Source organism: Paraburkholderia sp. EG286B (assembly GCF_040965655.1).
GTDB lineage: Bacteria > Pseudomonadota > Gammaproteobacteria > Burkholderiales > Burkholderiaceae > Paraburkholderia.
This window is the reverse complement of record NZ_JBFRCF010000037.1, coordinates 1-42,559: the sequence shown is the minus strand read 5'-3', so window position 1 is coordinate 42,559 and position 42,559 is coordinate 1. Positions and strand designations below refer to the sequence as shown.

Sequence of the window (42,559 nt, the reverse complement as noted above, 5' to 3'; positions counted from 1 at the left end):
ACAGCCTCTTCAGCTACATCGACCTACGGCTTATGCGGTGGGCTCGGAGAAAGTACAAGCGGCTGCGGCAGCACAAGCGACGTAGTGCGGAATGGCTACGCAAGGTGAAGTCCGCCCACCCCTGGTTATTTGTCCACTGGCGTGTCGTCGGGGTATCGGTTGGATAGCGGGAGCCGAATGAGTCGAGAGGCTCACGTTCGGTTGTGTGTCGAGGTAAGGCTGGCGTGTTCAGCAGGAGATAGACCTGCCGGAGTAGAAGTCAGAAGCTCCGTAGCTGGGATAGCAGGGTGGCGGGGAACCAAGACTCTGAAGCCTATCGACAACCGTCTCCTTGGGGGACGTGCGAGTCATCGGGCCGTAATGAAGATGAACGTGGATGTGGCCTCGAAAGTGAATAGATCCGAGGGCCGAGCCCGCAACCGAGAGGGTGAAGGCAGCATGGGTAGCCGAATTCTGACCGACACGGCTGCGCCACTTCGGCGGGGTGGAAGCGACGGCACGATGACAAGGGCATGCTAAGCAACTGGAGAAGCCCTCCTCGCCCCGGCGCGAAATCGTCGGAGCAAGGTAGGTCCTATAACCGGCGAACCCGGGAAATGGACTGAAGGCGAGAGGGTGGCGGATGGGTCCGTATTAGCGGTGAAACCGGGTAACGCTGGTGGAGCGAAGGGGCCCTGCTGTTTGTAACGTCCTCGACAACATGGGAGGCAAGGACGAGATGACAAAGGCGTCCAGCAGTTTGCAGGACCTGAGGCGGGGAATATACGTCAAGGCGAAGGCTGAACCGTCCTGGCGTTTCTGGGGTTTGTACGTCCATGTCTGCAAGATGGAAACGCTGCTCGAAGCGTATGCGTTAGCCAGAAGGAACAATGGAGCGCCGGGTATCGACGGCGTGACGTTCGAGGCCATCGAGGCGCAAGGTGTGGTGAGCTTTCTTGCGCAGATACAGGGCGAACTGATTGGGCGTACCTACCGGCCACTGCGGGCACGGCGACAGGAGATACCGAAGGATGGGGGCAAGGTCCGCATCCTTTCGATTCCTGCTATCCGCGACCGTGTGGTCCAGGGTGCGCTCAAGCTCATACTGGAGCCGATCTTCGAGGCAGACTTCCAGCCGGGGTCGTATGGCTATCGCCCAAAGCGTACTGCGCATGAAGCGGTGCAGCGAGTGGCGACGGCAATTGTTCAGTGGAAGACCCGAGTCATAGATCTTGATTTGCGCGCCTACTTTGACACCGTGCGGCATCATCTGCTGCTCGAAAAGGTGGCGCGTCGGGTCAATGACCGGGACGTCATGCATTTGCTGAAGCTGATGCTGACGGCATCGGGTAAACAAGGCGTTCCGCAAGGCGGGGTGATTTCGCCACTGCTCAGTAACGTCTACCTCACTGAGGTGGACCGGATGCTGGAGCGGGCGAAAGAATCCACGCGCAACGGGAAGTATACCTACGTCGAGTATGCCCGCTTCGCCGATGATCTCGTCGTGCTGATCGATGCACACCCACGCCATGACTGGCTGCTGGGGGCGGTAAGCAGGCGACTCCGGGAGGAGTTTGACAGGCTACAGGTCGAGGTGAACGAGGAGAAGAGCCGCACCGTGGATCTGAGATGCAAGGAGAGTTTCGGCTTTCTGGGGTTTGACTTCCGTCAACTCCGCAGCTTCGGGACACGGGCGTGGCGAGCGCACTACACGCCGAAGCTGAAGAAGCGTACGGCGTTACTGCGCAAGCTCAAGGAGGTGTTCCGGCGATACCAGTCACAGCCGGTCAATCGGGTAGTCCAACTGATTAATCCGGTGCTGCGGGGCTGGGTGCATTACTTCGCTATCGGGGACTCCAACGAGTGCTTCAACTTCATCAGGGACTGGGTGGAAAAGAAGATTCGGCGCCACATGGGGCGATCCCGGAACCGACGGGGCTTCGGTTGGAAGCGGTGGAGTAGGCGTTGGCTGTATGAGGAACTGGGGCTGTTCAATGGCTACCGGGTCCGCCGTACCGTCGCACCGAAAGCGCGCCCGGCATGATAGGTCCCATAAACCTTGACGTGAAGCAAACAGGAGAGCGTAGTGCGGGAAAACCGCAAGCTGCGTTCGACGTGGCGGGAGCTGGAAACGTGACTATGGCAGCCGGACTGAGGACCACCGCGAAAGCGGTGGAGAGACCACCGGAGCCTACCGTGCGCGCGCCAGTTCTCGACCCTACCTGCGAGAGACTCGGGGTGCAACTCCCCGGGTCTACTCACCTCGTTATAGCCGTGTCCAGGATCGGTTTTTGCTCACGCAAGTAGTTGTGTCTACCGGCTCGGGATGTACCGAAAGCCTGATCGCGTTGCCCCGCGCGCCTGACCTCATCTCCATGGCGGTAGATAGACGTGTGGCGAGCGACGCGTAGCGCCGGTTGCCCCGCATCGTCGCGTCGCCAGTTCCGGGCCACGCGCGAGCGCATGCGAGGCATGCGTGTGTCGCAGCCAGTGCATGAGGGCCGCCCGGGATTCTTGAATATCAGAAGCTTCAGATATTCGCTTTTACCCACACCGCTGAATTAGGCGAAGCCCGGGCACGGCGATCGCGCCCCGCATTGCTGCGGCGGGGTTGTGCAAGATCGACAGGGTCGCAAAGGTTCGCATAATGTCCTGAACTTTTCCTACCGGCCATGATGGCCGGCAAGGAGAAGACGATGACGCATCCGGAACAGTTGCGCGGGACGGAACATCCCGAAGCACGCTTGCCATCAATTACGACCGCAGTTCAGTTTCTGAGCGAGTTTGATTCATACCTCGGCGCCGTCAGGGGGCTGGCACAAGGCACCCGAAGGAAGTATGGCCGGTTCGTTCAATGCTTCCTGGATGGGTGGTGTGGCGACAGTCCGCCGAATTGGCGAGACCTTTCAACCGAACATTTCCGCACATACCTGCGTCAAGAATTCTCAAGCAGGAAGCGGCGACCATCGAGTTCACCGATCGTCGCGCTGCGCGCAATGTTGCGCTTTCTCGCCGTCAGGGAATTGACGCAGCCCGGCCTGGAGGAAACGCTTCCACGAATTCGGCGTTGGCGTCATGCGACGCTTCCGCCGCGTTTGTCGTGCACCGATGTCGATCGGCTGATCAAATGCGTGGGCGATGCTGCAACGTTTCAACCATTGCGGAATACGGCGATAGTGCTGTTGCTCGCAAGAACCGGGATGCGTGCTGCCGAAGTCGCTCGCCTCAGTCTGGATGACGTCGACTGGGCCTGCGGCGTCATTCATATCCGTGAAACCAAGACCCGTCGTGACCGTGACCTGCCACTATCCCGAGACGTGGGCCACGCCTTGCTGGCATACCTCAAACGGGAGCGTCCTCCATCATCCTACAGGACGATATTCCTGCAAGCGACTCCACCGTCGCAGCCATTCGCCGACTCGAGCGCGATTTCCAAGATCGTCCGGCGAGCCCTGGTTCGATCGGATATCGCTCCCGCGCGCGGCGCAGCACATCTGATACGCCATGCCGTCGCAACGACCATGCTGACACGCGGATCGAGTTTCAAAAACATCGCCGATGTGCTCGGTCATCAATCCCTTCAGTCAACAGCCATTTACGCGAAACTGGACCTATTATCGCTGTCGCGTATCGCCATGCCGTGGCCGGGAGACGGTCATGAACGGTGAGGAACTTCAGGAGCTGCTGAGCCGCTACGTTGAGCACCGCAAGTTGCTGGGTTACCGGCAAACCCATAGCGGAACCCTCGCGCGCTTCGTTCACGACTTTGTCCACGATCGCCCTGGTGAATCGATAAAGACCGCTGATGTCCTCGAATGGATCACGCGGGTTCGTCGTGCGCCGCCGAGCCAATCAGCAATGCTGAGTATCCTGCGTGGGTTTCTGATCTTTGTAAAGGCTGTCGATCGAGAGACTTCAGTTCCCGGGCCACACCTGCTGTCAACCCCACGTCGCAATCCGCCGTACATCCTGAGCACGGAACAGCTGCAATCGATCCTGAGTCTGGCGACGAAGGCTCGCCCGCGAGGTGGTCTACGGTCTTCTACCTACGTCGCAATGTTAGGTTTGCTTGCCAGCTCCGGACTACGCGTCGGAGAAGCGCTACACCTCAGGGCGGTCGACGTGCACCTTGAGGAAGAGCCGCCCCATGTCGTTGTTCGCGAAACTAAATTCAAGAAGTCGCGCATCGTAGCCTTGCACCCAACAACCGCAGATCATCTGAGGCAATACGCGGTCCGACGGGGACACAAGTGCCATGCGAGGCGGGCACCGATGTTTTTCGTCACAGATTGGGGACAACCGCTCGATCATGATTCCCTTGGGCGGTGGTTTGCGCGTGCAACGGCGAAACTCGGATTGCATCTACCCGATGGACGACGCCCGACCTTGCACTCCTTGCGCCACTCGTTCGCCGTTCATCGGCTCACACGATGGTACGAAGATGGGGCCTCGGCAGCAGAGCTCGCTCCGACGCTCTCCGTCTACCTCGGCCACGTCAGCCCCAGAGAAAGCTACTGGTACATCTCTGCAACACCTGAACTACTGGGCAGCGCATCGGACCGCTTCCGCGTGTTCGCCGCCCTGGGAGATTGATCATGAAGTACGCCGATGCACTTGTTGGGCCACTGCTCCAGGAATTCTTCATCAAGCATCTGCTGACGCATCGAAACGCCAGCCCACAAACCCTCTCGAGTTACAGCAATGCCTTTCGCCTCCTTCTCCGGTTCATCGCCACCAAGATGAATATCCAGCCGGTTGCGCTTAAGCTCGATCAGCTAAATCCGGCAGTCATACTGGCATTTCTCGACAGTCTTGAGGTTGAACGCAACAACACGGTGCGATCTCGCAACGCCAGACTGGCAGCCATCCATTCCTTCTTTCGTTGGGTCGCCATATCCAGACCCGACTTCGCCGGGCTATCCACGTCCGTGCTGGCCATTCCCACCAAGCGCACGGATCGCCGTTTGATCTGCGCGTTGTCACGTGCCGAAATTCAAGCGATTCTTGGTGCCCCCGACCTCTCGACGTCGTGCGGACGACGTGATCACACGATGTTGCTGACGATGTACAACACGGGTGCACGAGTTTCAGAGATTACGTCAATGGCGTGCAGCCAGGTCGAACTGGGCATTCGTAGCAGCTTCGTGCATCTCTACGGGAAAGGACGGAAAGAGCGCTGCGTCCCGCTCTGGGCCAGGACCGCCGATGCGATCAGGAAATGGATGCGAGAACAGGATTCAGCGCCGACGGCGCATCTGTTCACCAATTATCGTGGTGAGCAACTGACCCGTAATGGCGTCGACTGCATCCTGCAGAAGGCGATTGCCGGCGCCGTGCTCGCCTGTCCGAGTCTGTGCCAAAAACACATCTCGCCTCACGTTATAAGGCACGCGACGGCGACCCATCTGTTACAGGCTGGCGTCGACATCAGCGTGATCGCACTGTGGTTGGGCCATGAAAGCATCGACACGACGCACATTTACATGGAGTCCAATCTTGCCCACAAGGAAGAAGCGCTCGGCCACCTGCGACCTGCCGGACAGCGAACACCACGATTCCACGCAACTGACAAGGTCATAGCGTTCCTCGAAACGCTCTGATTATGTACATCGCGATGGCTGGGGTTGGAGGCTGTAGAAGGCCCTCCGGCCATTGCTTCGCCTATTTTCAGGGTGTGGGTAATCGCAAAATTTTCGCCAAAGAAGATCTAATACCTTGATTGGGAAGAGAAATTTTGAGACGGCGGGCGCCGTGTCGAATACTGTGTGTCTCGCAAGATCGAACCCGAGGACGGCAGGCGCAAAGTGCCTGCACTCGACCCACAGCCGCTGTTCCCGCTGGACTTGGCGATGGCCGTTTTCAGCGCAACAAACGCCATTCAATCGCTACTTTTTGTTGTCGCTAAATTGCAGTCGTTGACGGCCCTGAGAATCGATCACCTTCGACTTTCACAACAAGCACCGACGAAGCTATGGCCCCGAAGTCCGCGCGGAAATGCACCGAGCTCTTGAGCGCCAGAATGTGCATGGTCGCCGGGTCGATGCCCATGTGTTGGAAGATCGACTGATCGGCAGCCTGCATGGTGCGTGATGAGACGATGACGCGCACATCGGTACCGCAGATGCATAGCAATGCCATTGGACCGAGATCGATCGGGGCGCCGCGCCACATCGGGCCCGTGCCGGTAAAGCGCCCGTCAGACAAGCGTTCGACGACGAAATCCGCAGTCAACGGCACGCTGCCGGCGACCGCTGCGCGTCCGCCGAGATCGATACGCAGGATACGCCGTTCGCCCACTTCGTGCGCCGCGCCGGCAGCGTGCGCATCACAGACGATCGCCGCCACCGCGCGGGTTGCCTGTTGCTCGACGAGCGCGCGCAGGATCGTCGTCGTGTCGGATGCCGCACCCGCGCCAGGATTGTCGTCCGTATCGCACAGGATGACCGTCTCGCCGGGCGCATCGGCGAGCCGCCGCAGCGCCTCCGCGACTGCGGCGGCGGGCGCAAACGGCGCTTCGGTGAATCGATCACGCTGCGCCTCGATCGCCTGAGCGAACTGCACGGCGATGCGCCGTACCGACGCGCCGTCGTCACCATAGATGAGTACGCTCTGCTGGCGACAGGTCACGTCCGCAAGCAGGAAGCCGCTCGCCCACGACGTCGACGCCAGTTTGTTATCTACCTCAATCTGTTCGAGTCGCGCCATCAACGATGCGGCAGGCTCGACAAGCGTGCATTGCGCCGTTAGTGGCGCGACGAACGCGACTTCGCTCATCGCTTTAGCCCACGGCTTCCCGCGAGCGATGCGTTCGATCAGCAGACGCGCCGCGCGCGCGCCCGTTTCATCCATGTCAATGTGCGGATAGCTGCGGTACACCACCATCGCGTCGCACAGCACGAACGATCGCCGGCTCACGTTGGCATGCAGATCGAGGCTCACGACGATCGGCAACGCTTCGCTAACGCGCGCGCGAATGCGAGCGAGCAGCTCGCCTTCAGCATCGTCGTGCGAAACCGTGGCCATCGCGCCGTGCAGGTCGAGGTACAGGCCGTCGATTGGACCAGCCTCCAGCAGGCGCGCGATCAATTCGTCGGCGAGTGCATCGAAGGCATCGTCTTCGACGCGGCCGGACGGCGTCGCCGCTGCCCACATCAGGGGCACCACATGCGCCGCGCCCACGCGTTGATCCCCGGCGAGCGCGGCGATGGCGCCGCTCACCGGCAGATTCATCGCGCCGAGCACCGCGCCAATCTGCTGTCCCTTCTGCCAGCCGGGCCAGCCGCCTCCCACGATAAACGCATCAAGGGGCGTCGTCGCAGCGCTCGTGTTGGTCTCGTGCTGAATACCTCCGACAGCGATTCGCATGTTTCACACCACCACGAGACCGCGAGGACTCTTCGTCAGCAGTTCAATGCCGTCGTTCGTAACAAGCACGGTTTCGCTGAACGCAATCCCGTCCGCCGATACGTACATGTGGAAAGTCATGCCCTCTTCGAGCACCCATTCGGCGTTGTTCAGGAATACTCGTGTGAAGTCGCTCGTATGCGGCGTGGACTGGGAGTAATAGCCGAGTGTGTAACCGGTGATGTTCGGAAACGAAGGGCGCAAGCCTGCTGCGAGAATCGCGTCCCGCGCAATCGCGTCGATGTCTTTTGCAATCGCGCCTGGACGCATCGCCGCGAACTGGCGGTCCTGAATTTTGAGCAGTTGTTGCGCGATACGCTGCTGCTGGTCGCTCGCTTCGCCCATCACGGCAGGCCGCATGATCCGCGCGCTGTAGCCATTCACGAATGGCAGCAGTTCTAAATGCAGGATTTCGCCCTTCGCGAGCGGGCGGCTATGCAGGTTGCCGTGCAGGAATGCATCGCCCACGCCGTTGGTGATCGGGCCCGTACGGCCCGAATCCGCGCCGTGGCGCATGAACGCGTAGGCCACCGCCGCCGCTGCGTCCCGTTCTGACGTGCCCACGCCCGATACCTTCAGCGCTTCCTCGATCGCGATGTCGCCGATTGCCGCTGCGCGCCGAATGTAGTCGATCTCGGCGGGTGACTTGCGCGCGCGCAGCACCTCGAGCACGCCGGAGTAGTCACCGAATTTCGCGTTTGGCAACGCTGCCTGAAGGCACTTGAAGCGGTTGAGCGTCATGCAGTACGAGTCACCGTCGAGGCCGATATGCCCCGCGTCCCAGCCTCGTTCGCGCAGCAGATGCGCAAGCACTTCGATCGGGTCTTCCCAATCGGAAAACCCTACGTGCTGCGCAAGCCACGTGGTTTCGAGGTACGGCCGCTCGTCCATTGCGCGCAGCACGAAGACCGGCTCGCCTTCGAGCGGTACCACGCACGCGCGGTACATGTTTTCCGAAATGCCGAAGCCGCTGATGTAGAACAGGAACTCGGTCTGATCGATGATCAGCGTATTGAGGTTGCGCTCGCGCATCGCGGCGCGGACCTTGTTGAGACGGTGGTGGTATTCGTCGAGGGAAAAAAGCAGTGTCTGGTCAGTATTCATGGGAGCGGCGCAGTGCGCACAAAAAGTAGCAGGTGAAGTCAACTGAAGGGGATCAGGCACGGCGTCCGGTGAGCGCGCTCAAACCGAGCGTCACAGCGGAGACGATCACGAGCAGCGCGCTCACGGCGGCGATTTTCGGATCGAGCTGGAACACCACGGCGTTCCAGATTCGCACGGGCAAGGTTTGCGACGACGTGCCCGCCATGAAAAGCGCGATCAGCAGTTCGTCGAACGACGTGAGGAACGCGAAGATCGCAGCCGACATCACGCCGGGTGCGATCATCGGCAATGTGATGCGGATGAACGCGGCCAGGCGGCTCGCGCCGAGACTCTGCGCGGCGTTTTCGAGCCGCCCGTCGAAGGCCTGCAACGTCGACGACAGAATGATCACCGCAATCGGTGAGGACACCACCGCATGGCCGATCACGATCGAGCCGATGTTGCCGAACACCGCGACGTCCGAGAAAAAGAAGAACATGGCGATGGCCGCGATGATGTTCGGCACGATCATCGGCAGCAGGATCAGCGCATAGACCGCGCGCTTGAACGGAAAGCGGTGCCGCACCAGTGCGAGCGAAGCGAGCAAGGAAAGCAGCAGCGTGATCACCGTCGAGATGAACGCGACGCGAACGCTCAGCCAGATCGACGCGAGCCAGTCCGGATCGGTCAGCACCGAAACGAACCAGCGCAAGGAAATTGACCTGGGCGGAAAGGATAGATAGCCGGCGTCGTTCAGGGCGAGCGGAAACACGAGCACGATCGGCGCGGCCATACAGAGGAGCACCGCAATCGCCACGATGGCGAGCGGCAGGCTGGTTCCACGCGGGTTCACAGTTTTGCCTCGAAAAGCCGGTTGAGTCCGATCACACGTTCGTACAGCGCAAACAGCAACAGCGTACTGGCGAGCAGCACCGCCGCGAGCGCGGACGCGAAATTCCAGTCGAAGTAGGTTTCGATCTGCGCTTCGATCACCATCGAAATCAGGCTGTCCTGCTGGCTGCCCATCAGCGCGGGCGTGATGAAATAGCCGAGCGACAGAATGAACACGAGCAGCGCGCCGGAGGCGACGCCTGGCATCGAAAGCGGAAAGAAGATTCGCCAGAACGCGCGCGTGCGGCCCGCGCCGAGACTTTCGGCGGCGAGCAGCAGGCGCGTGTCGACCGAACGCATCACGCTATAGAGCGCAAGCACCATGTAAGGCAGCAACATGTATGTCATGCCGATCAGCACGCCGGTGCGGTTGTAGAGCAGCTTCACGGGCGCATCGATCAAATGCAGGCGGATCAGCAGGTCGTTGATAAGGCCGTGGCTGCCGAGCAGCACCATCCATGCATACGTGCGAACCAGCACGCTCGTGAAGTACGGAATGACCACCAGGATCATCAGCAGCGTCGCCGTGCGCGGCTTGCGTTGCGATAAAAAATACGCGAGCGGATAACCGACCACGAGCGTGAAGACCGTCACAAGCGCGGCGATAACGAAGGTCGTGCGCAAGACGACCAGATAAGCGGGTTCGTGCAGAATGCGCAGCATGTAGACAGGCGTGAAACCGGTCTTGTCGTGCACCGCGCGCACCAGCATTGCGCCGAGCGGATAGATGAAGAACACCGCGACGAACGCAATGAGCGGCAGCAACAGCCAGAACGCGGGCGCGCGCCTGCGGCGCGGCGTCTGGACGACAGCAACCGCGCTCATGCGGCACGCTCGAGTGACGAGAGGTGCGCGGCCGGCGAAGCGGCCATCAGCCACGCGCTTTGCACGCCAGTGCGCAGGGTCACGGCATCGCCGGCGATGGGCATCGACGCGTGGCCAGTATTCGACAGCTGCACAGCGAGACGCTGGCCGTCGGCAAGCGCGACCGTGTACTTGACCGTATGCCCGAGGTACAGCGAATCGATCACCGTCGCATCGATCACCGCGCCTGCGGCCGGCGCGACCGAAGCTTCGCCGCGCCGCGAGAGCGCGAGGCGCTCCGGACGGAGCAGCGCACTCGCTCGTTCGCCGATGCGCAGTGACGGCGCACACGCACCACCAAGCGCGGTGCCGTTTGGCAGACGCAGCGTCGCGCGGCCTGCATCGATTGACTCGATCACGCCGTCAAGGAGGTTCGACTGCCCCACGAATTCGGCGACCCAGCGCGTCATCGGCCGCTCGTAAAGATCCGCTGGCGAGCCGATTTGCGCGATCGCGCCGTCGTGCATCACGGCGATCCGGTCCGACAGCGTCAGCGCCTCTTCCTGGTCGTGCGTGACCAGCACCATCGTCGTACCAAGCGACGTATGTAAGGCTTTAATCTCATGCTGCATGTGCTCGCGCAGATTCTTGTCGAGCGCGCCGAGCGGCTCGTCGAGCAGCAACGCGCGTGGGTCGAAGATCAACGCGCGCGCCAGCGCGACGCGCTGCTGCTGGCCGCCCGACAGCTCGCGCGGATAGCGCTGCCCCTTGTCGGCGAGTTGCACGGTGTCGAGCAGCTGCGTCACCTTCGCGGCAATCTGCTGCTTGCCGACACGCCGCATCTGCAGCGGAAAGGCAAGATTCTGCGCCACCGTCAGATGCGGAAATAGCGCATAGTTCTGGAACACGACGCCGAGATTACGCTGAGCGGGCGCCAGCGCTGTCACGGTATCGCCACCAATCAGTACCTGGCCGGACGTTGGTTCGACGAAACCCGCCAGCATCATCAGCGAGGTGGTCTTCCCCGAGCCGCTCGCGCCGAGCAGCGTAACGAATTCGCCCGCCTCGATCTTCAGGTCCAGGTTGCGCACAGCTGCGGCGTGGCCATACGTCTTGGTGATGCAGCGCAGTTCGAGACTTGCGCCGCCTGTCGGTTTTCCGCTCGTGCTCATCCTTGCAAAACCCACGATTGCCATTGTTGACCCACCGATGCGAGGTTGTCCGACCACCACTGCGGATCCTGCTGGAACGACTCGACGAAATGCTCCTTCGAACTCGGCAAGCGCGTCAGTTCTTCCGGTTTGAGCAGCGCGAGCGCTTTCTGGTTGGTCGGGCCGTACGCGAGGTGACGGGCGATCTCCGCTTGCACCGAAGGCTGCAACGCGAAGTCGACGAACTTCTGCGCGTTCGCGGCGTTCGGCGCGTTCTTGATGATCGACAGTGCCTGGGTCTGACGCTTCGCCTGGTTCCATTCGATGGCGAGCGGCGCGCCCTTGTCGATCAGATCCTGTGCCCGGCCGTTCCATAAGCCCCCCAGCACGGCGTCCTTGCGCTCCATCAGTTGCGCGGACGCGGCGCCCGTGGTCCACCACGTCGCGATCTGCGGCTTGATGCGCGACAGCACCTTCAGCGCGCGCGGCACGTTGAGCGGATAGAGCTTGTCCATCGGCACGCCGTCGGCGAGCAGCGCGAATTCGAGTTCCGCCGAACCCGATTGCTGATCAGCCAGGGTGCGCGAGCCGGGAAATTTCTTGGCGTCCCAGAATTCGGCCCACGATTTCGGATGCGCACCGTTCCTGTAAACCTCGGTGTTGTAGACCATCACCGTCGAGAAGAACAGGCTGCCCACGTAGTTCTGCTTGCGGATGACAGGCTGAATGTCATCTGCGTGCGTGTACCTCATCTTCGTGTACTCAATCGGGGCAAGGGCGCCGATCTTATCCAGCGCGACCTGCGCGATGTCGACCAGATCGCACACGTCGATCGATACGCGGCCAGCCTGCACCATCGCACGAATTTGTGCGGCGGTGGCCGGCTGCACTACCACCTCGATGCCGGTCGCGGCCGTGAACGGCTTGTGCACCGCCGCCGCCATCACGTCCTGGTAGGCGCCTCCCAAGCCGCGCACGACGACCTTGCCCGCGTCGGACGCATGCGCCATGGAGGGCGCGACAAGCGGCAACGCTCCGACGGCGGCGATGCCGGCAGTGTTGACTAGAAAACGGCGGCGGCTGGTGCTGAAGGTCATGTCTGCTCCGGGTTGATTAGCGCGCTTTGCGCCGTCTTGAGGCTTGCTTGTTTCCCGATGTGGGTGATGCAAGGTTTTCTGCTTGTGAAGCAGCAGCTTCGCCCTGCGAGCGGCCGAAATTGAGGCGGCCGTTCAGCTGATCAGCGAGCGACGGAGCGTCGCCGTTGCTGCCGCCAGCGTTCCAATGTGACAGCAGCCGCCATGCGTCGTCTGAGCGTTGAAGCATCGCGGTGGCATTCTCGCCGTTGCGGGTCGCCGTCAGCGCGACGAGCCAATTGACAAGGCCCAACGTTCCAGCCTGCGACCACCAGCTGAACAGCGTTCCCTCGCGTCCAACCAGAAAGCTCTCGGCAGCGATCTGTGCGAGAGGCGACGACGGTTTGTCGGTGATCGCGACAATATACGCGCCGTACTGACGCGCGATCTTCATCAGCTCGATCGTGTACGGCAGATAGCGCGCATAGCCGATGCCGATCACCACGTCCTGTTCGCCCACCTGACGAATGCGGTCTGCGATGTCGCCGTGGCCAACGGTCAGCGTTTCGCAGGTGCCCAGGATCTGGTTCAGTTGCATCGACAGTAGCAGCGCAAGTGGATACGTGGTGCCGTGCGCGGTCACCCAGATGCGTCGTGCGGCGATCAGTCGGTCGGCGACGCGCTCGCCGAGCGGTACCGGATTCAACCGTGCGGTCGCATCGAGCAAGGCGGCATCGGACGAAAACACCTCGTTTTTTAGCTCTTCGCCAGCAGCCGGCCGATCGGCGGCGGCTCGCATCCCGCCTGCACCGACTCGCTCAAGCAGGCCTTCGCGCAGCGCGCTGCGCATTTGCGGAAATCCCGGATAGCCAATTGCCCGTGCAAACCGGACGACTGCCGCGTCGCTCTGTCCGACCGCATCGCCGAGCTGCCGCGCAGTCATAAACGCCGCCTGCTCGACGTGATCGACGATATAACTCGCCAAAGCCTGCTGCGCGCGTGTCAGCGAGTCGAAACGGAGCCGAATCGCATCGGGAAACGCCGCTGCTGCCGTCTGATTGTGCATTTATGTCGCAACCGTTACATTACTGATTCCTAATGTAGTCATTGCGACAACTGATGTCAAGCCATCAAAAAACGGAGTCTTGGGATTTCTCCAATGTGCCGACCGCTCGCGTCGTTCCGTCAGCCCGGTCCGCGCGCCCGATGTTGCTACACATCATTTGTTGCCCACCTTCGGCACGCCAAAGACCTGCATGTGGGCCTGCCAGACGCGCGTATCGAAGCGCGAAATTCATGGCACGTAGAACTCAATGACGAATGTGGAAGAGCTTGTCCGCAGCGATCCGGCGGTCCGATCAGACTGCCGATTGAACCGGTCCAGCGGGCACGGCGCGCCGGATCGGGGATCGTCGCGCGACGCCGCCTGCCGCGCACAGGCGGCGCAAACCTGCAACTTCATCAGCCCGGAGACCGTGCAGCGCGCCACCGCAATACCTTCCCGGTTTGCAATTGGCAGAGGCGTCTTTTAACGGCTGATTGCTGACTATCAACGGACGTCGGCTGACCACTCCTGAAGGGCTGAAATTGGCCGAGGGCGTGCAAAAACGCGTCATGATGCAGACCGAGGAAGCGCGCGATGCGCAGCGCCGCGCGGAAGCCTCGCTCGCCAAGACCCAGCAGCGCAACGAGCAGCTTGTGGGCGACGTCCAGCGTCAGGCGGCCGACGCCGCTGAGCAGCGACGCCAGGCCGAGCGGCACGAGAAGCAACTCGCAAGCGTGATGGAGGAAGTGCGTGAACTGCGCCGTGAGCGCGACGCGCTCGTCCAGCAGGTTGGCCTCCTGCAAGGGCAGGTCGCGACGCGGACCGCGCCACTGCCGCCACGCACCGCAAAGCGCTCTCGCCAATCCACCTAGGTCTGAGCTGACGGCACTGTCTGCGCTGAATTTGTCGTAGGATTCGCGTTTCGGATCCCCGCCTCAGGCTGCCCGCATGAGCACTGTGCATGAGACTGCGTACCCGGTGTTGCCAGCCGAGGTAGATGACGACGAGCTGCGCAAGGTCTACACGCCCAGCGGGCCGAGATCCGCTTCGTGGGTGGCCAGTTTCGGCAGGCGCCGGCCCGCGTACTGATCCTCGCGCAGCTGAAGCTGTTGCAGCGCCTCGGGTATATGCCGCCCGTGTCGGATGTGCCGCCGGCGATCATCGATCACGTCTGCGCTGCGCTCGGCGCCCGTCCAGTGCCGCGCACGACGCTCGCGCGCTACGACCGCTCCGGCAGCAAGTCGCGGCACCAGAAGATCCTGCGCGAGTACGCCCGCATTCGTCCCCTGGACGCTTCGACCCACGAGTGGCTCGCGACCCTGGCCGCCGGCGCCGCGCGCACCAAGGCCGAGCTACCCGACATCATCAACGTCCTGCTCGAGGAGCTCGTGCGGCACAGCTACGAACTGCCGCCGCTGGCGACGCTCTCGCGCACCGCCAGCCACGCCCGCAGCCAACTCAATGAGGCGATCTACCAGGCGTTCACCGAATCGCTGGACGAGCCGCTGCGAACGCGGCTCGACGACCTTTTCAAAGCGCGGACGGGCCGCACGCCGTGGGACGAGCTCAAGCGCGAGCCGAAACGCCCGGGCCCGCGCGAGGTGGCGAGCTTTCTCAAGCACATCCAGACCATGACCGCGCAGGCAGACGGCTTGCCGCCGGCGCCCGACATGCTCTCGGTGCCTGAAGACACGAAGGTCCGGTCCTCAAAATATCTGAACAACGTGATCGAGCAAGACCATCGCCACATCAAGTCCAGAACGAACGTGATGCCTGGGTTCAAGCGATTCGGGAGCGCCGTGACCACGATTTCAGGAATCGGGTTGACGCATCGCATTCGCACGGGGCAGTTTGATCTCGCGAAGCTCGGCCTCAAGGAAGCCGCTGCGCCCGCCGTATGGAATGCGGTCCTGTTTGATCGATAAGCTTTCCTACCTATATGCACTTTCTCAACTCGCTTGCCTATTTGCACCAGAACCTATAGGCGTACCTTTGCCATCAATCGTCTGCGCGAGAGATAGACGTTGGTCAATGCCAGCGCGACGAAGGCGCGATTGGCGTTCTTCGCCAGACCGCGACAACGCACCTTCGTGAAGCCCCACAGGCGCTTGACAACGGCAAACACGAGCTCAACCCGAGCACGGATCCCAACATCATTGTTGGCATGCGGTCAGACGCCTGAGCGCGTTGCAGGAGGCAGCACCGTTGCGGCATGTCGAACCTCCACCGCGATCGACCGCAGCGGCGCCTCGTCAATGAAACGGTCTAGCAGTTCGCGCACGTCGTGGTCGATGAAATCGGCGCGGGTTGTGTCGACGATGAGAGTCGCCCGATCCGGGATATGCGCAAGCATCTCCTTGAGCGCCACCTTGCCGAGAAACGACACATCCTTGCGAAACGAGAGCAGGAAATGGTCGTTGTGTCGCGCGAGGGCAATAGGCCGATGCAGATTCGCGCACAACGCGAGCGCGGCGCTGCACAGCACGCCGAGCACAATTCCGGTGAGCAGATCGGTGGCGAGCACCCCGGCAATCGTTACAATAAATGGCGTGAACGCTGCCGCTCCCTGTTTCGCGAACATAATGAACAGCGACGGTCTGGCGAGCTTGATGCCGGTATGAATGAGAATGGCGGCGAGACTCGCGAGCGGAATCAGGTTGATCGCATCCGTGAGCGCGAACACGCTGACGAGGAGCAGCACGCCATGCACGATTGCGGAGAGCCTGCTTCGCGCGCCGGCGTGGACGTTGGCAGAACTGCGGACGATGACGGATGTGATGGGCAATCCCCCGATTGCGCCTGCCACCATATTGCCGACGCCTTGCGCTTTGAGTTCGCGATTCGGTGGTGCGGCGCGACGCTGCGGGTCGATCTGCTCGACGGCTTCGAGGCTCAGGAGCGTTTCTAGGCTGGCGACAACGGCAAGCGTCAGGGCGACGATCCAGATTTCTGGATCCACAAGGCGCGCGAAGCTCAACCCGAACTCAGCGAAATGCAAGGCGTCGCGGAGCGCCGCCAACGATTTGATGGCCGGCAACGCTACGCGGTGCTCAGGTGGCAACGCGAGCGTGGCGCCTAACGCGCCGCAAACCAGCGTCGCGCTTACGCCCGCAACTACGACGACAAGCGGCGCGGGCACGAACCGCACGAGGGCGAAGCGTCGCAACGTATGCGTGTCCCAGGCCGCAAGGATGGCCAGCGAGATGGCGGCTACAGTACAGATTATGGGCGAGATGGATGCAAGCGCGCCTGCCAACGATTCGGTGTTGCCGCCCGACGTCAGACCGACTGCGAGTGGAACCTGCTTGATGATCAGCAGCAGGCCGATTGCGGCGAGCATTCCCTTGATGACGGGTGTGGGCACATACGAGGCGAGCTGCCCGGCTCGAAGCGTGCCGAAGCCGAACTGGATGGCGCCCGAGAGCAGCAATGCAATAAGGAATGCAGAGAAACTACCGAGACGCGCGATGCCGTCGACGACGATCACGACGAGGCCCGCGGCGGGGCCGCTCACACTGAGGGACGATCCGCTGAGCAAGGCGACGACGATGCCACCAACGATGCCAGACACCAGCCCGGATAGCGGCTCTGCGCCGGAGGCTTTTGCAATGCCGAGACACAACGGCAGCGCGACGAGAAAGACTACAGCGCCGGCAGCGAGGTCACGTAGAAGCGCAGACGGGAAAGCTTTCGAAGTCATGACGGACACGAAAAATAGTAAAGGGTGAATACCGCGACGGCGAAACTTGTGCGACTGCCATGTTCCGGTGAACGAGGTAAGCGGAGCGATCTGGAGCGGGTCAGAAGGGGGCGATTGCCTTCCTTGTTTCAGGCCCGTAGCCCGACACGAGTTCGCGCATCTGGCCGTCGTTCAGTGAAAAGATCCAGCCGTGCACAAGGGGAGAGGGTGCACGCCCACGCACGAGCGGATGCTCGCGCAGCAGGCGTACCTGTTCGAGTACATTAAGTTCGACGAGCCGGTTGATGCGTGCCTCTTCCGATGGCAGGCGAGCGAGCGCCGCGTGATGCGTGTGTGCGAGTGCGCAAAGCGGCCTGATGTGGCGGTTGAAGTGCGGCAAGGCATCGGCTGGCGGAAGTAGCGAGGCGCGCACGCCCCCACATCCGTAATGCCCACAGACAATGATGTGCGCGACCCGCAGCTCACACACCGCATATTCGAGCACACTCATGGTGTTGTCGTCATCAAGATGAAAAAGGTTAGCGATGTTGCGATGAACGAATAGATCCCCCGGCGCGCAGTGGGTGATGGTTTCGACGGGCACGCGGCTATCTGAGCAGCCAATCCAGAGCACTTGCGGTTTCTGCCCAATGGCTAGCGCGCGAAACAAGTTTGGTTCGCGCCGTCCGATTTCCTGGGCCCACGCGACATTGGCGACGAGCATGCGTTTTGGAAGATTCACGAGTCGAGACTCCAATCAGTTCGTTGGCTCCGATCAATGCTTGCGGAATAGCCTTCTATCAAAAAAATGGGTCATTCCAAAATGAACCCGGACGACGCCAATACGTGGCGCGGCCTTCGCGGCCTTCAGTCAATCAACCCACCCAGTGCACTCGGCCGCCGCCGGGATACCCTAGGAGGGGTGCTCCTAAATAGCGAAATTCGGCCAGTGACCTCTCTGGAGCTGGAGACCGGGCCACTGCGCAGGAAACGTTCTCCGCACCTTGCCCTGATCCGATGGAGTGGTCTTGATATCCCCTGGCATCATCTACCACGGCGACGCGCTGGCCATTCAGCCAGTCGGTCGAACGGGGTCGTTCCGTGGCAGTATGCGTGAGCGTCGGAACAAGTATTTCGAACGTCCTCTCCGATCACCCACGCTAGGAGTTTCTTCTCCAGCGTCCCCTTGCTAACGGCGTGTTACAACTGGAGAGGTCGTGATGGCGGCCGAGAACACCAATGCCGGCAGGACTGGCTCAGCAGCTTGTGCTAGCGGCCAGGTGTCTTCGCGAGGTTCCTTGCCAGCTAAAACTTGGTCGGCGCTAACGCCGTGCCGACTGCCATTTGCCATCGTCCCGGCAGAAGATTCTTCCATGATGGCGATCACATGCAGTGTTTTGCGCCGACAACTGGTGTTGAGCTTGATGAAAATTGCGATGCATTTCATTCCAGTCATTAAGGTTTACATAACAGAATTTAGTCTATTGGCTATTCTAGATGAGTCATCGTGTCGCAATTGTGTCGTCAAATACGTTAGGCTACCCCGTCCCTTGTTTGAACGAAACCATGCGTTGGCTCCGTAGGCGCATAGATTTGCGCGCATCTCTTATACCGACTGTGCTTCATTGATAAAATGCAGAAAACAGACCTACGCCGATCAATATAAGCGCAGACATAAATTAATTTGATGGCCTACTTCTCAGTAGTCTCGCTTACCGCGTGGCATTATTTGCGCTCGGCTGGTTCTGATTATTGGATGTGCGCAACGAAGTTCGGTGCATCTTGCGGTGGCGGTGCGATGAGTCCGCGTCGATAAAGGGCTACTTTGTTCGCCGCGCTCAATACGGCAACGGGTGAAGTCATTGCGCAATGTAAGTCGCGCCACCGACATCAGGAATTCCTGGCGTTTCTCAGGCATGTGGACCAGGCAGTGCCTGCCGATCTCGATGTGCATCTGATCGTCGACAACTATGCAACACACAAGCATCCGAAGGTCGGGGCATGGCTGGCCAGGCATACGCGCTACCACATGCACTTCACGCCGACCTACTCAAGCTGGTTGAATCAGGTTGAACGCTGGTTCGGCCTGATTACACAGCATATCGAAATCTTCTGCTGATTGCGTACAACGACTTTGTCATCTCCACGCCCGCTGAGCAAAAGGTGTTCAAGGTTCTTCAGGAAGCAGACGGAAAGCGGCATATCTCACTTGATAGCCTGCTTGAATCCCTGCCGGTTCGGCCTAACAATTGATGTCGGTGGGCGAATCATATTGGTACTTGTATGAGTCGTCACGATGCAACTCCTCCCTTGATGCACAGAGGTGGCTTCGCTTGTTCGGACAGGGTCCCAAGATTGTTAAGTGGAACCACCGGGGCGTTCATGCTGCCGATTTAATCGCAGGCAGCGTCGCGAAGTATGCCTCATCCGGCGTGCGGTCTTCCAGACTCGAATGAGGTCGTCTCTGGTTGTACAGATTGATGTAATCGCCGATAGAGCGCCGGGCGTGGCTGACCGACTCGTATGCCTTCAGGTACACCTGCTCATACTTGACGCTTCGCCAGGTTCGACGAACACGTTGTCTCGCCAGGCTCCCTTGCCGTCCATGGACAGTTTGATGCCGCGATCCAGAACCGCGTCTGTAGAAGCGGTCGCGGTGAACTGGCTGCCCTGGTCGGTGTTGACGATTTCAGGCTGGCCGTATTTCGCGAATGCCTCTTCAAGCGCCTCGACCGCATGGATCGCTTCCAGCGTGATCGCCACACGATGTGCCAATACCTTTCGGCTGGCCCAGTCCACCAGAGCAGTCAGATACATGAAGCCCCGCGCCATCGGGATGTAGCTGGTGTCGAGCGCCCACACCTGATTGGCACGGTTGATCGTCATTCCTCGCAGCAGATACGGCCAGATCTTGTGCTGCTTGTCGCGGCTCGTGTTCGGCCTGCAGTACAGCGCTTCGCGCCCATGCGTTTCATCAGCGTGCCGACGTGCCGGCGTCCCACCTTGATGCCTTCACGCCGTAGCAGACGCGCCAGCATGCGCGCTCCCGCGAACGGGAACTCAAGATGCAGCTCGTCGATGCGGCGCATTAGTTTCAGTTCCGTCTTGCTGACCGGTTGAGGCTGGTAGTAGACGCTTGATCTGGCGATCCCCGCAAGTCGCGCCTGTTGCGCAATCGGCAGTGCGTGTGCACGGTCGATCATCGCTTTCCGCTCAGCCCCGCCTTGCTGAGCGCTCCGCTTAAAAAATCGTTCTCCTGCGTCAACTGGCCGATCTTCGCGTGGTGTGGAGCACCTTGACGTCCACTTGTGGCTCACCCGTCGTCGACTTGCCCGTCTCGAACACTTCCGACACGCGCTCCTGCAGCTGCTTCTTCCAGTCCGTAATCTGGTTCGGATGAACGTCGTACTGCTGCGCCAGCTCTGCCGGCGTCTTGTCGCCCATCAGGGCTGCCAGCGCTACCTTTGCCTTGAATGCCGGGCTATGCGACCGGCGGCTTCTTTTTGCCATCTTTGGGTTCCTCTTGGTGGTCCCTATGACCAGCTCAGGCTCCGACCGTTCCACTTACCGACCTTGTCCGAAGTCTAGCTACGGAGCGGCGAAGTACCACTCTTCATCCGATACATCGGTTGAGTAGTGGCTGCTTTTTTCATCCCGCCAGGGTATCAGGTCTGCTCGAAAGAGCATAACCCCCGTTTAACTCAGCCGCGCTTGCCAACGTGAGGTCGCTTTCGGCGGAACCGCGACTCATAAATCAGCTTGATGCATCCAAAAGAAATAGCGGCTTATACGAAACGAACTTGCGCTGTTACGATTCGTGCGTTGTTGCTACGGGGCTAGGTGCGAGTGCGGAGTCGAACGCCGTCCACGCTGATTGCGGTGCCACTGGGTTTGCACTTGATCGAAGCGTCGATTTGTTGACTCCAGCGTTGCGCCGAGTTGTCGCGGCCCGTTACGAGCGTGCTCAGCCGCCTCGGATGCGTTTATGTTCGCGAGCAGGAGAACGGATGCGACGGCCGCGCTGGATTACCACCTTTCTTGTCGGTAGCGCCTTGTCAAGGATGGCCCTGTCTGCTTCGAAGCGGTTCTGAGCGTGCCAGGGCGGTCTCGCAATAGCAGTCCCCGTCAGGGTGGTCTGCGTAGCGACGGTCAGCATATGTGACGACGCAGTTCACCGAACTGGTGGTGATCGGAATCGGCTCAGCAGCTCAGCAGCCTCACCGTGATGATGGAGCCGATGGCCGCGCTGTTCCATGGTCTGCCAAGGCCTCTTGACTCCGCACATCGTCGCCACGCCGTAATGTGGCGGCCATGATCCCGCCGCGCAACTGCGTTGCTGCTGACTGGATTGATTGCTGCCCATACCGCTCGGGCAGATGTGACGCTCAATTTCGTCGATGCCGGCATTGATCAGGTCGCCAAGGCAATCGGCGCGGCGACAGGGAAGACGATCATTGTGGACCCGCGCGTCGAAGGGCGGCAAAATCTCGTCTCTGAGCGCCCTGTTTCGGAGGACAAAGCATTGAAAACTCTGCAGTCTGCGCTGCGAATGCAGGGTTTCTCGCTGGTGCAGGATCACGGTGTGCTGAAGGTCGTGCCCGAAGCGGATGCGAAAGCGGAGGGTGTGCCGACGTACATCGGAAATGCGCCTTCGGCACACGGCGATCAGGTCGTCACTCAGATCTTCCGCCTTAGGAACGAATCGGCGAACAACCTGCTGCCGGTGCTGCGTCCGCTCATTTCGCCGAGTAATATGGTTGCGGCTTATCCATCAAATAATACGATCGTCGTCACCGACTATGCAGATAATGTCCGCCGCATCGCGCAGATCATCGAGGGCGTCGATTCTGCGGCCGGCCAGCAGGTACAGGTAGTACAACTGAAGAGCGCGAATTCGATCGACGTTGCGACCCAGATGACCAAGATGCTTGACCCTGGGGCGATCGGAAATGCGGATGCGACGCTGAAGGTCTTGGTGCAGGCTGATCCGCGCACGAATGCGCTATTGCTGCGTGCGTCGAACGCAGCGCGCCTCGCGGCGGCAAAGTTTCTGGCGAAGCATCTCGATGCGGCAACTGGGCGTCCCGGTAACATCCACGTTGTGCAGCTGCGGGGCGCGGATGCCGTGCGTCTTGCGAAGACGCTGCGCGGCATGCTCGGCAAGGGCGGCCATGATTCGATGTCCAGAGGGGGCGGTCATGCCGCGAACTCGTTCAACCAAGGAAACATGGACTCGTCGACGGGCACACCGGCCTTGCCGCCACTGCCAGGCGGCTCTCAGGGCGGTTCGTCATTCTCGTCGATGGGAAGCAATCGGCTTGCAGGCGGCGGCAACAACGACAGTCAAGGCAACAACGCGGCGTTTCTTGGCGAAAAGGAAGGCGGTGACATTGAAGAGAATCAGCCCGGCTGGATGATTCAGGCCGATCCGGAGACCAATTCGTTGATCACTACCGCGTCGGACGCCGTCTACGGCAATCTGCGCAGCGTGATCGATCAGCTTGACGTCCGCCGCGCGCAGATATATATCGAGGCGCTAATCGTCGAACTGTCGGCGACGACAAACGCGAATCTCGGCATCCAGTGGCAGGGTGCGCTGCTGTCGAATGGTCGAAACAACGGTCTCTACGGAAGTTCCAACTTCAATTCTAATGGAAGCCAGGGCATCGTGAACCTGACCGCGCAGGGAGCCATCATCGCGGACGACCCGGCCGCAGCGCTCGCGAAGGAGGGCACGAACCTGCTGAACAACGGCCTAAACGTCGGCTTGTTGCACCGCTTCGGCGACGTGTTCGGTCTTGGTGGCCTGTTGCAGGCGCTGTCGGAGTCGAGCGATGCCAACGTCCTATCGACACCTAACCTCATCGCACTCAATAACGAAGAGGCGAAGATCGTCGTTGGCTCGAACGTGCCTCTCGTGACGGGTTCATACGCCACGCCGACCGCGAATGCCGCGACGTCCGTTACCGCATTCAACACCTTCGATCGGCAGGATGTCGGTATTGTGTTGTACGTGAAGCCGCAGATCACCGACGGTGGCATCATAAAGCTGCAAATCTATTCCGAAGCCTCGTCCGTCGATTCGGCCTCGGCGGACAATCAGGGCGGCGTGTCGATCATCAAGCGCTCGGTGCAGTCGACTGTGCTGGCCGACGATGGCGAGATCATCGTGCTCGGCGGCCTGATGCAAGACAGGTACGCGAACGGCAACAGCAAGGTGCCGCTGCTCGGCGACGTGCCGTTGATCGGCCAGCTGTTCCGTTCGGAGCAGAAGCGCCGAGGGAAGACGAATCTGATGATATTCCTGCGTCCGGTCATCATCGACGACCGGGACAAGGCGCAGGCTATTACGTCAAACCGCTACGACTATATTCAAGGTGTGCAGGCCGCGTATCGGCAGGTCAACAACTTGATGAAGGACGACGACGACCCGGTGGTGCCGCAGAAGCCGGTAGGCCCAAGACAGGGCGGGTCAACCCTGAATCTGTTCGATCTCGACAAGATGCGTCGCTAGTAGGTCGATGGCTTTGTTGTCATGTCGGTGCCTATGCAGTTCTTCAAGCGTTAGGGGCTGACTCGGGGTCGTAAAGGGTCCCGTAGTTTGGCGAACCGAACGTCGTAGCGTTGCCGCGCCAGTGCGATGAGCGCTTGGTTCTGTCGTTGCCGTGCTGGACTTTGCGTGCGGAGAGGCCGTGAGATAGGTGTCTAAACACCACGGCGGCCGATAGAAGCAATGCGCCGAGCACCTTGTTGCAGCGCTTGGACGGGTGCTCGCCACGGATAAATGAGCGTGAACGCCGGGTAACTGATGCGACGCCAGCGTAAGTCGCTACGTGACCTACCTAACCTCATGTTAGTGCAAGACCTCGGTGGGGGTCTGGCGGCGGTTCTGCCCCCGATTCCCGGAACTTTGGTCAGGGTTGCAAAAAGAAGTGGTAACACCCAACCGCTCAACATAGGCGGCGATTTCGTCGCGTTGTTGCGCAACTAGTCCATTGAACCAGATGAATTGCACCGGATTCGCCGCGATGGATCGGAGTACTTCCATTTCAACGGGAGCGCCTTCTTGTTGTACTGGCGTATATAACGCATGAGCTTTTTATCGAGATCCTTTGTGCCGGTGAATACGCCACGCGCAATGTATCGAGACTTTCGGATGGTCAGCCAGAAATGTTTGAACGGCGTCGGTTTTGTGGCTGCTCACGTTGTCGCAGATCACGTGAATCTTTTTTCCGCGCGGCTGGACCGATACCACCGCGGTGAGGAATGCAACAAACTGGGTGCCGGTATCGCGTGGCGCAGTTTTACCCAGCACCTCACCGGTGGCTACATTCACTGCGGCGAACAGGCTCAGGGTGCCGTTGCACTTCTATTCAAAGCCATGGCTCTCGGCGCGCCCGGGCGAGAGTGGCAACATCCGGTTCTTGCGATCCAGCGCCTGGATGGCCGTCTTCTCGTCCACGCAGAACACCACCGCATGCAACAGCGGATTAAGTACAGCCCGATCACATCGGCAGCCTTCGTCTCAAAGTCGGGATCGATGGGTAAGCAGCAATCCATCGAAGCGATATATCCGAATATATACACGCGCGCAGGTCGGGAAACTCGCCTGTCAGATTCAGCAGGCCACGGGCCAACCTGGCAAGGTGGCGTTGGCCGACGCCGGGTGGTCGAACGCAGCTTTGGCTGGCTCGACCGCTTGCGTCGGCTGGCCAGGTACAGCGAGCGATTGCCCGAAACCTTGGCTGGCTTCCACTTCGCCGTGTTCTCCTCGCTTATGCTCGTCCACTTTGCGGCACTTGGTAAAAGGGCATTAAAGTGCATAACACCGCCTGGAAAAAAGGCCGTTCGGGCTCACTCGAATGGAAGAGCGCGTTCCAATGCTGGATGGCCAAATCGAAATCAAAGTGCGATCAAGGTCACCGTTTCGTCGGTGACGGCCGAAATCAAGTCGGGCGACAACTTCGAACTCGTACAACTCCAGCAAGTGGCCCAGAACCTCGCGCACGCTCATGCCGCGCGCGTACATGCTGATGACGTAATCGTCGACGCCGGGCCGCCCGCGCTGATACTGCCACCAATTGCAGCTCGAACGTCGCCCGCTGATCGCGCAGAATGTTCAGATTCAGGTCGCCATTTGCCATGTTGACCGTCTAGCGCCTGGTCCAGTTGCGATGGTTGCCGGCCTCGCCTTGCTCAGCCTCGTTGTCGCATTATGATTTCCCAGTTCGATACTACCGAAGAACTTCTTGATGTCGAGGCCCAGCGCCCAAGCGTAGCCCCGGCCGCGCTGCAGGCCCACGTCGGGCGCCTGATGCGCGGGCCGCCCAGGACGATAGCCGCATGAATCGTCGTAAAACCACAAGCGATACAGATATCGCTGGACCACCGTCTGAGCGATGCCCTGAGATCGTGGGAATTCCAACGGCCTCGTCCCCACACCCTGCCTTCCGGGGGTATGTCAACCCTTAGCACCGGTGGTCTTCGCGGCATGACGGCCGCCCTCGTGAGACGAATTGTTCAGCGCGACTCGTGACAAGCCTCCCGTTTTACACGTCTAGTCAAGGACGCTACCGGCTTCACGATCTCTTACGAGGGCTCTTGTTCAAATAGACGGCTCTTCAGCCCATGTCAATTGTCGCGTATTGACCAAATGCTCACAAACGAAATGACGACTGTCGCACATCGGCGGTCCGCACGACAATCTTCATCGGATATCAATCCACCTGAAGACGTCGCACTGCGCCTGGTGGCTCCTTTTCGCCGACGAATCTGAGTCGGCACGATCTGTGCTCTGGAAATGTGAAGCGATCTCGCGCTCAACCCGTTTGACATCTTGGACGCCATACAGTAAAGGCTAAATCGCACAGATATGATCTCCAAAAAATGCAACGAGGCAACTGCACATATCAACGATACAGTGGCTTTCTTCCGCTGTAGCGCTCTATTTTGGAGCACACGAACTTCGGCGCAATCGTGGCAGCACGTCGCAGCGCAGTGCAGACAGATGTCGTCGAGCGAAATTGAGCTTCTCACTCACACGCCCCCTAGAAACCTAACTATGCGTGGTTGGGAAAGGTCGATATTTCTGGCTTTATTTGGTGCGTCATCCTTGGCTCAAGCACAAAGTACTGTGAATCTCTACGGTGTTCTCGACGAAGGCATCATGTACCAAAGCAACGTTGCTGATAGCAAGAGAATTTCGCTTGACTCGCTTAGCGGCCTCATGGGAAGTCGATGGGGCATGACCGGAAGCGAGGTTCTCAGTGGCGGTTTACATGCAACGTTCACCCTTGAGTCAGGCGCAAACCTAAATCAAGGTAAGGCTGGTCAGGGCGGCCTGCTATTTGGTCGTCAAGCCTTCATCGGTATCAAAAGCGACAATTGGGGCGGCCTGACATTTGGACGTCAATACGACATGATCTTCTACTTTCCCGAGCCGCTGACTGCCGAAGCGCTGGTCGGAGGCGCGCCGGCGGGACACCCAGGGGATCTGGACAATGCGTCCAACACGGTTCGACCGAATAATTCTGTCCGATACATGAGCCCCGACATCTACGGCGCGAGCTTCGGAATTGAGTACAGCTTTGGTGGTATTCCCGGTAACTTCACATCTACCAGTGGTTATTCGGTAGGTGCAGGTTACGTGAACGGGCCATTGAAACTGGGGGCAGCATTCGAGTACTTTAAGAACCCCACTGCAGCGCCAGGCACAGGATTTTTTACTGCCTATTTGAATGGGATCTCTCCTCTTCAAGGTGCTATCAACAGTGGATATGGCTCCGCCCAAGCGTACCAGTCTGTAGTCGTAGCATCCAACTACACAATCGGCCCAGTCATCGTGGCAGCATCGTTCTCTAATGTTCAATACGCGAATCTCGCCCTGTCTCATCTGGACGGAACAGTCATATTCAACAACTACGATGTCGGAATAATGTATCGTTTCAGCCAAGCGTGGACAGTCGCAGCATCATACGACTACTTGCAATCGAATGGCATTCAAGACGTTTCGGGACATATACTCGGAAACCAGCACTTCAACCAAGTAGCGATTTCAACAGACTACTTTTTATCCAAGCGAACCGACGTCTATTTCGAAATCGGTTGGCAACAAGCATCTGGAACATCGTCTCGTGGGGTCCCCGCTATTGCAAGCGTCGCGAATGTGGGTGACTCATCCAGCAATCGCCAGATCCTTGCTCGCGCCGCGATCCGTCAAAAGTTCTGAATAGAGCTAAACATGCTGCAATGCAACGACTCACAGCACCGATCGATCCTCGCAAATGACCCGACTGACGCTGCCAGCGTTGGCGAGTCGCGCCCCCACTTTCGATCCGTGACTAAATTTTCTGAAGTTCCTGACATCCTGAGCGGCGTTGCGTCTTATTGGTTAAGCTGGCGAAAACCATCACACCAGTTAATTATCTTTACTTCGACAGGAGACTACAACTCGCGCATTAATTTTCATACGTTCCGCCGCGTATCCGTAATATCGTCGATATCAACGGACAATGTTGATCTGAATTAAGGATGACATGAGAAATCATAATATTATAATTAGATACGCCAGACGCAAATGGACAGCCACCACACCAATCACCACCCACAGGGAGCACACGCCTGCGATAGAGTTAAATCGATCGGCAAGCATCAACTGAAAGGAGCTCTCTACGTTAGCAGACTGGATCATCGCGCGCGTAGACGCTTGTTCGTGCCGCGCGTCCACTAACACGAACCTCACCTGGACTTCAACAGAATGCAAAAATATTACCTACCAAGGGAAATAGCGAACCGCATCGTCGATCCGAAGTCCCACACGGACATCGATGGCCTCCACGAAATTTATAGTTGGGCACGCGCAAACAACCCCGTCGGGAGAGCGACGGCTGACGGGCATGACCCGTTTTGGGTGATTACAAAACACGCCGACGTCTCTATGATCTCACGGAATAATTCTCTATTCCACAATGGAGATTATTCTGTCGTGTGTCGCCCTAAAGCATCGATCGAGCATATTATGTCCGCGACCGGTTCGCCGAACATTGTTCGATCGCTCGTGCACATCGACGGCGAAGAACACAAAAGTTTACGCGCGCTGACTCAATCCTGGTTCATGCCGAACAGTATTCTCAAGCTTGAAGACCGTATTAGATCGCTAGCCCGTACGATGGTCGAGAAGCTGCAGCAACACAACGGAAAGGTGATCGATTTTTCAGGCACATTCGCGTCGCAGTACCCACTGCACGTAATCATGGATATTCTCGGCGTCCCTCAGGAGGATTTTCCTCGCATACATGCACTAACTTACGAGATGTTCGGGAGTGAGGACGCCGAATACACACGCGACACGTTGCGCCAAGGCGACGCGAGCAGCGCGACGGGCAAGGCGCTCCTGTCTGTAGTTGACGACTTCAGGGAGTACTTCGAAAGCTTAAACGAAGCGCGCCGGAAGGACCCGCGCAATGATGTCGCGACTTTGCTAGCCAACGCGGTCATCAATGGGCAGCCTATCGATGACGTAACCCGCCTCGGCTATTACGTAATTATCGCTGCCGCAGGACATCATACAGTGTCGTCGTCCACGTCGGTCGCAATGTGGGCATTGTGCCGCTTTAAGGAGTTGCTACCACAGCTTCAGGCAAATCGATCGCTCATTCCACAGTTTATCGATGAATGCCTTAGATTCGCATCGCCGGTTCATCATTTCATGCGTACAGCGACTGCCGACACTAATATCCGAGGTCGAAAAATTCGCAAGGGAGATTGGCTGATGTTGTGCTATGGCTCGGCTAATCGCGACGAAGAAGTCTTCCCTTCGCCATTCACATTCAATATTGATCGCAGACCCAACCCACATATCGCCTTCGGTGTCGGCGGCCACGTATGCCTTGGTCAACATCTCGCGCACATGGAGATGCGGATTCTGTTCGATGAGCTGATTCCGAGATTGCAACGCGCTGAGCTAGTGGGTGAGATCGAATACATGGAGTCAAACTTCGTTTGTGGACCGAAACACCTTCCCGTTCGCTGCATGTTGCAATAACACAACCCGCAATATTACGCGCATAGAAGACTTCATGTCTACGTGGTCGAAGAAATATTTGCGCGGCTAGCAAGAGCGAAGCCCTGCGCCGGCCGGCCAGATGCCAGCTGATGCGGTTCGCAAAGCCCAATGATATTGGGCATATTAGGGGGCAAAATTCAGCCTCCAAGACACTACGTCGGCAGCAGTGTGGCAGCTCGTTCTCTCTTCATGATGGCGAATCCATTCTGTAATGAAATTTCCTCCATGCTTTCTGTTTGCACCCGAGCGCTCAGCCCGTGAGTGCTCCACCCTCGCACCATCCATACTCCATGCATTCATCGACCTCCCGGCTTCCGGAACTCGATTTTCTCCGCGGTCTCGCATTGCTGATCATTGTCGTCGATCACGTCAGCGGCAGCGTCGTGTCGCACATTACGTTGCACACGTATGCACTTTGCGACGCTGCTGAAGTGTTTGTGTTTCTCGCGGGCTACTCGACAGCGACCGCGTGGACGGCTCTGGCAGCGTACCGTGACAAAGCGGCCGCGCGTAGGTGGTTTGTCAAACGAGCGTGGGTGATCTATCGGGCATTTCTTTTCACGGCTGGCTTACTGCTGCTGGCGAGCGCTGTCTTGCGCGCGTTCCACATCGAAACGCCGCAAACGGCACGCGATCTGCAGCAATTGATTGCGTCGCCGGCAACGGTGCTGTGCGATATCGTGCTGTTACGCCGTCAACCATATCTTGCGTCGGTGCTGCCGATGTACGTACTCTTCGCGCTGGCAGCACCGGTGATGGTACCGCTCGCGCGCGAGCGCCCGTGGCTACTTGTAGCGCTATCGTTTGGGCTCTGGGTGGTCGCGGGAACTTTATATTGGTATCTTCCCGCCGCACCGAACAACCGATGGGATTTCAACCCGTTCGCCTGGCAACTGGTATTTGTGCTCGGCGCACTCGCGCGCTGTCAGCCCGTTTATCAACACATCAATTCCGCGCGCTTCGGCTGGATCGCGTGGCTTGCAGCGATCGCGATCATCGCCTCTGGTGCCTATTACAAGCTCAGGATCGAGCCCTCAACGCCGGGCATCATGAAGCGGGACCTCGAATGGCCGCGCGCGGTGAATTTCATCGCGCTGGCGTGGCTGGTCGCCGATCTCGTCCGCCGTGGCTGGATACGACACGCTGCTGACAGGGCACCGTGGGTCGGAGCGATCGGCCGCAGGAGCCTGCCGTGCTTCGTCGCCGGCACCGTAGTTTCGCTGAGCGCCGATGCCGTGTTGGCCAGGACAACCGGCGGCCAGCATGACGTGTCGCTGGGTCTCGCTGCGGACGCAGTGGCAATCCTGTCCGTATTTGCCGTTGCCTCACTCGCGAGCCTGCCGGCCCGCGCGCAGACGACACGCTTGAGGAAAAGGCTCCGCCTGTAGACCCATTAGCCGTCGGATAGCATCATGCGCAAAGCCGGTTCCTTGCGGCTCTTGAGTTTGAGCTGGGACTGAATAATGCTTCGCTGATTCTCCTCGCAGAAGCCCCGCGCACGGCTCGGGGGTGATGTGGCTCACTTTGCACTAAACGTTGATGCCATGTCGGAAAGCCGCGGCATTAAGGGTAATGCCGTTCAGTTAAGGTCTTTTTTAGAGACCGTTTCCAAAAGACTGCTCGGCACGTCTGAAGATGTTCCAGCAGACGAGCGAGCAACCAAGTTTAAGGAATGCCTCGTGAATGTCGGCTCGACGCTCAAAGCGAATGCGAAGACGACGAAAATTGTGCAGCCATGCGTGAGTCCGCTCGACCACCCAGCGGAATTTGCCGAGTCCGCTACCGTGTTCCGTACGGCGCCTGGCGATCACCGGTTCGATACCGCGCGCACGAAGCCGCTCACGATGCGGCTCGGAGTCGTAGCCGCGATCTGCGTAGATGACCTTGGGCTTGCGAAGCGGTCGGCCGCGTACGCCGCGAATGGGCGGGATCGCGTCAATGAGCGGCAGCAACTGGGTAACGTCGTTACGATTCGCGCCAGTCAGGATTGCACTGATGGGCACGCCGTTGGCGTCGACGAGGATGTGATGCTTCGAACCTGGTCGCGAGCGATCGGTGGGGTTCGGGCCAGTTTTTCGCCCGCCCCAACGGCTCGCACCGAGGATGAATCGACCGCTGCCCGTGAGAAATCGAGTTCGCCGGCCTCGCGTAACTTGGCGAGCAGCAACTCGTGCAACGCGCTCCACACGCCGGCCTTTTGCCAGTCGCGCAAACGCCTCCAGCAGGTCGGCCCCGATCCGAATCCCAGCTTGGTTGAAAGGTCGCACCAGCGTATTCCGGTCTTGAATACGAACAGGATGCCGTTCAGCGCAGCCCGGTCTGAAATCGGAAGCCGCCCCGGGTATTTCTTGCGACGCGGCTTCGGCGGCGGTAGCAAAGGTTCGATCAATGCCCACAGTTCGTCATCAATGATCGGTGCGCCCATCCCCTTGGTTCCAGTTGTTCAGACGACCAAGGTTAACAGCTTGCCGAAAAGGTTAACAGCCCCCTTGGGGTCTTTTTGAAATGGTCTCTTAAGGTGCCGAACGGAGTAACGCGAGGGGCGGGACTTGACGACCCGGTCGCATGCGCGGCCGGGTCGTTTTTCGTGTGCGCCCAGCATGGGCGCACTCCTGCGGGTGCAAGTCCCACCATAAGCTGACCACGGCGAATGAAGTGAAGCGCAACTGCATGAGGGCGACCGAGTGTGGGGAGGAAGCGTGGAGCGTAAATCGCGAGCCGATGAACAAGAACTGCATAGAAGGCGCTGCCGAGCAGGGCGAGCGGGCATGAAACCGCAAAGCTCTCGTGATCAAGGCGAAGCGGCGTAGATGCGGCGGTTGTGCGATGAAGGAGTGCGTTCTTACCTGGGGACGCCTCGCCTCTTGCCTGAAAGGGCGACGGTGTCGAACCGGAGCGAGGTCTCAGCAGAGGTCATAGTAGTCACAGGACAGGCCGGTGAGGCTGAAGCTGGTGGCGAAGGACCGAACGGGAAGGAGTGTTTAACGACATGCCGACGCAACAGGCAATGCGTCAGATGCCCGCGCGAGCGGTGGCAGCGCGCGGTGAAGCTGCGCGTGAAGCCGGGAGCGACGAAGCCTGTGGCTCGCGGCATGAGACGAGAGACACAGGATCGGCGCTGCTGGAAGCAGCGCTGACGAGAGAGAACCTGCGGCAGGCGCTTAGACGGGTGCGGACCAACAAGGGTGCGCCGGGTGTCGACGGGCTGGACATTGACCAGACTGCGCGACACCTGGTGACAGCCTGGCCGGCAATACGGGAGCAACTGCTGGGGGGGGGCGTACCGGCCGATGCCGGTGCGACGGGTGACGATTCCGAAACCGGATGGTGGCGAGCGCGAGCTGGGCATCCCAGCTTCACCGTCCGGGTCAGGGTCGATGCCTTCGCGATCACACTCGATGGCCAAATGCCTTCTTCGCTGATCTTGGGCTGTTCACGATGTCCGAGGCCCTTCGATTGGCGCGCCAATCCCGATGTGGAAACAACTGACTGGAGAGCCCGTCGCGGGAAAACTGCACACCGGGTTCGGAGGGAGGGGACGGCGATCGCCGTTTCCTACCCCTATCCGACGACCCGTTGCAGCCAGTCGATCCCTGGTACCGTAGGGGCTGCTTTTGGGGTGCAACGGTCACTTGCCGCTCGGTTAGCATGGCAAATCCAGGGCAACTACGATCGTCGACGCACGGTCTGGTGGCATCCTCCGCGCTCTCCGGAATACGTCGGCTCAGGGGAGGTATCCGGGAGAACGGGGAAGGCCAAAGAGCCATTCAACAGGCTGCGCTGGCGTGGTGCGAATCGTTGCTGGACGGCGGCCAGCACTACGCCGCGCGCGACGTCATCCCGACTCAATGGGCGCCAAGCCAATCCTTGACGTAACCGGCAACATCCTGCCAATTCTTGTCCACGGTCAGCCCATGGCATTGGCCCGGGAACTGATGGAAGTCCGTCACCGAGGAGGGGTCGCTGTATTTCTTGAAGTTCTTGAGATTCAGCGCGGCCGGGATGATGTGATCGTCCTCGCCGGCAATGATCAGCAGTGGTCCGTGCGGCTTGCTGAAATCGATCTTCGCGACTTCCGAGCTGGTTCCGCGTCCCACCCGACGTGACTCGGGTACCACATGCTCCTGGTATAGCGCCTGCGCCTCGTCCTGCGGCAAGCAATTGGAAAAGGCATACTGGAAGTCGCCGAACGATGGCGCCACCGGTTGGTTGATGTCCGCGAGGGGGTTGATCACCGCCCAGTTGCTCTTGATGAAGGACCCCCTGAATACGATCAGCCCCGACGGCGGCGCCGAATCGATCGCCACGGCCTTCGCCGCCAACCCTTCCGACAACAGCTTCTGAGCCACCAGGCCGCCCATGGAGTGGCCGATCACGATGGGCTTCTCCGGCAACTGGCGCAGCACTTCCCTGTAGCTCTCGATGACCTGATCCAACGTCAGTTTGCCCAGTTCGGCTTGGGCTTCCGGCGTCCATTGCTGCCTGATCGGACCAACGTGCAGCGGCCATGCCGGCGCTATCGTGGTGTAGCCCTGCTGCTGGAAATACGCCTGCCACTTGTCCCAGGCCCTGGGCGTCATGAACATGCCGTGAATGAACACGACCGTCTTCGGATGAGAAACAGGCTGCGCGCCGGGATCAGGCGACGCTGCGCTGGTCGGCGGCACATCGGGCACGCCCCCCGAACCAGCGGACTGCGCGGAGGCCGGACCAGCCGTGATCAGGCCGGCAAGCATCATCGAGCAGCAAAGGAGCTTCGACATCTGCATCCGGGTCTTACCTTGATTGAAAGTATGCGATCCACGAACGACGCCCCTCAGAGTAAGGTGGCGGAGCGCGTGAGGTGTGGTAGTGATGCGGGTCAGCGGAGGTCGGCCGGCATTTTCCAGGGAAGCAACGCGTCGTAGTCGTCGACGGTCTTCGCCATAGGCAGGCGCTGGAACAGCCAGGTGAGGTACCGGTAGGGATCGATGCTGTTTGCTTTGCAGGTTTCGACGAGCGTATAGAGATTGGCGCTCGCGTTCGCGCCTCCGACGGTGTCCGAGAACAGCCATCCGCGGCGCCCCACGCAGAGTGGTCGAATCGCATTCTCAACAGCGTTGTTCGAGATAGGCCAGTCGCCGTTCTCGACGTAACGGATGAGCTTGGGCCACTGCGCGCGCAGGTAAGTCAGTCCCTTGCCGAGCAGGCTTTTCGGTACGACGCCGGGCGATTGCTCGAGCATCAGCGCGTGGATGGCATTGAGTACGCGCGCGCTGTATCGTCGTCGCAACCGCTGTCGTCGCTGTGCGCTCCACGTCGTACTGCGCGTCTCGGCCGCGAACAGCTTGCCGATCAATTTGATGAAGCGCGTCGCCAACAGATCGGGCGTTCGGGCAGCCTTTGGTACGCTGTCCTCTGCTTTGACGAAGTACCGTCTCAGGTGAACCCAGCATCCAAGGTGCACGAGCTGGTGACGCCGGGCAATGTCGTTGTAGGGCTCGTAGCCATCGGTCATCATGACCGCGCCCTCGCGGATCCCGGTGAACAGCTTGTCGGCCAACCTGGTGCCACGCCCCGGTGTATAGGTGAAGCATCGGATGGGCACGCCCGAATCGGTCATCTGCGCCCAGAGATAACTCTTCGTTTGCGGTCGACGGCCCTTTTCCTTCAACACCTGGAGTGTCGTCTCGTCGCAGTAGATCAGCTCGGCATCGAGCAACGCATCGCGCATCAGGTTGATCACGGGTTGCGTTCCGAGACCCACACGGACCATGCTCGCAGCAATCGTGTTCGACGAGATGTCGCCGCCGAAGCGGCGTAGCAGACCGGCCTGGCGATACAGTGGCATCCCGAACTGATACTTGCCGGCGGCGATCCATGCAAGCGCCGATTCGCTCAACAGGCCGCGAGGGATGATGCGAGGCGGCGCCGGCGTCACCTTGATGCCGAGATCGCAGCACGGACACGCATATTTGACGCGTTGGTGCTGGATCACGCGAAGCTGCTCCGGAATCACGTCGAGCTGCTCGCTGATCTCCACGCCAAACTCGACGAGCGCGTGACCATCGTTCATGCAGAAGCGTTCAGCCTCAGGCAGCTCGTGCCGCACCACGTCGCGCGGCAGGTTGGGATCAAGCGGCTTGCGATGGCCCCGCTTCTTGCGCGTATGTGCGCCGACCGTCGATTCTGGCGTATCTTCCTGAGCAGGTGAGCTGCTCGCGCCGAGCACCTCGGCTTCGTTGAACAGGCCGGGTTGATCCGAATCTCGTGCCTCGCTCTTTGCGCCAAACAACTCGTGACGGTAGGCCCGGAGTCGTTCCTCGGCGAGATCGCGTTCCGCTGTCACGAGCCGCAGGGCGCCGCGTAATGCCTCCTGTTCTTCTCGCAACGCACGAGCGGCATCGCGTTCGGCGAGCAGCTCTTTCAGTTCGTCGGCGGTGATCGTGACGTTGACCGGCATGCTGGGTTAGACCAGCACACCGTCTGCCTGTTCAGCTCACACGCAGATATTCCTGCTTCGGATGTCGTCGAATTGTAGTGATGTCATCGCCATCGAGCAGTGCGTGCAGCACGTTGGTCGTCATCGTCACGACCTCAGCCTTGTTGTCGGGCCAGATGAAACGGCTGGCCTCCAATCGTTTCATCATCAGCCAGAAACCGCTGCCGTCCCAGCCAAGGATCTTGATCCTGTCGCGACGCCGGTTTCCGAAGATGTAAAGCGACGAGTCCATCGGATTCAGGCGCATCGACTGTTCAACGAGAATCGACAGGCTGTTCATGCCGTACCGGAAGTCGACAGGATCGCGGTGCAGATACACCTTCAGATTGTCGTCGAACCGGAACACGGCATCCTCCCAAGGATCTGAACCAGGGTTGTCAGTTCATCAATGGTCGCGATGGCTTTGCCCAGTTCGAGTTCGACACCGTTCGAGAGATGCACATGCAGCGTGAGCGTCATCGATGGGGGCGGCGGTGTGGCCGCAGGCGGTACCGCAACGACAGGTACGAACGCAGGTGGTGGTGCCGCGGCAACGACGAGTTGGTGAGAACTCGGAGGATCGATCGCCAGGCTGTCAGTCGCATCACCCGAATGCGGCAAGTAGTCGTCGCCGTTATCCTGCGGCGTCGGCGAGACGCCTTTCTCGCGCTCCATCAGGTATTTCGTGATCCACTTGCGCAGCAGGTTGGCGTTGATCCCGTGCTCTTGCGCCATGCGGGCCACCGAGACGCCGGGGCGTAACGCCGCCTCGATCAATGCTCGTTTGCCATTTTCATCGTAGCGGCGACGGCCGTCGCTGCTTTGCCGAACTACTCTCAGCTCTGAGTCTTTGTCAGCCATAGGTGTCCACCTCACAAATAGGTGGACACCTATGCTCCTCGCTCAGAGTGCTGTTGGGTAGACGTCGATAGTGGATCGCTTACGATTGAAATCGAACATGAAATTCCCTTCGTATAAATTCCGACGCCACAATGCGGTCGAAAAATAATCTTTGACATCCGAACCATTCCGCGTAAATGATGCGTCCATGATAATGATCCAACGAGGACGTGACATGGCACAAAGGCCGGATTTATTTGCTGAAACGCCGATAGATTCGGATGTTCGGGCAGACCCCTTTGCCTTCCAGCGCGATGCTTTTTCGGACGTGCTGGAGTTGATTCGCGTGCGCGGCAATACGGTCTTCACCTGCGCGGCGTCGGCGCCTTTCGGCATGCGGTTTCCCTCAGGCAAATGCCGCCTGCGCATTGTCAGAAGCGGGAACGTCTCGATAGAAGTAGAGGGGAACAAGGAGCGATATACGGCCTCCCAGGGTGACCTGATCATGTTGATGCATGGCCATGGGCACGTCATCGCTGACCGCCCGGGGCGCCCGGCCAAGCTTCTCGCTGACCTTGCGCGGCAGCACTACGACCGGGAGCGCCTGACGCTCGGAACGGGAGACACGACCTGGCTGTGTGGGGACTTCGGTTTCGACGGCGTGTTGTCGCAACGCTTGCTGTCCATGCTGCCGCCGATCCTGATCCTCAAGGGGCTGCGGGAACGGCCTTTCGAATGGCTGGACCTGAGCTGCCATTTCATTCTCGACGAGGCGTTGAATCCGCGCGCGGGCGCCGCCGCGATGATCTCGCGACTTCCCGACGTCATCTTTGTTCAGTTGTTGCGCACCTGGGCGACGGACGGCGGAGTCGGTCTGGGTTGGCTCTCCGGCGCGATCGATGCCCGCATCAATCCCGCGATGTCTGCCATTCACGCGGACCCCAGCCGCGCATGGACCGTCAGCGACCTCGCAGCGTTGTCGAATCTGTCCCGGTCGGCTTTCGCGGACCGGTTGCAACGGGTGGTAGGACAAGCGCCGCTGAGCTACCTGACGACGTGGCGCCTGGACCGGGCCGCGGAATTGTTGCGGTATAGCCGCGCACCGATATCCGATGTCGCGAATCGCGTGGGCTACAAGTCGGAGGCAGCATTTAGCCGGGCGTTCAAGGGAAGATACGAGATGTCGCCGATGCAGTGGCGAAAATGCGCTGCCAACTGAGTTTGCCCGGGTTGGCGCGAGGTTGAGTGGACGACCCGATAGTCGTCTCACGGGTGACGGTCAACCTCACGACGATTTTTCGCCGCGTCGGGTGCAACCGCTGAAGTTTGGTGATCGACGCGAACCCGTAGCTGCCGGTGGCACTTCGCCATCCCAGAGGCCGGTATTCAAGTGAAGCCGGCGTTTGAATAACAATTTCCAGGCGATACTGAACGGCGCTTCCTGGCGGACAACGGCGGTTCGGTTCCGGTACCGCGCGGTGATAATCATTGAAAGGCCTCCTGGCCGCCCAAAGAAGGGGCGGCCAGGGTCTACAGTTGAGATGCCAAGCTCAACCGACCCGTTCAGGAGGCTGAAATGAAGTATAGCGGCATTGATCTGCACTCGAATAACGCGGTGGTCGCCGTGATCGACGATCAGGACCGGGTGCTCTATTGCAAGCGACTGGCCAATGACCTGTCATCAATCATCGCGGTTCTCGCGCCATTCCACGAGGACCTGCAAGGGGGCGTGTTGGAATCCACGTATTATGGACGGCCCGGGATTATGCACGGTTTGGCGGGCATTCCGAGGTGCGACGCCTAATTCCTCAGGATGCCTGGTAGCGCCTCACCATCGATTGACTTTCCATAACAGATACTGCTCTTCTCAGACGGCTTCACCGCCGTCACTCAGGAGAGCGATCATGATCAGGAAAGTCGTGTCTGAAGTCGTCGCGTGCAAACGTGCACGGTACGGCGCACTCGAACCCGTCGTTGGGGCTTTCGAGGACTACCTGGTCCGACGCGGATATGCGGGCATTACTGTAGGGAACTACCTGCAATGCGCGTCGCACTTCGGGCGGTGGCTGACTTCGCAGCGCATCCCGCTTGATCACATCGATGAGGCGGCACTACATCGCTTTCTTACGGTGCACCTTCCGGTCTGCCACTGCTGCAAGCCAAGTCCACGCACCTTCGCTAACCTTCGCCGCGCGCTCCGTAATCTGCTTCGCATGTTGCGTGCGGAGGGCATCATTCCGCCGAGGTCAGTGCCGGCTTCCAGGTTCGTACACGATGAGCTTCAGCACTTTGACGCGTATCTCAAGGATGTTCAGGGTCTGGCATCGGCAACGCGCCTTTACCGTCTGCGCTACGTGCGTGAATTCCTCCTTGCCCGGTTTGGGTGGGGGCCGTGCGCTTGAACGCATTAAGCCCGATGACATCTACCGATTCGTGACTGATCGCGCCGAAGGCTGTCAACCCCGGACTGCGGGAATCATTGGCGACTGTTTGCGAAGTTATTTGCGTTTCCGTCGAATACAGGGAGATCCTACCGAACCCCTTATTTCTGCAGTCCCCAGAGTTGCTTACTGGCGCCTCGCGGCGTTGCCGGATTCTCTTACCGATTCAGAACTTGCGGCGTTGGTGAAATCGTTCGATCGTACGCGTCCGACCGGCCGGCGCGATTACGCGATCGTCCGCTGTCTCGTGGACCTGGGTCTGCGAGCAAGCGAAGTAGCGTCTATCCAGCTCGATGACCTGGACTGGCGAGAAGGCACGCTCCGGATTGCGAAAGCGAAAACAAAGCGCACAACTCTTCTGCCGTTGCCTGTGGAGACGGGGCGAGCGATCTCCGACTACCTCCGCTTCGGGCGCCCCAGCACGGCTAGCCGCGCACTGTTTGTACGCCACCGCGCTCCGCGCGATGAACCGGTAGGGCCGAGCCTCGTGCGCAACGCCGTACGCTGCGCCTACGCCCGGTGCGGCCAGGCTGAGCGGTGGACTGGAACCCACGTGCTCCGCCATTCTGTCGCTTCGAGGTTACTCAGGGAAGGGGCGAGTCTCAAGGACATCGCCGATCTACTGCGCCACCGCAGCGTCAACACGACGACGATCTATCTCAAAGTCGATCTGCCCCGGCTCAACGCCGTTGCATTGCCCTGGCCTGGGAGACGAACATGAAGGCCGCCCCAACGATGGTGTCTCTGGTCGAGTGCTATCTTGAACGCCGGCGGCGACTTGGCTTTGCTCTTCAAAGTGAGGAACAGCGTCTGATGTGCTTTGCACGCTTCGCTGATCAAATTGGCCACAGCGGTCCGATCACGGTGGAACTGGCTTTGCGTTGGGCCTGTTCGTCCAGCCGCTCCACAGCCGCCACCAGGGCAGGTCGGTTGAAGATCTTGAGCCCATTTGCCAAGTACCGCCTGCAGTTCGATCCCGCCACCGAAATTGCATCTTCCGGACTCTGTGGACCAGGATACCGACGGTTGACACCGCATATTTATTCGGAAGAGGAAATCGAGACGTTATTGGATACTGCTCGACAACTTCCGCCCACGGGTGGCCTGCGTCCAGTTACCTGTGAAACCGTCTTCGGTCTGCTCGCGGCCACGGGTTTGCGCATCTCGGAGGCGTTGGCACTTCGGCGCGAGGACGTCAACCTCGAACGCAGCCTCCTCACGATTCGTCAGAGCAAGTTTCGTAAAGCCCGCCAGGTTCCTCTACATCCGACCACCACCGAAGCCCTCCGCGCCTATGCCTGTATTCGGGATAAAAGGCTGCCCGCGTCGACGACCGAAGCGTTCTTCGTGTCCGACTGCGGAAGGCCAGTGAACTATCGGCAGATCGCATATGCCTTCGCCCGTCTTCGAGTCCAGCTCGGATGGCAAGCCCGGGGAGGTCACCCGCACCCGCGCATCCACGACTTGAGGCACAGCTTTATCTGCCGACGTCTTATCGGCTGGTATCAGGAGGGGATCGATGTCGGTAATGCGATGCTGGTGCTCTCCACCTACGTCGGACATACCCAGGTCACCGACACGTTCTGGTATGTAACGGCAATACCTGAGCTGATGACCATCGCAGGCGATCGCTTCGAGCACTTCGCTCAAGGAGGCAATCATGCTTGACCCGAACCCATCACCGACGTTTCCGCAATTGCTGCAGCAGTTCTTTATGGAGCGCCTGATACAACAGCGTAATGCGAGCCCGCGAACGGTAGCGGCTTACCGAGACACCATGAGGCTGCTGCTCCAATTTACAGAACAGCGATTGCATCGGAGACCTGAACGCCTGGAACTCAGCGACATCGATGCACCCCTGGTTCTTCAGTTCCTCGACCACCTCGAAGCGGCCCGCCACAATAGCATCCGTAGTCGCAACCTTCGGCTTGCCGCCATTCGCTCGTTTCTGCGCTATGCTGCGTCCCGAGTACCAGAGTCGCTGGGCACAATTCAGCAGGTGCTCGCGATCCCGATGAAACGTTATGAGCGCCCGCTGGTCCGCTTCCTCTCCCGAGAAGAAATATGCGCCTTGCTCGATGCACCTAACCCCAACACATGGTGCGGCCAGCGCGATCGCGTGATGTTGGCGACCCTCTATAACACCGGCGCTCGGGTATCCGAACTCATCGGCATACGCGTCGCCGACGTCGAGCTGGATCGAAGCCCTTCTGTACGTCTTCACGGCAAGGGCCGCAAAGAACGTGCGGTCCCGCTCTGGCGCAGCACCGCAAACCAGATCCGGCTCTGGCTTCGGCAGATTGACGCTTCACCCGGACAGTGGCTCTTTCCAAATCGCTCAGGCGGACCGATGACGCGAACCGGAATAACCGGATCGTCTTAACCTCGCCTACGAGGCTGCGGCAACTCATTGCGTGGGACTCAAGGGCCGACGCATCTCACCGCACCTGGTTCGGCACGCGACTGCCATGCACCTGCTTCAGGCTGGCGTTGACCTTACGGTCATTGCGCTGTGGCTCGGTCACGAGAACCCAGCGACCACGCACATGTACATCGAGGCGGACCTGGCAATGAAGGAAAGAGCCCTCAGTACGCTTCAATTACCTCACAGCAGGCAACACCGATACAGGCCCACTGACCGCGTACTGCAGTTTCTCGAGGGCTTGTGATTATGCACGGCCAAGAACGATTCGCTAACTGAACCCTGCATTGCTCAAGAACTCAAATACGCGCGCGGCACGGTCCATAATTCGATTTATATCGGAACCCACGCCGTGCGCTCCGCTCCACTCAACGGCAAAGCATGCATAATCCCGGGGCGTCCATAATAGGTTCTATAGAAATGTTTCTATAGAACGTTTAACTGGTACTGGCTTGTCGATGGCTTGATGGCCGCGGGCTTTGTCGTCCATTTGGCAAATACCGCCGCCATCAAGCAGTACGAGGGCCTGAAGTACGCAGGCGATGAACGAGATGCTGTGTTTCTCGCCCATATCTTCCGCCTTGGGCTGCTGCCAGAAGGCTACACCTATCCGCCGGAGGAGCGAGGCCTGCGTGATCTCGCTCGCAAGCGCATGCAACTCGTACAGCAGAGCACGCTGAACACCCTCAGTATCGAGAACATCCTGGCCCGGCAGCTGAATCTGCGCCTCAACGCAGAGCAGGTCCGCCATCTCGATAGCGCGGCCGTAACTTCACTAGGTTTGCCGCCCCATATCGAGACTGCCCTGGCGGCAAACCTCGCTGTCGTGCACACTCTGCAAGCACAGATCAGGGTAATCGAGTCGAAACTTCATCGCGAAGTAAAACTGCGTCCCGAGTTCGCGATCCTCAAAACTGCGCCTGGTATCGGAGTCACACTCGCGACCACGATCATGCTGGAGACCGGCACCATAACCCGCTTTCGCACTGTCGGCCAGTTCAGCTCGTACTGTCGGTGCGTAGAAAGCAGGCGCGTCTCGAACGGCAGGAAGAAAGGCGAAGGCAATGCCAAAAACGGCAACAAGTACCTCTCCTGGTGCGTATTTCGGCGAAGCCGAACACGGATTTCGGTTGAAGTCGAACAGGGTTTCCGGAGGAAGGTGAACAGCCGTTTCGCTTGAAGTCGAACGGTTTCGGGGAATTCCGGAATCGGTGTTCGGCGCT

The 42,559-nt window shown here is 59.6% G+C and carries 31 protein-coding genes and 12 pseudogenes; 23 read left to right on the top strand and 20 right to left on the bottom strand.

The window, feature by feature from the left end:
• Window positions 1-700 precede the first annotated feature (700 nt).
• The 4 genes from ltrA (at window position 701) to AB4Y42_RS40010 (ending at window position 5,579) form a co-directional block, all read left to right on the top strand.
• Window positions 701-2,023 (top strand): group II intron reverse transcriptase/maturase, encoded by a 1,323-nt coding sequence (gene ltrA / locus AB4Y42_RS40025; protein WP_368697370.1) that lies wholly within the window; start codon window positions 701-703, stop codon window positions 2,021-2,023.
• Between the two features lie 652 nt (window positions 2,024-2,675).
• Window positions 2,676-3,647: a tyrosine-type recombinase/integrase gene (locus AB4Y42_RS40020; RefSeq protein WP_368697369.1), complete on the top strand. Its 972-nt coding sequence runs from the start codon at window positions 2,676-2,678 to the stop codon at window positions 3,645-3,647.
• The gene (locus AB4Y42_RS40015) at window positions 3,637-4,572 is read left to right on the top strand and encodes a tyrosine-type recombinase/integrase (protein ID WP_368697368.1); all 936 of its coding nucleotides are present in this window, start codon (window positions 3,637-3,639) and stop codon (window positions 4,570-4,572) included. The genes AB4Y42_RS40020 and AB4Y42_RS40015 overlap by 11 nt, the downstream gene beginning before the upstream one ends.
• Before the next feature lie 2 nt (window positions 4,573-4,574).
• On the top strand, window positions 4,575-5,579 hold the full coding sequence (locus AB4Y42_RS40010) for a tyrosine-type recombinase/integrase (protein WP_368697367.1): 1,005 nt from the start codon (window positions 4,575-4,577) through the stop codon (window positions 5,577-5,579).
• A gap of 301 nt (window positions 5,580-5,880) precedes the next feature.
• Here AB4Y42_RS40010 and AB4Y42_RS40005 read toward each other — a convergent pair whose 3' ends face one another.
• Genes AB4Y42_RS40005 through AB4Y42_RS39975 form a run of 7 tightly spaced genes read right to left on the bottom strand, consistent with a single transcriptional unit; the run spans window position 5,881 to window position 13,451 of the window.
• Window positions 5,881-7,344 carry a M81 family metallopeptidase gene (locus tag AB4Y42_RS40005; protein ID WP_368697366.1) on the bottom strand — a complete coding sequence of 488 codons (1,464 nt, stop codon included), beginning with the start codon at window positions 7,342-7,344 and terminating at the stop codon, window positions 5,881-5,883.
• Window positions 7,345-7,347: 3 nt separating this feature from the next.
• Window positions 7,348-8,487 (bottom strand): M24 family metallopeptidase, encoded by a 1,140-nt coding sequence (locus AB4Y42_RS40000; protein WP_368697365.1) that lies wholly within the window; start codon window positions 8,485-8,487, stop codon window positions 7,348-7,350.
• Window positions 8,488-8,539: 52 nt separating this feature from the next.
• Entirely contained in the window at window positions 8,540-9,319 is a 780-nt protein-coding gene (locus AB4Y42_RS39995) for an ABC transporter permease (protein ID WP_368697364.1), read from the bottom strand.
• A complete protein-coding gene (locus AB4Y42_RS39990) occupies window positions 9,316-10,182 on the bottom strand; it encodes an ABC transporter permease (protein ID WP_368692651.1) in 867 nt (288 codons plus the stop codon). Before AB4Y42_RS39990 ends, AB4Y42_RS39995 begins: the two co-directional genes overlap by 4 nt.
• A complete protein-coding gene (locus AB4Y42_RS39985) occupies window positions 10,179-11,333 on the bottom strand; it encodes an ABC transporter ATP-binding protein (protein WP_368697363.1) in 1,155 nt (384 codons plus the stop codon). The genes AB4Y42_RS39990 and AB4Y42_RS39985 overlap by 4 nt, the downstream gene beginning before the upstream one ends.
• Window positions 11,330-12,409, bottom strand: a complete 1,080-nt coding sequence (locus tag AB4Y42_RS39980; RefSeq protein WP_368697362.1) for a polyamine ABC transporter substrate-binding protein — start codon at window positions 12,407-12,409, stop codon at window positions 11,330-11,332. The genes AB4Y42_RS39985 and AB4Y42_RS39980 overlap by 4 nt, the downstream gene beginning before the upstream one ends.
• Before the next feature lie 16 nt (window positions 12,410-12,425).
• Window positions 12,426-13,451 carry a MurR/RpiR family transcriptional regulator gene (locus tag AB4Y42_RS39975; RefSeq protein WP_368692654.1) on the bottom strand — a complete coding sequence of 342 codons (1,026 nt, stop codon included), beginning with the start codon at window positions 13,449-13,451 and terminating at the stop codon, window positions 12,426-12,428.
• 527 nt (window positions 13,452-13,978) lie between these two features.
• On the opposite strand from AB4Y42_RS39975, the pseudogene AB4Y42_RS39970 reads away from it, so the two are divergent.
• From AB4Y42_RS39970 to AB4Y42_RS39960, 3 pseudogenes are all read left to right on the top strand, one after another.
• Window positions 13,979-14,302, top strand: a pseudogene (locus tag AB4Y42_RS39970) (integrase); the annotation flags it as partial.
• A 76-nt stretch (window positions 14,303-14,378) separates the two neighbouring features.
• Window positions 14,379-15,115 (top strand): annotated as a pseudogene (locus AB4Y42_RS39965) (DUF4158 domain-containing protein); the annotation flags it as partial.
• A gap of 24 nt (window positions 15,116-15,139) precedes the next feature.
• A pseudogene (locus AB4Y42_RS39960) lies at window positions 15,140-15,355 on the top strand (DDE-type integrase/transposase/recombinase); the annotation flags it as partial.
• Between the two features lie 53 nt (window positions 15,356-15,408).
• On the opposite strand, the pseudogene AB4Y42_RS39955 reads toward AB4Y42_RS39960, so the two are convergent.
• The 4 genes and pseudogenes from AB4Y42_RS39955 to AB4Y42_RS39940 all read right to left on the bottom strand — a co-directional run.
• Window positions 15,409-15,576 (bottom strand): annotated as a pseudogene (locus AB4Y42_RS39955) (transposase); the annotation flags it as partial.
• Window positions 15,577-15,600: 24 nt separating this feature from the next.
• Window positions 15,601-17,130 carry a SulP family inorganic anion transporter gene (locus tag AB4Y42_RS39950; protein WP_368692655.1) on the bottom strand — a complete coding sequence of 510 codons (1,530 nt, stop codon included), beginning with the start codon at window positions 17,128-17,130 and terminating at the stop codon, window positions 15,601-15,603.
• 100 nt (window positions 17,131-17,230) lie between these two features.
• Window positions 17,231-17,851 (bottom strand): carbonic anhydrase, encoded by a 621-nt coding sequence (locus tag AB4Y42_RS39945; protein ID WP_368692656.1) that lies wholly within the window; start codon window positions 17,849-17,851, stop codon window positions 17,231-17,233.
• Window positions 17,852-18,298: 447 nt separating this feature from the next.
• On the bottom strand, window positions 18,299-18,556 hold the full coding sequence (locus tag AB4Y42_RS39940; protein ID WP_368692657.1) for a hypothetical protein: 258 nt from the start codon (window positions 18,554-18,556) through the stop codon (window positions 18,299-18,301).
• A gap of 375 nt (window positions 18,557-18,931) precedes the next feature.
• On the opposite strand from AB4Y42_RS39940, the pseudogene AB4Y42_RS39935 reads away from it, so the two are divergent.
• Together AB4Y42_RS39935 and AB4Y42_RS39930 are read left to right on the top strand one after the other, a co-directional pair.
• Window positions 18,932-19,204 (top strand): annotated as a pseudogene (locus tag AB4Y42_RS39935) (IS630 family transposase); the annotation flags it as partial.
• A pseudogene (locus AB4Y42_RS39930) lies at window positions 19,201-19,362 on the top strand (nitrogenase-stabilizing/protective protein NifW); the annotation flags it as partial. The pseudogenes AB4Y42_RS39935 and AB4Y42_RS39930, both read left to right, overlap by 4 nt.
• 127 nt (window positions 19,363-19,489) lie before the next feature.
• On the opposite strand, the pseudogene AB4Y42_RS39925 reads toward AB4Y42_RS39930, so the two are convergent.
• Window positions 19,490-20,619, bottom strand: a pseudogene (locus tag AB4Y42_RS39925) (IS3 family transposase).
• 823 nt (window positions 20,620-21,442) lie between these two features.
• Between AB4Y42_RS39925 and gspD the strand changes: the two are divergent.
• Window positions 21,443-23,623 (top strand): type II secretion system secretin GspD, encoded by a 2,181-nt coding sequence (gspD, locus tag AB4Y42_RS39920; RefSeq protein WP_368697361.1) that lies wholly within the window; start codon window positions 21,443-21,445, stop codon window positions 23,621-23,623.
• 473 nt (window positions 23,624-24,096) lie between these two features.
• Here gspD and AB4Y42_RS39915 read toward each other — a convergent pair.
• Window positions 24,097-24,648: pseudogene (locus tag AB4Y42_RS39915) on the bottom strand (transposase); the annotation flags it as partial.
• A 112-nt stretch (window positions 24,649-24,760) separates the two neighbouring features.
• Here AB4Y42_RS39915 and AB4Y42_RS39910 point away from each other — a divergent pair.
• Window positions 24,761-24,892, top strand: a pseudogene (locus AB4Y42_RS39910) (transposase); the annotation flags it as partial.
• A gap of 146 nt (window positions 24,893-25,038) precedes the next feature.
• On the opposite strand, the pseudogene AB4Y42_RS39905 reads toward AB4Y42_RS39910, so the two are convergent.
• Window positions 25,039-25,238 (bottom strand): annotated as a pseudogene (locus AB4Y42_RS39905) (transposase); the annotation flags it as partial.
• 932 nt (window positions 25,239-26,170) lie between these two features.
• Here AB4Y42_RS39905 and AB4Y42_RS39900 point away from each other — a divergent pair.
• The 3 genes from AB4Y42_RS39900 to AB4Y42_RS39890 all read left to right on the top strand — a co-directional run bounded on the left by AB4Y42_RS39900 (window position 26,171) and on the right by AB4Y42_RS39890 (window position 30,561).
• Entirely contained in the window at window positions 26,171-27,337 is a 1,167-nt protein-coding gene (locus AB4Y42_RS39900) for a porin (RefSeq protein ID WP_368692659.1), read from the top strand.
• 528 nt (window positions 27,338-27,865) lie between these two features.
• Window positions 27,866-29,152: a cytochrome P450 gene (locus AB4Y42_RS39895; protein ID WP_368692660.1), complete on the top strand. Its 1,287-nt coding sequence runs from the start codon at window positions 27,866-27,868 to the stop codon at window positions 29,150-29,152.
• Window positions 29,153-29,463: 311 nt separating this feature from the next.
• Window positions 29,464-30,561 (top strand): OpgC domain-containing protein, encoded by a 1,098-nt coding sequence (locus tag AB4Y42_RS39890; RefSeq protein ID WP_368692661.1) that lies wholly within the window; start codon window positions 29,464-29,466, stop codon window positions 30,559-30,561.
• 207 nt (window positions 30,562-30,768) lie between these two features.
• On the opposite strand, the gene AB4Y42_RS39885 is transcribed toward AB4Y42_RS39890, so the two are convergent.
• Both AB4Y42_RS39885 and AB4Y42_RS39880 read right to left on the bottom strand, forming a co-directional pair.
• On the bottom strand, window positions 30,769-31,359 hold the full coding sequence (locus AB4Y42_RS39885) for an IS5 family transposase (RefSeq protein WP_368697360.1): 591 nt from the start codon (window positions 31,357-31,359) through the stop codon (window positions 30,769-30,771).
• A 44-nt stretch (window positions 31,360-31,403) separates the two neighbouring features.
• Window positions 31,404-31,598, bottom strand: a pseudogene (locus AB4Y42_RS39880) (transposase); the annotation flags it as partial.
• Window positions 31,599-32,162: 564 nt separating this feature from the next.
• Here AB4Y42_RS39880 and AB4Y42_RS39875 point away from each other — a divergent pair.
• Window positions 32,163-32,526, top strand: a pseudogene (locus tag AB4Y42_RS39875) (group II intron reverse transcriptase/maturase); the annotation flags it as partial.
• A gap of 492 nt (window positions 32,527-33,018) precedes the next feature.
• Here AB4Y42_RS39875 and AB4Y42_RS39870 read toward each other — a convergent pair.
• The 4 genes from AB4Y42_RS39870 to AB4Y42_RS39855 all read right to left on the bottom strand — a co-directional run bounded on the left by AB4Y42_RS39870 (window position 33,019) and on the right by AB4Y42_RS39855 (window position 36,494).
• The gene (locus tag AB4Y42_RS39870) at window positions 33,019-33,936 is read right to left on the bottom strand and encodes an alpha/beta hydrolase (protein WP_368697359.1); all 918 of its coding nucleotides are present in this window, start codon (window positions 33,934-33,936) and stop codon (window positions 33,019-33,021) included.
• Window positions 33,937-34,034: 98 nt separating this feature from the next.
• Window positions 34,035-35,615, bottom strand: a complete 1,581-nt coding sequence (locus AB4Y42_RS39865) for an IS66 family transposase (RefSeq protein WP_368692971.1) — start codon at window positions 35,613-35,615, stop codon at window positions 34,035-34,037.
• Between the two features lie 31 nt (window positions 35,616-35,646).
• On the bottom strand, window positions 35,647-36,000 hold the full coding sequence (tnpB, locus tag AB4Y42_RS39860) for an IS66 family insertion sequence element accessory protein TnpB (protein ID WP_094296838.1): 354 nt from the start codon (window positions 35,998-36,000) through the stop codon (window positions 35,647-35,649).
• Entirely contained in the window at window positions 35,976-36,494 is a 519-nt protein-coding gene (locus AB4Y42_RS39855) for a transposase (RefSeq protein WP_368692972.1), read from the bottom strand. The genes tnpB and AB4Y42_RS39855 overlap by 25 nt, the downstream gene beginning before the upstream one ends.
• A 214-nt stretch (window positions 36,495-36,708) precedes the next feature.
• Between AB4Y42_RS39855 and AB4Y42_RS39850 the strand changes: the two genes are divergently transcribed.
• The 8 genes from AB4Y42_RS39850 (at window position 36,709) to AB4Y42_RS39815 (ending at window position 42,516) form a co-directional block, all read left to right on the top strand.
• Window positions 36,709-37,692 (top strand): AraC family transcriptional regulator, encoded by a 984-nt coding sequence (locus tag AB4Y42_RS39850; protein ID WP_368692193.1) that lies wholly within the window; start codon window positions 36,709-36,711, stop codon window positions 37,690-37,692.
• 357 nt (window positions 37,693-38,049) lie between these two features.
• Window positions 38,050-38,277, top strand: coding sequence for a hypothetical protein (locus AB4Y42_RS39845; RefSeq protein ID WP_368697358.1), 228 nt, complete (start codon window positions 38,050-38,052; stop codon window positions 38,275-38,277).
• A gap of 100 nt (window positions 38,278-38,377) precedes the next feature.
• Window positions 38,378-38,875, top strand: coding sequence for a site-specific integrase (locus AB4Y42_RS39840; protein ID WP_368697372.1), 498 nt, complete (start codon window positions 38,378-38,380; stop codon window positions 38,873-38,875).
• The gene (locus AB4Y42_RS39835; protein ID WP_368697371.1) at window positions 38,781-39,635 is read left to right on the top strand and encodes a site-specific integrase; all 855 of its coding nucleotides are present in this window, start codon (window positions 38,781-38,783) and stop codon (window positions 39,633-39,635) included. Before AB4Y42_RS39840 ends, AB4Y42_RS39835 begins: the two co-directional genes overlap by 95 nt.
• Complete coding sequence (locus AB4Y42_RS39830) at window positions 39,632-40,582, top strand: tyrosine-type recombinase/integrase (RefSeq protein ID WP_368692195.1); 951 nt, start codon at window positions 39,632-39,634, stop codon at window positions 40,580-40,582. Before AB4Y42_RS39835 ends, AB4Y42_RS39830 begins: the two co-directional genes overlap by 4 nt.
• Window positions 40,575-41,297 carry a tyrosine-type recombinase/integrase gene (locus tag AB4Y42_RS39825; protein ID WP_368692196.1) on the top strand — a complete coding sequence of 241 codons (723 nt, stop codon included), beginning with the start codon at window positions 40,575-40,577 and terminating at the stop codon, window positions 41,295-41,297. The genes AB4Y42_RS39830 and AB4Y42_RS39825 overlap by 8 nt, the downstream gene beginning before the upstream one ends.
• 85 nt (window positions 41,298-41,382) lie before the next feature.
• A complete protein-coding gene (locus AB4Y42_RS39820; protein WP_368697357.1) occupies window positions 41,383-41,583 on the top strand; it encodes an integrase in 201 nt (66 codons plus the stop codon).
• Between the two features lie 219 nt (window positions 41,584-41,802).
• Window positions 41,803-42,516 carry a transposase gene (locus AB4Y42_RS39815; protein ID WP_368697356.1) on the top strand — a complete coding sequence of 238 codons (714 nt, stop codon included), beginning with the start codon at window positions 41,803-41,805 and terminating at the stop codon, window positions 42,514-42,516.
• Window positions 42,517-42,559 lie beyond the last annotated feature (43 nt).

What these genes read in the sequence shown, in the direction of transcription:
- AB4Y42_RS39940 (WP_368692657.1), bottom strand. Translation starts at nt 18,556, where the DNA reads ATGAAATGCATCGCAATTTTCATCAAGCTCAACACCAGTTGTCGGCGC.
- AB4Y42_RS39985 (WP_368697363.1), bottom strand. Translation starts at nt 11,333, where the DNA reads ATGAGCACGAGCGGAAAACCGACAGGCGGCGCAAGTCTCGAACTGCGC.
- AB4Y42_RS39895 (WP_368692660.1), top strand. Translation starts at nt 27,866, where the DNA reads ATGCAAAAATATTACCTACCAAGGGAAATAGCGAACCGCATCGTCGAT.
- AB4Y42_RS39980 (WP_368697362.1), bottom strand. Translation starts at nt 12,409, where the DNA reads ATGACCTTCAGCACCAGCCGCCGCCGTTTTCTAGTCAACACTGCCGGC.
- AB4Y42_RS39815 (WP_368697356.1), top strand. Translation starts at nt 41,803, where the DNA reads ATGGCCGCGGGCTTTGTCGTCCATTTGGCAAATACCGCCGCCATCAAG.
- AB4Y42_RS39865 (WP_368692971.1), bottom strand. Translation starts at nt 35,615, where the DNA reads ATGCCGGTCAACGTCACGATCACCGCCGACGAACTGAAAGAGCTGCTC.
- AB4Y42_RS40005 (WP_368697366.1), bottom strand. Translation starts at nt 7,344, where the DNA reads ATGCGAATCGCTGTCGGAGGTATTCAGCACGAGACCAACACGAGCGCT.
- AB4Y42_RS39840 (WP_368697372.1), top strand. Translation starts at nt 38,378, where the DNA reads ATGATCAGGAAAGTCGTGTCTGAAGTCGTCGCGTGCAAACGTGCACGG.
- AB4Y42_RS39845 (WP_368697358.1), top strand. Translation starts at nt 38,050, where the DNA reads ATGAAGTATAGCGGCATTGATCTGCACTCGAATAACGCGGTGGTCGCC.
- AB4Y42_RS39850 (WP_368692193.1), top strand. Translation starts at nt 36,709, where the DNA reads ATGGCACAAAGGCCGGATTTATTTGCTGAAACGCCGATAGATTCGGAT.
- ltrA (WP_368697370.1), top strand. Translation starts at nt 701, where the DNA reads ATGGGAGGCAAGGACGAGATGACAAAGGCGTCCAGCAGTTTGCAGGAC.
- AB4Y42_RS39900 (WP_368692659.1), top strand. Translation starts at nt 26,171, where the DNA reads ATGCGTGGTTGGGAAAGGTCGATATTTCTGGCTTTATTTGGTGCGTCA.
- AB4Y42_RS39855 (WP_368692972.1), bottom strand. Translation starts at nt 36,494, where the DNA reads ATGGCTGACAAAGACTCAGAGCTGAGAGTAGTTCGGCAAAGCAGCGAC.
- AB4Y42_RS39975 (WP_368692654.1), bottom strand. Translation starts at nt 13,451, where the DNA reads ATGCACAATCAGACGGCAGCAGCGGCGTTTCCCGATGCGATTCGGCTC.
- AB4Y42_RS40020 (WP_368697369.1), top strand. Translation starts at nt 2,676, where the DNA reads ATGACGCATCCGGAACAGTTGCGCGGGACGGAACATCCCGAAGCACGC.
- AB4Y42_RS39890 (WP_368692661.1), top strand. Translation starts at nt 29,464, where the DNA reads ATGCATTCATCGACCTCCCGGCTTCCGGAACTCGATTTTCTCCGCGGT.
- AB4Y42_RS39820 (WP_368697357.1), top strand. Translation starts at nt 41,383, where the DNA reads ATGCACCTGCTTCAGGCTGGCGTTGACCTTACGGTCATTGCGCTGTGG.
- AB4Y42_RS40015 (WP_368697368.1), top strand. Translation starts at nt 3,637, where the DNA reads ATGAACGGTGAGGAACTTCAGGAGCTGCTGAGCCGCTACGTTGAGCAC.
- AB4Y42_RS39830 (WP_368692195.1), top strand. Translation starts at nt 39,632, where the DNA reads ATGAAGGCCGCCCCAACGATGGTGTCTCTGGTCGAGTGCTATCTTGAA.
- AB4Y42_RS40000 (WP_368697365.1), bottom strand. Translation starts at nt 8,487, where the DNA reads ATGAATACTGACCAGACACTGCTTTTTTCCCTCGACGAATACCACCAC.
- AB4Y42_RS39825 (WP_368692196.1), top strand. Translation starts at nt 40,575, where the DNA reads ATGCTTGACCCGAACCCATCACCGACGTTTCCGCAATTGCTGCAGCAG.
- AB4Y42_RS40010 (WP_368697367.1), top strand. Translation starts at nt 4,575, where the DNA reads ATGAAGTACGCCGATGCACTTGTTGGGCCACTGCTCCAGGAATTCTTC.
- AB4Y42_RS39990 (WP_368692651.1), bottom strand. Translation starts at nt 10,182, where the DNA reads ATGAGCGCGGTTGCTGTCGTCCAGACGCCGCGCCGCAGGCGCGCGCCC.
- AB4Y42_RS39950 (WP_368692655.1), bottom strand. Translation starts at nt 17,130, where the DNA reads ATGACTTCGAAAGCTTTCCCGTCTGCGCTTCTACGTGACCTCGCTGCC.
- AB4Y42_RS39835 (WP_368697371.1), top strand. Translation starts at nt 38,781, where the DNA reads ATGTTCAGGGTCTGGCATCGGCAACGCGCCTTTACCGTCTGCGCTACG.
- AB4Y42_RS39870 (WP_368697359.1), bottom strand. Translation starts at nt 33,936, where the DNA reads ATGTCGAAGCTCCTTTGCTGCTCGATGATGCTTGCCGGCCTGATCACG.